55 protein-coding genes and 1 pseudogene (2 of these 56 running past the window's edge) are annotated in these 56443 nt (G+C 65.7%); 32 read left to right on the top strand and 24 right to left on the bottom strand.

Annotation, left to right across the window (positions count from 1 at the left end; all coding sequences use genetic code 11):
• The 5 genes from IEW98_RS11130 to IEW98_RS11110 all read right to left on the bottom strand — a co-directional run.
• On the bottom strand, positions 1-881 hold the 5' portion of the coding sequence (locus IEW98_RS11130) for a class I adenylate-forming enzyme family protein (protein WP_188763028.1). 613 nt of this gene lie to the left of the window's left edge; the window shows 881 of its 1494 coding nt (coding positions 1-881); its start codon is at positions 879-881; the stop codon falls past the left edge of the window.
• Positions 882-953: 72 nt separating this feature from the next.
• Positions 954-1286, bottom strand: a complete 333-nt coding sequence (locus IEW98_RS11125) for a hypothetical protein (RefSeq protein ID WP_188763027.1) — start codon at positions 1284-1286, stop codon at positions 954-956.
• A 74-nt stretch (positions 1287-1360) separates the two neighbouring features.
• Positions 1361-2212, bottom strand: a complete 852-nt coding sequence (locus IEW98_RS16780; RefSeq protein ID WP_188763026.1) for a cold-shock protein — start codon at positions 2210-2212, stop codon at positions 1361-1363.
• A gap of 165 nt (positions 2213-2377) precedes the next feature.
• Positions 2378-3130, bottom strand: coding sequence for a TIGR02186 family protein (locus tag IEW98_RS11115; RefSeq protein WP_188763025.1), 753 nt, complete (start codon positions 3128-3130; stop codon positions 2378-2380).
• On the bottom strand, positions 3127-4047 hold the full coding sequence (locus IEW98_RS11110) for a sulfite exporter TauE/SafE family protein (RefSeq protein ID WP_188763024.1): 921 nt from the start codon (positions 4045-4047) through the stop codon (positions 3127-3129). The genes IEW98_RS11115 and IEW98_RS11110 overlap by 4 nt, the downstream gene beginning before the upstream one ends.
• 146 nt (positions 4048-4193) lie before the next feature.
• Between IEW98_RS11110 and IEW98_RS11105 the strand changes: the two genes are divergently transcribed.
• The 15 genes and pseudogenes from IEW98_RS11105 (at position 4194) to IEW98_RS11040 (ending at position 14874) form a co-directional block, all read left to right on the top strand.
• Positions 4194-4703, top strand: a complete 510-nt coding sequence (locus tag IEW98_RS11105; protein ID WP_188763023.1) for a MaoC family dehydratase — start codon at positions 4194-4196, stop codon at positions 4701-4703.
• A gap of 17 nt (positions 4704-4720) precedes the next feature.
• A complete protein-coding gene (locus IEW98_RS11100; protein ID WP_188763022.1) occupies positions 4721-5941 on the top strand; it encodes an acyl-CoA dehydrogenase family protein in 1221 nt (406 codons plus the stop codon).
• 11 nt (positions 5942-5952) lie between these two features.
• A complete protein-coding gene (locus IEW98_RS11095) occupies positions 5953-6417 on the top strand; it encodes a universal stress protein (protein ID WP_188763021.1) in 465 nt (154 codons plus the stop codon).
• A gap of 172 nt (positions 6418-6589) precedes the next feature.
• Positions 6590-7153 (top strand): NifU family protein, encoded by a 564-nt coding sequence (locus tag IEW98_RS11090; RefSeq protein WP_188763020.1) that lies wholly within the window; start codon positions 6590-6592, stop codon positions 7151-7153.
• Positions 7153-7746 (top strand): malonic semialdehyde reductase, encoded by a 594-nt coding sequence (locus IEW98_RS11085; protein WP_188763019.1) that lies wholly within the window; start codon positions 7153-7155, stop codon positions 7744-7746. The genes IEW98_RS11090 and IEW98_RS11085 overlap by 1 nt, the downstream gene beginning before the upstream one ends.
• On the top strand, positions 7743-8342 hold the full coding sequence (tsaB, locus tag IEW98_RS16775; protein WP_188763018.1) for a tRNA (adenosine(37)-N6)-threonylcarbamoyltransferase complex dimerization subunit type 1 TsaB: 600 nt from the start codon (positions 7743-7745) through the stop codon (positions 8340-8342). The genes IEW98_RS11085 and tsaB overlap by 4 nt, the downstream gene beginning before the upstream one ends.
• Positions 8343-8366: 24 nt before the next feature.
• Positions 8367-8858: a GNAT family N-acetyltransferase gene (locus tag IEW98_RS11075; protein ID WP_243450707.1), complete on the top strand. Its 492-nt coding sequence runs from the start codon at positions 8367-8369 to the stop codon at positions 8856-8858.
• Between the two features lie 87 nt (positions 8859-8945).
• Entirely contained in the window at positions 8946-9401 is a 456-nt protein-coding gene (locus IEW98_RS11070; protein WP_188763090.1) for a Ros/MucR family transcriptional regulator, read from the top strand.
• Between the two features lie 109 nt (positions 9402-9510).
• Entirely contained in the window at positions 9511-9933 is a 423-nt protein-coding gene (locus tag IEW98_RS11065) for a Fur family transcriptional regulator (RefSeq protein WP_188763017.1), read from the top strand.
• Between the two features lie 12 nt (positions 9934-9945).
• Positions 9946-10506 (top strand): annotated as a pseudogene (locus IEW98_RS16940) (lysophospholipid acyltransferase family protein); the annotation flags it as partial.
• Positions 10507-10557: 51 nt separating this feature from the next.
• Positions 10558-10809, top strand: coding sequence for a hypothetical protein (locus tag IEW98_RS16475; RefSeq protein WP_243450705.1), 252 nt, complete (start codon positions 10558-10560; stop codon positions 10807-10809).
• Positions 10810-10948: 139 nt separating this feature from the next.
• Positions 10949-12337 carry a tRNA (N6-isopentenyl adenosine(37)-C2)-methylthiotransferase MiaB gene (gene miaB / locus IEW98_RS11055; protein ID WP_188763016.1) on the top strand — a complete coding sequence of 463 codons (1389 nt, stop codon included), beginning with the start codon at positions 10949-10951 and terminating at the stop codon, positions 12335-12337.
• Entirely contained in the window at positions 12337-13371 is a 1035-nt protein-coding gene (locus tag IEW98_RS11050; protein ID WP_188763015.1) for a PhoH family protein, read from the top strand. The genes miaB and IEW98_RS11050 overlap by 1 nt, the downstream gene beginning before the upstream one ends.
• Positions 13372-13436: 65 nt before the next feature.
• Positions 13437-13949, top strand: a complete 513-nt coding sequence (gene ybeY / locus IEW98_RS11045; RefSeq protein ID WP_188763014.1) for an rRNA maturation RNase YbeY — start codon at positions 13437-13439, stop codon at positions 13947-13949.
• A gap of 10 nt (positions 13950-13959) precedes the next feature.
• Positions 13960-14874, top strand: coding sequence for a transporter associated domain-containing protein (locus tag IEW98_RS11040; protein ID WP_188763013.1), 915 nt, complete (start codon positions 13960-13962; stop codon positions 14872-14874).
• A 183-nt stretch (positions 14875-15057) separates the two neighbouring features.
• Here IEW98_RS11040 and IEW98_RS11035 read toward each other — a convergent pair whose 3' ends face one another.
• The 3 genes from IEW98_RS11035 to IEW98_RS11025 form a co-directional block, all read right to left on the bottom strand.
• Positions 15058-15330 (bottom strand): SWIB/MDM2 domain-containing protein, encoded by a 273-nt coding sequence (locus IEW98_RS11035; RefSeq protein ID WP_188763012.1) that lies wholly within the window; start codon positions 15328-15330, stop codon positions 15058-15060.
• Positions 15331-15595: 265 nt separating this feature from the next.
• Positions 15596-18157 carry a TonB-dependent receptor gene (locus IEW98_RS11030; RefSeq protein ID WP_188763011.1) on the bottom strand — a complete coding sequence of 854 codons (2562 nt, stop codon included), beginning with the start codon at positions 18155-18157 and terminating at the stop codon, positions 15596-15598.
• 251 nt (positions 18158-18408) lie between these two features.
• Positions 18409-18936, bottom strand: a complete 528-nt coding sequence (locus tag IEW98_RS11025) for an outer membrane protein assembly factor BamE (RefSeq protein WP_308785503.1) — start codon at positions 18934-18936, stop codon at positions 18409-18411.
• 59 nt (positions 18937-18995) lie between these two features.
• Between IEW98_RS11025 and IEW98_RS11020 the strand changes: the two genes are divergently transcribed.
• Complete coding sequence (locus IEW98_RS11020) at positions 18996-19544, top strand: ubiquinol-cytochrome C chaperone family protein (protein ID WP_188763010.1); 549 nt, start codon at positions 18996-18998, stop codon at positions 19542-19544.
• On the top strand, positions 19541-20044 hold the full coding sequence (locus tag IEW98_RS11015) for a YceD family protein (protein WP_188763009.1): 504 nt from the start codon (positions 19541-19543) through the stop codon (positions 20042-20044). The genes IEW98_RS11020 and IEW98_RS11015 overlap by 4 nt, the downstream gene beginning before the upstream one ends.
• Before the next feature lie 183 nt (positions 20045-20227).
• Here the strand turns inward: IEW98_RS11015 and IEW98_RS11010 are convergent, their stop codons facing one another.
• Both IEW98_RS11010 and IEW98_RS11005 read right to left on the bottom strand, forming a co-directional pair.
• Complete coding sequence (locus IEW98_RS11010) at positions 20228-21805, bottom strand: N-acyl-D-amino-acid deacylase family protein (protein WP_188763008.1); 1578 nt, start codon at positions 21803-21805, stop codon at positions 20228-20230.
• Between the two features lie 3 nt (positions 21806-21808).
• Positions 21809-24181 (bottom strand): penicillin acylase family protein, encoded by a 2373-nt coding sequence (locus IEW98_RS11005; RefSeq protein ID WP_188763007.1) that lies wholly within the window; start codon positions 24179-24181, stop codon positions 21809-21811.
• A 245-nt stretch (positions 24182-24426) separates the two neighbouring features.
• Here IEW98_RS11005 and IEW98_RS11000 point away from each other — a divergent pair, with 245 nt between their 5' ends.
• From IEW98_RS11000 to IEW98_RS10990, 3 genes are read left to right on the top strand one after another with little or no spacing between them, the layout of a single operon-like run.
• Positions 24427-27471: a TonB-dependent receptor plug domain-containing protein gene (locus tag IEW98_RS11000; RefSeq protein ID WP_188763006.1), complete on the top strand. Its 3045-nt coding sequence runs from the start codon at positions 24427-24429 to the stop codon at positions 27469-27471.
• 59 nt (positions 27472-27530) lie between these two features.
• Positions 27531-29042: a permease gene (locus IEW98_RS10995; RefSeq protein WP_243450703.1), complete on the top strand. Its 1512-nt coding sequence runs from the start codon at positions 27531-27533 to the stop codon at positions 29040-29042.
• The gene (locus IEW98_RS10990; protein ID WP_188763005.1) at positions 29039-30046 is read left to right on the top strand and encodes a serine hydrolase domain-containing protein; all 1008 of its coding nucleotides are present in this window, start codon (positions 29039-29041) and stop codon (positions 30044-30046) included. Before IEW98_RS10995 ends, IEW98_RS10990 begins: the two co-directional genes overlap by 4 nt.
• Positions 30047-30292: 246 nt before the next feature.
• Here IEW98_RS10990 and ssb read toward each other — a convergent pair whose 3' ends face one another.
• On the bottom strand, positions 30293-30799 hold the full coding sequence (gene ssb, locus IEW98_RS10985) for a single-stranded DNA-binding protein (RefSeq protein ID WP_188763004.1): 507 nt from the start codon (positions 30797-30799) through the stop codon (positions 30293-30295).
• 134 nt (positions 30800-30933) lie between these two features.
• On the opposite strand from ssb, the gene IEW98_RS10980 reads away from it, so the two are divergent.
• Positions 30934-32013, top strand: coding sequence for a DUF3667 domain-containing protein (locus tag IEW98_RS10980; RefSeq protein ID WP_188763003.1), 1080 nt, complete (start codon positions 30934-30936; stop codon positions 32011-32013).
• 3 nt (positions 32014-32016) lie between these two features.
• On the opposite strand, the gene IEW98_RS10975 is transcribed toward IEW98_RS10980, so the two are convergent.
• Entirely contained in the window at positions 32017-33441 is a 1425-nt protein-coding gene (locus IEW98_RS10975) for a DNA recombination protein RmuC (protein ID WP_188763002.1), read from the bottom strand.
• Between the two features lie 96 nt (positions 33442-33537).
• Here IEW98_RS10975 and IEW98_RS10970 point away from each other — a divergent pair, with 96 nt between their 5' ends.
• The 3 genes from IEW98_RS10970 to IEW98_RS10960 all read left to right on the top strand — a co-directional run bounded on the left by IEW98_RS10970 (position 33538) and on the right by IEW98_RS10960 (position 37223).
• A complete protein-coding gene (locus tag IEW98_RS10970) occupies positions 33538-35151 on the top strand; it encodes a M28 family peptidase (RefSeq protein ID WP_188763001.1) in 1614 nt (537 codons plus the stop codon).
• 196 nt (positions 35152-35347) lie between these two features.
• On the top strand, positions 35348-36295 hold the full coding sequence (locus tag IEW98_RS10965) for an SMP-30/gluconolactonase/LRE family protein (RefSeq protein ID WP_243450702.1): 948 nt from the start codon (positions 35348-35350) through the stop codon (positions 36293-36295).
• A gap of 64 nt (positions 36296-36359) precedes the next feature.
• Positions 36360-37223, top strand: coding sequence for an alpha/beta fold hydrolase (locus IEW98_RS10960; RefSeq protein ID WP_188763000.1), 864 nt, complete (start codon positions 36360-36362; stop codon positions 37221-37223).
• Positions 37224-37327: 104 nt separating this feature from the next.
• On the opposite strand, the gene IEW98_RS10955 is transcribed toward IEW98_RS10960, so the two are convergent.
• Both IEW98_RS10955 and IEW98_RS10950 read right to left on the bottom strand, forming a co-directional pair.
• Positions 37328-37759: a nucleoside deaminase gene (locus tag IEW98_RS10955; RefSeq protein ID WP_188762999.1), complete on the bottom strand. Its 432-nt coding sequence runs from the start codon at positions 37757-37759 to the stop codon at positions 37328-37330.
• A 76-nt stretch (positions 37760-37835) separates the two neighbouring features.
• Complete coding sequence (locus IEW98_RS10950) at positions 37836-38129, bottom strand: hypothetical protein (protein WP_188762998.1); 294 nt, start codon at positions 38127-38129, stop codon at positions 37836-37838.
• Between the two features lie 136 nt (positions 38130-38265).
• Between IEW98_RS10950 and acs the strand changes: the two genes are divergently transcribed.
• Positions 38266-40209, top strand: a complete 1944-nt coding sequence (gene acs / locus IEW98_RS10945; RefSeq protein ID WP_188762997.1) for an acetate--CoA ligase — start codon at positions 38266-38268, stop codon at positions 40207-40209.
• On the opposite strand, the gene IEW98_RS10940 is transcribed toward acs, so the two are convergent.
• Positions 40199-40744 (bottom strand): GNAT family N-acetyltransferase, encoded by a 546-nt coding sequence (locus IEW98_RS10940; protein ID WP_188762996.1) that lies wholly within the window; start codon positions 40742-40744, stop codon positions 40199-40201. The two genes, acs and IEW98_RS10940, sit on opposite strands and share 11 nt — an antisense overlap.
• Positions 40745-40791: 47 nt before the next feature.
• On the opposite strand from IEW98_RS10940, the gene IEW98_RS10935 reads away from it, so the two are divergent.
• From IEW98_RS10935 to IEW98_RS10915, 5 genes are read left to right on the top strand one after another with little or no spacing between them, the layout of a single operon-like run.
• On the top strand, positions 40792-41295 hold the full coding sequence (locus tag IEW98_RS10935) for a GNAT family N-acetyltransferase (protein WP_188762995.1): 504 nt from the start codon (positions 40792-40794) through the stop codon (positions 41293-41295).
• Entirely contained in the window at positions 41292-41798 is a 507-nt protein-coding gene (locus tag IEW98_RS10930) for a GNAT family N-acetyltransferase (RefSeq protein WP_188762994.1), read from the top strand. The genes IEW98_RS10935 and IEW98_RS10930 overlap by 4 nt, the downstream gene beginning before the upstream one ends.
• A 10-nt stretch (positions 41799-41808) precedes the next feature.
• A complete protein-coding gene (locus IEW98_RS10925; protein WP_207792560.1) occupies positions 41809-42828 on the top strand; it encodes a phosphotransferase family protein in 1020 nt (339 codons plus the stop codon).
• Positions 42825-44021: an acyl-CoA dehydrogenase family protein gene (locus IEW98_RS10920; protein WP_188762992.1), complete on the top strand. Its 1197-nt coding sequence runs from the start codon at positions 42825-42827 to the stop codon at positions 44019-44021. Before IEW98_RS10925 ends, IEW98_RS10920 begins: the two co-directional genes overlap by 4 nt.
• Positions 44018-44545, top strand: a complete 528-nt coding sequence (locus tag IEW98_RS10915) for an NUDIX hydrolase (RefSeq protein ID WP_188762991.1) — start codon at positions 44018-44020, stop codon at positions 44543-44545. The genes IEW98_RS10920 and IEW98_RS10915 overlap by 4 nt, the downstream gene beginning before the upstream one ends.
• On the opposite strand, the gene IEW98_RS10910 is transcribed toward IEW98_RS10915, so the two are convergent.
• The 6 genes from IEW98_RS10910 to IEW98_RS10885 form a co-directional block, all read right to left on the bottom strand.
• Positions 44481-45758 (bottom strand): serine hydrolase domain-containing protein, encoded by a 1278-nt coding sequence (locus IEW98_RS10910; protein WP_188762990.1) that lies wholly within the window; start codon positions 45756-45758, stop codon positions 44481-44483. The genes IEW98_RS10915 and IEW98_RS10910 overlap by 65 nt on opposite strands.
• 233 nt (positions 45759-45991) lie before the next feature.
• On the bottom strand, positions 45992-47212 hold the full coding sequence (locus tag IEW98_RS10905; protein ID WP_188762989.1) for an acyl-CoA dehydrogenase: 1221 nt from the start codon (positions 47210-47212) through the stop codon (positions 45992-45994).
• 47 nt (positions 47213-47259) lie between these two features.
• Positions 47260-47808: a demethoxyubiquinone hydroxylase family protein gene (locus IEW98_RS10900; RefSeq protein WP_243450701.1), complete on the bottom strand. Its 549-nt coding sequence runs from the start codon at positions 47806-47808 to the stop codon at positions 47260-47262.
• Positions 47790-48248, bottom strand: a complete 459-nt coding sequence (locus IEW98_RS10895; RefSeq protein ID WP_188762988.1) for a disulfide bond formation protein B — start codon at positions 48246-48248, stop codon at positions 47790-47792. The genes IEW98_RS10900 and IEW98_RS10895 overlap by 19 nt, the downstream gene beginning before the upstream one ends.
• The gene (locus IEW98_RS10890; protein WP_188762987.1) at positions 48238-48819 is read right to left on the bottom strand and encodes a YqaA family protein; all 582 of its coding nucleotides are present in this window, start codon (positions 48817-48819) and stop codon (positions 48238-48240) included. The genes IEW98_RS10895 and IEW98_RS10890 overlap by 11 nt, the downstream gene beginning before the upstream one ends.
• Positions 48820-48901: 82 nt before the next feature.
• Positions 48902-50254 carry a S41 family peptidase gene (locus IEW98_RS10885; RefSeq protein ID WP_188762986.1) on the bottom strand — a complete coding sequence of 451 codons (1353 nt, stop codon included), beginning with the start codon at positions 50252-50254 and terminating at the stop codon, positions 48902-48904.
• 165 nt (positions 50255-50419) lie between these two features.
• Here IEW98_RS10885 and IEW98_RS10880 point away from each other — a divergent pair, with 165 nt between their 5' ends.
• Entirely contained in the window at positions 50420-51235 is an 816-nt protein-coding gene (locus tag IEW98_RS10880; protein ID WP_188762985.1) for an alpha/beta fold hydrolase, read from the top strand.
• Positions 51236-51410: 175 nt separating this feature from the next.
• On the opposite strand, the gene IEW98_RS10875 is transcribed toward IEW98_RS10880, so the two are convergent.
• From IEW98_RS10875 to pdeM, 3 genes are all read right to left on the bottom strand, one after another.
• Complete coding sequence (locus IEW98_RS10875; protein ID WP_371870772.1) at positions 51411-53561, bottom strand: penicillin acylase family protein; 2151 nt, start codon at positions 53559-53561, stop codon at positions 51411-51413.
• A gap of 117 nt (positions 53562-53678) precedes the next feature.
• Positions 53679-54950, bottom strand: coding sequence for an MFS transporter (locus IEW98_RS10870; protein ID WP_188762983.1), 1272 nt, complete (start codon positions 54948-54950; stop codon positions 53679-53681).
• A gap of 220 nt (positions 54951-55170) precedes the next feature.
• Positions 55171-55836, bottom strand: coding sequence for a ligase-associated DNA damage response endonuclease PdeM (pdeM, locus tag IEW98_RS10865; RefSeq protein ID WP_188762982.1), 666 nt, complete (start codon positions 55834-55836; stop codon positions 55171-55173).
• A 205-nt stretch (positions 55837-56041) separates the two neighbouring features.
• Between pdeM and IEW98_RS10860 the strand changes: the two genes are divergently transcribed.
• Positions 56042-56443, top strand: the 5' end (the start) of a protein-coding gene (locus IEW98_RS10860; protein ID WP_188762981.1) for an RAD55 family ATPase. Its footprint extends 1119 nt past the window's final position; only the first 402 of its 1521 coding nucleotides appear in the window; the start codon lies at positions 56042-56044; its stop codon lies off the right edge, out of view.

Below are 56443 nucleotides of genomic sequence, written 5' to 3'. Positions count from 1 at the left end.
CCGAAAAATTCGACCAGCCCGCCCGGCATCCGCCGCAGCACCTCCGCCTTCAATTCGGCAGGGAAGGGCGCCGACGTGCAGAATTTCATCACCAGCGACAATGTGTGATTGTCGAACGACGGCTCGGCGAGCACCCGCCGATATTGCACCGGCACCAGCATCGTATGCGTCGCGGCGTGCGTCTCGGCGAGCTTCAACCATTCCGCCGCATTGAACTTGGGTTGCAGCACGACCGTCCCGCCCCACGCCAGCGTCGGCAGGAACGACACCAACGTCGTGTTCGAATACAGCGGCGTCGACAGCAACGTCACCGATTTATCATCATATCCCAGTGCCTTGGCCCCGGTGATATGCAGCGACCGCATCGCCGCCGACTGGACGATGCCCTTGGGTGTGCCCGTCGTTCCCGACGAGTAGATGATGTTGAACGCGCCCTGGGGATCGAGTTCCGCCAGCGGCGGTGCTTCGGCCGTCGTGTCGATCCACTTGTCCAGGTCATCGAGATCGACCAGCACCCGGTCCTTGAGCACATCGGCGAACTCACGCCGGCTCGCTGCGTCGACGAACACCAGCCGCGCCCCCGAATCCGCCACCATCGCCGCGATCTGCGCCGGCGTCGAACTTGGCGCCAGCGGGGCCGCCACCGCCCGCAATCGCAAGGCCGCCGCCCACAACACGGCATAGTCGACCGACGACGCGGCAACGATCGCCACCGCATCGCCCGGCGCCGTGCCCAGCTTGGCCAATGTCGCCGCCACAGCTTCGACCCGCGCCCCGAAACGCCCGTAATCGATGCTTTTATCGCCGCAGATAACCGCCGGATGGTCAGGCTGCGCTATGGCAAGGGCGGAAATGGCGGCGGGAAAGTCAAAACAGGTCATGCGCGCAAACTGCCGCCCAAAGCCCCGACTGTCCAGCTATCACAACCCAGCAAAAGGCGCCCTGGCCGAACCTTACTTCGCCGCGACCCCCCATTTCAACGCTTCCTGCGTCTCCGCCGTCCGCATCTTGCGATCGTAAAGGCACAGCATCGTTGCCCGCGCGCCCTTCATGTGCGCCGGCCGCCACCGCCCGCCGACCAGCAGCGCGGTCTTGCCGCTATCGTCGCTGAACAGGATCGGCTGGCCGATAATCGCCGCCTGGCGCAAGTTCGACACCTTGATGCAAGCCTTCGACGCCTGCGCCATGCCCTTGTCCCACGCCGCATCGCTCGACGCCGCCGCCGGCGCAGCAACTGCCAGCACAGCGACTGCCAGCACGGGGGTCGCAAGTTTGATCAGGCGCATATTAATTCCTTTGAACATGAAAAAGGCGACCGTGCGATATCGCACAGCCGCCCTTTCCACAGGCTTGACGAAACTTACAGCGAGGTGATGTTCACCGCAGCCTGCTTGCCGCGACGATCTTCTTCCAGCTCGAACGAGACGCGCTGGCCTTCGTTCAAATTGGCCATGCCGGCGCGCTCGACGGCCGAAATATGCACGAATGCATCCGGACCACCGTCTTCACGCTGGATGAAGCCGAAGCCCTTCTGGCCGTTGAAGAACTTGACGGTGCCTTCGACGCGCTCGCCGTTGGTGGCAGGCGCGGCGTCACGGTCGCGGCCAAAGCCACCAGGGGCTGCCGGACGTGCCGGACGGTCGCCGAAGCCACCTTCACGCTCACGCGGCGGCGCACGGTCGGTCACCGGCAATGCTTCGCCATCGATGACCAGGTCGGTCGCCGAAACGCGGCCGTTGCGCTCGGTCAGGGTGAATTCCATCGGCTGGCCATCGGCCAGGCCGGTCAGGCCGGCTGCTTCCACCGCGGAGATGTGAACGAAAACGTCTTCGCCGCCGTCATCGCGAACGACAAAGCCGAAACCCTTCTGGCCGTTGAAGAACTTGACCACGCCCTTGGCGGTGCCGAGAACAACTCCAGGACCCATGTCGCGTGGGGGCCGCGGGCCGTTGAAGCCGCCGCCACCCGGGCGACCGCCAAAGCCACCGCCGCCGCCGGCGCCACCGCCGCCGAAACGGCTGCCGCCGCCGCCGCCGAAGCGATCGCCGCCGCCACCGCCGCCGCCGTAACCACCACCGCCGCCGCCGCCGAAGCGATCACCACCGCCGCCGCCGCCATAGCTGCTGCCGCCTTCAAACTGGTCGAAACCGCGCTCGCGCTTGTCGAAACCACCACCACGCCCGGAACCACGTCCGCGTCGATCAAAGCTCATTTTCTGTCCAAGTCTTCCATAGTCAGTACAAGTGGTGCTCGTCGGCGGCGATGCGGTGTAGTCCAAAGCGTCGAAACCGAAATTGCTCCACGTTCATTCCTACAGGAAATTCACCGAGTCGGCGAGAGACTTATTACAATCACCCCATAAGGGTCAGCGGCCCGCTCACGCCCGCCGCGTCACCAGGCTGGCGATCCACCCGGCCAGCAACGCCGCCGCCACCGCCGCCATGCCGTACGCCAGGCTATGCTTCTGCGCCGCCACGTAAACCCAGCGCTCGAACCCCGATTTGCCGATGACGATCGGGGTCGTCGAACTCGCCACCACGCGGCCTTTGCGAATGAGGTGGATCTCCGCGACATAATCGCCCACCGGCACCGCCGCCGGAATCGCGATGCGCGCCCGGTACAGCACGTTGCGCGTCACCGTCACCGCCTCCGGGCTCTCGACGAACAGCCCGGCGCTGCGCTTCGCCGCGATCAACCCCTGTTCGAACGCCTCCGTCTCGGCATCGCTCGCGCCCGTCGCCGGCGACAGCTGCAGGTTCGCCACGCCGATCTCATAGATCGCCGTCACCCGGTCGTCGGCGAGCTCGTCGATCGGGCGCGTCGTCGCCACCGCGTAAAACCCCGGCACACTCTCGAAGCGCACCGAATCGGTGTTGATCCAGATCCCCGCCACACGTTCCTTGCGCCGCACCGTCACCGGCTGCACCGGCCCCCGCACGACGATGGCAATGTCCGGCGGCGCCTCGGGCACGGCGCCCTGCGGATACTGGATCGCCCCGAACACCAGCAGGTCGGCGCCCTTGAACGTCGTGTTGATGTCGATTTGCCCCTGGCTCAGGTCGGTGATCAGGATCGTCGGCGCCGCCCCGCCGAGCAACAGCCCCGCCAGCAGGAAAAACACCGCCCTCATTGCGGACCATAGAGCGTGAACAGCGCCGCCGGCTGCAGCGTCAGCCCGATCAGCAACCGCACCGCCACCGCCAGCACAATCAGCGCCAGCGCCAGCCGCAGCTTCTCCGGCCGCAGCTTTTGCGCCGCGCGCACGCCGAATTGCGCTCCCGCCACCCCGCCCGCCAGCAACAGCAGCGCCAACACGATATCGACCGATTTCGACGACGTCGCATGGAGCAGCGTCACCGCCCCCGTCACGAAGATGATCTGGAACAGCGACGTCCCCACCACAGCGCTCGCCGACATGCCGAGCAGGTAGATCATCGCCGGCACCATGATGAACCCGCCGCCGACGCCCATGATGACCGTCAGCACCCCGACCAGCGCCCCGAGCAGCAGCGGCGCCAGCGGCGAGATGTACAGTCCGGATTTATAGAAGCGCATCTTGCCCGGCAGCGCCGCGATCCACGGCACATGCCGCCGCAGCCTCGCCGGCGCCCGGTCGCCATCGCGCTTCAACGCGATCAGCGTGGTCAGCGCTTCCTTGAGCATTAGCCCGCCGATCACCCCGAGGAACACCACATAGATGACATTGATCGCGACATCGATCTGGCCGAGCTTCTGCAGTGCCCGGAAAATGATCTGCCCGACACCGGCGCCCATCACGCCGCCCGCCACCAGTACGCCGCCCATCTTCACATCGACCTGGCCGCGCCGCCAGTACGCCAGCGCCCCCGAAACGCTCGCCCCGGTGATCTGCGTCGCCGACGACGCCACCGCCACCGCCGGCGGTATCCCGTAAAAGATTAGCAGCGGTGTCGTCAGGAACCCGCCGCCCACCCCGAACATCCCCGACAGGAAGCCGACCCCGCCCCCCAGCAGGATGATGACCAGCGCATTGACCGACATTTCGGCGATTGGAAGATAGATATCCATTGAAGCGGTGACCCTAGCGCTCCAATGCGTCCCGCCGCCAGTGGCACGGCTCTGCGCTTGCCCCGCCGAGCCCGCTTTTGTTTGACTTCCTCGGCTGTCCGGACAGTCTGGCGGCGAACCGACAAGCATCGAAGGGGAGAATATCCATGCGCCGGGGCGTCATCGAGGTCGGTCCACAGCGGTACCGCGAAACCTATGGCCGTGACTATGAGGAATTCACCGTCGGCGACGTCTATGAACATCGCCCCGGCCGCACCATCACCGAGAACGACAATATCTGGTTCACCCTGCTGACGATGAACACCCACCCGGTGCACTTCGACCGGGTCTATGCCGCCAAAACCGAATTCAAGCAGCCGCTGGTCAATTCCACGCTGACCGTCGCCATCCTCACCGGCATGAGCGTGTCCGATGTCAGCCAGAAGGCCGTCGCCAACCTCGGCTGGACCGACATCCGCATGACCGCGCCGGTCTTCGCCGGCGACACGCTCTACGCCGAATCCGAAGTCATCGAAAAACGCGAATCCAGATCCCGTCCCGACCAGGGGCTGGTGACTATCAAGACCACCGGGCGCAATCAGGACGGCATCACCGTATGCGAGTTCCTGCGCACGATACTGATCTGGAAACGCGGCAACGGCCCCGGCGACGAATGAAACCAAAGGACGAAACAATGGCCACCGCCTACAACCAGACCCGCCACGTCGACCCCGATTTCGAAACCCAGCTGCTCGATTCGATCGACAAATGGATCGACCGCGAACTCCGCCCCGTCGTCCTCGAGCACGACCACGGCGACATCTGGCCCGAAAAGATCGTCGCGCAAATGGTCGACCTCGGCCTGTTCGGCGCCACCATCGGCGAGGAATATGGCGGCCTCGGCCTGCCCGCCGCCACCTATGTGAAAATCGTCGCGCGCATCTGCAATTACTGGATGGCGCCGACCGGCATCTTCAACAGCCACCTCATCCTGGCGCTCGCCATCGAAAAATTCGGCACCCCCTCGCAGAAAAGCAAATGGCTGCCGAAAATGGCCCGCGGCGAAATCCGCGGCGGCCTCGCCCTCACCGAACCCGACGCCGGCACCGATCTCCAGGGCATCCGCATGACCGCCAGGCGGGACGGCGACCATTATATCCTCAACGGCACCAAGACCTGGATCAGCAACGCCATCTACGGCGATGTCTTTGCCCTGCTGGTCAAGACCGACGTCAACGCCGACCCGCGCTACAAGGGCATGAGCCTGTTCATCGCCGACAAGGGCCTGCCCGGCTTCAGGACCGGCAGGAAGATCGCCAAGCTCGGCTACAACAGCATCGATTCAGGCGAACTCATCTTCGAGGACTGCCGCATTCCCGCCGACCAGCTCATCGGCAACATCGAAGGCCAGGGCTTTTTCCAGGCCACCGGCGGCCTCGAACTCGGCCGCATCAACGTCGCCGCCCGCGGCGTCGGCATGGCCGAAGGCGCGCTTCGCCTCGCCACCGACTATGCCCAGGTCCGCAAGACGATGGGCAAGCCGATCGCCGAACACCAGGCCATCCAGCTGAAGCTCGGCGAGATGGTGACCCGCGCCCGCGCCGCCCGCCTGCTCACCATCGACGCCGCCCAAGCCTACGACCGCGGCGAACGCGTCGACATGGAAGCCGGCATGGCCAAGTATTTCGCCAGCGAAGCCGCCGCCGAAAACGCCCAGGAAGCCATGCGCATCTTCGGCGGCTATTCCTATTCGAAGGAATTCGACATCGAACGCTTCTACCGCGATGCGATGCTGCTCTGCATCGGCGAAGGCACCAACGAAATGCAGCGCATGATTATCGCCAAACAATGGATAAAACGAAACCCCGCCTACAACCGCAGCACGCATCTTCCCCAACCCCCGCAACGCGGCTAACTTCACCGGCAATGGACACCGCGCCCACCTATCTGGTCGTCATCGACCAGAGCGCCGAAAGCCGGATCGCCCTGCGCTTCGCCGCGTTGCGGGCGGCCCATGTCGGTGCCCGCGTCGCCCTCGTCCACGTCATCCCGACCCCTGAATTCATGCAATGGGGCGGCGTCCAGGAGGCCATGGCCGCCGAGGCCCGCGCCGAAGCCGACGCACTTCTCGCCGCCGTCGCCGACGAAGCCGAAACCCTGTCCGGCGCCCGCCCGCACACCATCGTCCTCGACGGCGACGCCGCCCCCGCCGTCTTCGACCATATTCGCGCCGACCCCAGCATCCGCGCCCTCGTCCTCGGCGCCGCCTCGAAAGGCCCCCCCGGCGCCCTCATCGGCTTCTTCACCGGCGAACGCGCCGGGCAACTCCCCTGCATCGTCATCATCGTCCCCGGCGGCCTCGACCCCGACCGCCTCGAATCCCTCACCTAATTGTCCTCCCCCTAAAGGGGGTAGGCGAGAGACGCGCCCTTCGCGCGGCCAGGGTGGGGGTGTCCCCCCTCCCAGAATACAAGAACAATTTCATCCCATATCCCCTCCAAGGTTGATTCCTCCACCCATCCGCGCCACATCGCCAATAAGTCGAAAACCCGGAGCCACCCCGATGTTCATCGAAACCGAACGCACGCCCAACCCCGCCACCCTGATGTTCCGCTCGGGCCTCAGCGTCACCGACGGCACCACCGCCGATTTCGCCACTCCCGAAGCCGCCGCCGACACTTCGCCGCTCGCCGCCGCGCTGTTCTCGCTCGGCGACGTCGAGCGCGTCTTCTTCGGCGCCGATTTCATCAGCGTCACCAAGTCCGAAGGTTCCGCCGACTGGATCGCCCTCAAGCCGCAGGTCCTCGGCGTCCTCGTCGATCATTTCAGCTCGGGCGCGCCCGTTTTCACCACCACCGCCGTCGCCGCCGGCCCCGTGAACAACGACGACCCCGCCGACGCCGAGATCATCACCCAGATCATCGAGCTCATCGACACCCGCATCCGCCCGCAAGTCGCCGGCGACGGCGGCGACATCGTCTACCGCGGCTTCGACAAGGGCGTCGTCTACCTCGAAATGCAGGGCGCCTGCTCCGGCTGCCCCTCCTCCACCGCGACGCTGAAAATGGGCATCGAATCCCTGCTCAAATACTACGTCCCCGAAGTCATCGACGTCCGCGCCATCTGATGTCCGGCTCCCCGCTCGGCGCCGACGCGCTCGACCTGCTGTTCCGCGACGCCCGCACCTATTACAGCTGGGACGAAACCCCCGTTACCGAAACCGAGCTCCGCGCCCTTTACGACCTCGTCAAGATGGGCCCGACCTCGGCCAACGCCTCCCCCGCGCGCTTCATCTTCGCAGCCAGCGCCGACGCCAGGGCGAAACTCGCCGCCACCGCCAGTGCCGCCAACGCTCCCAAGATCCTTGCCGCCCCGGTCACCGCCATCATCGGCTTCGACACCAAGTTCTACGACAAGCTGCCAATCCTCTTTCCTCCCGCCGACGCCCGCAGCTGGTTCGCCCATAGCGAGACCGTCGCCCGCGAGACCGCCGTCCGCAATTCCTCGCTCCAGGGCGCCTATTTCATCATCGCCGCCCGCGCCCTCGGCTGGGATACCGGCCCCATGTCGGGCTTCGACAAGGCCGCCGTAGACGCCCAGTTCTGGGCCGGCACCGATGTCGAGACCAACTTCATCTGCTCGCTCGGCAAGGGTACCACCGAAAAGCTCTTCGACCGCCTGCCGCGCCTGTCCTTCGAGGACGCCGCCACCATCCTGTGAGAACCCTCGCCATCTCGACCGCATCGCCGGCGCTCTCGCTGGCGCTGTTCGACGGCGACCGGCTCCTCGCCCATGATCACCGCATCATCGGCCGCGGCCACGCCGAGGCGCTGCTCCCCGCCATCATCGCGCTGATGGGCGACACCCGCGCCGATCGCATCATCGTCGACAACGGCCCCGGCAGCTTCACCGGCATCCGCATCGGCATCGCCGCCGCCCGCGCCCTCGGCTTCGCCTGGGGTGTCCCCGTCACCGGCTGCGAGGGCGGCAGCCTCGTCGCCGCCCGTGCCTTTGCACTGCGTTCCGATGTCGCTGGCGTCACCATCTTCCTCGATGCCGGCCGCGGCCAGGTCCTCCACCAGCGCATCGCCCGCGATTTCACCGCCTCGCCGATCACCACCATCGCCCCCGACGCTGTCATCGCCGCCGTCGTCGCCGCCCCCGGCGAAGCCACCGCCGGGCCCCTGTCGCCCGCCGGCCATATCCACGATGGCCAGCCCGACACCGCCTTTGCCCTGCACCTGCCGCTGCCCGCCCGCTCGCTTTCGCCGACCGCGCTCTATGTGCGTCCGCCAGACGCCATATTGCCGCTTTGACGACGGCGGCATAAGCAAAGGGCCATGTCCACGCTCGCCGGCCCCGTGATCGCCCCCGCCGATGAACGCCATCTCGAAGCCTTGATGGCCGTCATGCGCACCGCCTTCGATCCGCGCTACGGCGAAAGCTGGTCGGCGCTGCAACTCGCCGGCACCATGGGGCTCGCCAGCAGCTTCGCCCGCCAGGCGCTGGGTCCCGACGGCCGCGCCCGCGGCTTTACGCTGTGCCGCTCCGCCGGAGTCGAAGTCGAATTGCTGCTTATTGCGGTCGATGCGGCCGAACGGGGCAAAGGTTACGGATCGTTGCTGATGCAAACCGCTTGCCAGGACGCCTTTCGGCACGGTGCGTCCCAATTGTTTCTGGAAGTGCGCGAAAATAATACCGCCGCCCGTGCGCTTTACGGTCGCACGGGCTTTGTCGATGTCGGTCGCCGACCCGATTATTACAGCGGTTCGGCCGGCGAACGCTTTGCCGCTATTACCATGCGCCGAGAACTTGCCGACCTGGTCAACTGATCGTTGCTATTGCATTTGTTACCTGCCTGCCTCATGCGCAAAGACGCGGAGGAGGGATCCGCGGCGTTGAGCCCCAAGGAACGAGAAATGACCGACAATTCACAAGTTCACAACGAACTGCTGGCATTGACTGCCGATATCGTGTCGTCGCACTTTGCAAACAACACAGTTGCCCCGGGTGATGTCCAGGGCGTTATCGAAAGCGTCTATTCGACGCTCGCCAAGCTTGGTTCGCCGGTTGTCGAGCCTGTTATTCGGCAGGAGCCCGCTGTTTCGATCCGCGCTTCGATCAAGCCGGACTTCATCATCTGTCTCGAAGACGGAAAGAAGCTGAAAATGCTCAAGCGTCACTTGATGACGCGCTATGGCATGACGCCGGATCAGTATCGGGCCAAATGGGGTCTTCCAGCCGACTATCCGATGGTCGCTCCCAACTATGCCGAACAGCGCCGCAACCTTGCCAAGTCGATCGGCCTCGGCACCAAGCGCGTTGCCAAGGTCGGCGGCAAGCCCCGTGGTCGCCCGCGGAAGGTCGTCGCGTAACGCCCGGCACCGTGATTTCCGGCCAGCGCACTGCGTTTCACGCCGGCCGGAGCACTTGCCCAGTCTCCGCCGCCCGCCTATCTGAAGGCGGGCGGTTGGAGAATTGAGAATGGGCACGACAATCGACGTCGAGGCGCTTTGCCTGAAAAAGGGCCTGCGCATCACCGAACAGCGCCGCGTCATCGCGCGCGTCCTGTCCGAAGTCGACGATCATCCCGACGTCGAGGCGCTGCACCGCCGCGTTGCCGCCATCGATCCCCGGATTTCGATCGCCACCGTCTATCGCACCGTCAAGCTGTTCGAGGAATCGGGCATCATCGAGCGCCATGAATTCCAGGGCGGCCGCTCGCGCTATGAAACCGTCCAGGACGAGCATCACGATCACCTCATCGACGTCGAAACCGGCAATGTCATCGAATTCCACGACGCCGACCTCGAGGAACTCCAGTCCCGCATCGCCGCCCGGCTCGGCTTTCGCCTCGTCGATCACCGCATGGAGCTTTACGGCGTCGCGATCCCGGTCGCCAAATAGACGGCCCAGGCCATCGCCATACGCCCTCCCGATCCGCGCCGGCCGACCCCGCTGAAGCAGGCCCAGCACGCCATCCGTTTCCAGCGCTTCGGCGCTGCCAAGGGTGTCGCCGGCGCCGTCACCACCGCCTCGGTCCTCGTTCCCGCCGAACTCGTCCTGCGCAGCCTCGATCGCTTCGGCCCGCGCCGCGACAAGGCGCATCTGCCGCAACTCTTCCACCGCAGCCTGTCGCGTGCGCTGGGTATCCGCATCACCTCGCACGGCCGCCCGCCGCGGACGAAACCCCGGCCCGGTGCCGGCGTCCTCTACGTCGCCAACCACGTCTCATGGGCCGACATCCCGGTCCTCGGCGCGCGTATTCCCGCCGCCTTCGTCGCCCGCGCCGATCTTGCCGGCTGGGGTTTCGTCGGCTGGCTCGCCACCCTGGCCCGCACGGTCTTCGTCGAACGCGAGCGCCGCAGCAGCACCGGGGAGCAACGCGACGCGATATCCCAGCGCCTCGCCCACGGCGACAGCGTCATCCTGTTCCCCGAAGGCACCAACTCCGACGGCACCCATGTCCTGCCGTTCAAATCGGCGCTGTTCGCCGTCACCGACGGCCTGCCCGACGTCATCGTCCAGCCGGTGACCATCGCCTATACCAACGTCAACGGCATGCCCGTCACCCGCGAACGCCTGCCCGATCTCGCCTGGGTCGGCGACACGCAGCTGATGCCCCACGCCGCCGCCTTCATGTCACTCGGCCGCATCCGCGCCGAACTCATCTTCCACCCCCCGGTCCGCGCCGCCGATTTCGCCAACCGCAAGATGCTCGCCCACCACTGCCAGACCGTAATCACCCACGGCTATCGCAAGCTGATGGGCCACAATCTCTAGCCCTTTTTGTCCACTGTCATGCCAGCGAAGGCTGGCATCCAGTCGTGCCGCCAAGCACCATCCCCCCCCGAACCAGCACCAATCGCCGCGCCAAACCCACCCCCAGCCAATTAAGATGACCCCGCACCAACCACCCGCTATGACTGTCCCGTCCCAACCGGAGTCGCCGCAGCCAGTGTCACGCTACCACGTCAAATCTTTCGGCTGCCAGATGAACGTCTATGATTCCGAACGCATGGGCGACCTGCTCGCCGGCGAGGGCCATGTTGCGGTGGATTCGCCCGACAATGCCGACATCGTCGTCCTCAACACCTGCCATATCCGCGAACGCGCTGCCGAAAAACTCTACTCCGACATCGGTCGCCTCAGGAAGCCCCGCGCCGACGGCAGCCGCCCGGTCATCGTCGCCGCCGGCTGCGTCGCCCAGGCCGAAGGCGCCGAAATCGGCCGCCGCGCCCCCGCCGTCGATGTCATCGTCGGGCCATTGGCCTATCACCGCCTGCCCGACCTGCTGCGCGAAGCCGCCGCCATCCCCGAGGACGCCCGCGGCGCCCGCTGGGGCAGGGCGATCGACACCGACATGCCGGCCAGCCCGAAATTCGACCATCTGCCGCCGCGCCGTCACCAGGGTGCCAGCGCCTTCCTCACCGTTCAGGAAGGCTGCGACAAATTCTGCACCTTCTGCGTCGTGCCCTATACCCGCGGCGGCGAAACCTCGCGCCCGCAAGCCGATCTCGTCGCCGAAGCGCATACGCTGGTCGCTGCCGGCGCCGTCGAAATCACCCTCATCGGCCAGAACGTCAACGCCTATGACGGCGGCAGCGCCGGCACCGACAGCCTGCCCGGCCTCATCGCGCGCCTCGCCGAAATCCCCGGCCTCAAGCGCATCCGCTATACCACCAGCCACCCGCGCGACATGACGCAGGGGCTCATCGACGCCCATGCCCGCATCCCAAAATTGATGCCCTATCTCCACCTGCCGGTGCAATCCGGCAGCAGCCGCATTCTCAAGGCGATGAACCGCGCCCATACCCGCGAATCCTACCTCGCCACGCTGGCGCAGCTCCGCGCCGTCCGCCCCGACATCGCGCTGTCGGGCGATTTCATCGTCGGCTTCCCCGGCGAGACCGAGCAGGATTTCCAGGACACGCTCGATATCGTCGCCGAGGTCGGTTACGCGCAGGCCTATAGCTTCAAATATTCGCAGCGCCCCGGTACCCCGGCCGCGACAATGGCCGACCAGGTCCCCGAACCCGTCAAGGAAGAACGCCTCGCCCGCCTGCAGGCGGCAATCACCGCCGGCGCGTATGAATTCAACAAGGCCAGCGTCGGCCGCATCACCGAAATCCTGCTCGAACGTCCCGGCCGCAAGCCCGGCCAGCTCATCGGCAAGACGCCGTGGCTGCAATCCGCCGTCGTCGAAATCCCCGGCGCCAAGATCGGCGACCTGATCGCCGTCCAGATCACCCAAGGCCAACCGAACAGCGTCGAAGCATCTCCTCTCCAAGCAGAAAGAGCAGCAGCCTGATGTCGAAAAAGCCCGTGCGCTCCCCCGTCACAGGAGGCGACCGCACCCGGTCCCTCGCTGCCAGCGACCGCGTCCGGCTCGAGATCGAATTCGAAAAGGCCTATCTGCTCGGGCCGCTGTTCGGCGAATATGACCAGAACCTCATCGCCCTCGAAGGCCAGCTCGGCGTCTATATCTCGGCGCGCGGCAACAAGGTTCAACTCGAGGGGGAGGCCGATGCCGCCGCCCGCGCCCGCGACGTGCTCACCGGCCTCTACAACCGCCTCGCCCACGGCGAGACCATCGACGCCGGCGATGTCGTCGGCGCCGTCGCCATTGCCGCCGATCCGTCGCTGGTTGGGCTGGTCAGCGCCGATTCCGGCCTCGCCAACACCGCCGTCATCCGCACCCGCCGCAAGACCATCGCGGCGCGCAGCCCCACCCAGGTCCGCTACATCGAGGCGCTCGCCCGCGACTCGATCATTTTCGCCCTCGGGCCAGCGGGCACCGGCAAGACCTACCTCGCCGTGGCGCAAGCCGTCAGCCAGCTCATCGCCGGCTCGGTCGATCGCCTCGTGCTGTCACGCCCGGCGGTCGAGGCCGGCGAACGCCTCGGCTTCCTGCCGGGCGACATGAAGGACAAGGTCGACCCCTATCTGCGGCCGCTGTACGACGCGCTCTACGACATGCTTCCCGCCGAACAGGTCGAACGCCGCCTCGCCAGCGGCGAAATCGAGATCGCCCCGCTCGCGTTCATGCGCGGCCGCACGCTGGCCAACGCCTTCATCATCCTCGACGAGGCCCAGAACACCACGCCGCTGCAGATGAAGATGTTCCTGACCCGCTTCGGCGAGCGCAGCCGCATGGTCGTCTGCGGCGATCCCAACCAAGTCGACCTCCCCAACCCCGCCGCCTCGGGCCTCGCCGACGCCGTAAAACGCCTCGACGGCCTCGACGGCATCTCGGTCCTGCGCTTCTCCTCCCGCGAAGTCGTCCGCCACCCCATCGTCGGCCTCATCGTCGACGCCTACGAAGGCCCTCCCCAAGATGGCTAACCCTAAAACCCCTCTCCCACTTGGGGAGAGGGAGGGTGAGGGCGCTCGCCGCAAGAGGCCATGACATGCTGACCACTGAAACCGACTTGGCCAGCCCGCTCTGGACCACCACCCCCACCACCGACTGGGAAACCCTCGCCGCGTCCGCCGTCGCCGCCGCCCTCGCTGTCTCCCCCCATGGTCACCTCGCCGACAGCGGCGCCAACGTCGAGGTCAGTGTCCGGTTGTCGGACGACGAGGACGTCCACAACCTCAACCGCCAGTACCGGCAAAAGGACAAGCCGACCAACGTCCTCAGCTTCCCGATGGTCCAGGCCGACCTCATCGAATCGCTCGCCAATTCCGACGACGGCGAAATCCTGCTCGGCGACATCATCCTCGCTGCCGAGACCTGTACCCGCGAAGCCGCCGAAAAGGGCTGGGCCAACAGCGATTACGCGCAACACCTCATTGTCCACGGCACGCTGCACCTGCTAGGTTACGACCATGAACTCGGCGAATCCCAGGCGGACAAGATGGAAGCCCTTGAATCCGCGGCCTGCGCAAGCCTCGGCCTGCCCGACCCATATGCAGGTTAATTCCTGAGTCATGCCCGACCCCGACAGTAGCAGCGATTTCGCCTCCCGGCTCTGGCGCGGGCTGCGCCTGCTCATAACCGGTTCCGACCACGAACCCAGCCTGCGCGAAAGCCTCGAGGAGGCAATCGACGAGCATGACGACGTCGGCGCCGCCCGCGACGATCTTTCCCCCGTCGAACGCGCCATGCTCAAGAACATGCTGCATTTCGGCGAGCGCGAGGCCGGCGACATCTGCGTGCCGCGCTCCGACATGGTGGTCTTCGACATCGCCGACGGCTTTCCGGCGCTCGTCGCCCAGTTCAAGGAGGCCGGCCACAGCCGCGTGCCGGTATTCCGCGGCGACCGCGACCACATCATCGGCATGGCGCACATCAAGGACGTCTACGCCCATATCGCCGACACTTTCGACGACCGGGTCTCGTCGCGCCGCCTCCAGGAACTCCCCATCGAGCCGCTGCTGCGCCCGGTGCTGTTCGTCCCCGCCGCGATGCGCATCGTCGACCTGCTTGCCCGCATGCGCGCCGGCCGCACCCACATGGCGATGATCGTCGACGAATATGGCGGCACCGACGGCCTCGTCACTATCGAGGATCTCGTCGAGGAAATCGTCGGCGACATCGAGGACGAACACGACGAGGACGAAGCCGCGCTGCTCCAATCGATCAACGACCGCCTCTGGGAAGCCGACGCCCGCCTGCCCCTCGAGGACCTCGAGGAAGAACTAGGCCAGTCATTCGCCGACGCCGAGATCGGCGACGAGGTCGACACTCTGGGCGGCATGGTCTTCATGCTCGCCGGCCGCGTCCCGGCGATGGGTGAGACCGTCGAGCACCCCAGCGGCTGGCGCTTCGAGGTCATCGACGGCGACCCCCGCATGGTCAAGCGCCTTCGCCTCCACGCCCCAGCAGACAGAGTAGCAGCCTGACCGCGTTGTCCTCCCCCTAGAGGGGGGAGGCGAGAGACGCGTCTTCGCGGCCCGGGTGGCGGTGGTCCCCCGCGCAAAACGCAGCGACCCCCGCGCCGCCCGGCACCCCAAAATCAAACAGCCGGCACGGCCCCAATCAGGACCGGCCGGCTGCGATCAACCCAAATAGGGTCGACGAAACACCTACTTCAGATGCTGCGCCAGATACTTGTTCATCTCGAACATCGTGCATTCGTCACGCCCGAAAACCTTGCGCAGATTGTCGTCGGCAACGATGACACGCTTGTCGGTCGGCTTCTGGAGATCATGCTTTTTGATGTATTCCCACACCTTGCTGACCACCTGGCCGCGCGGGAGCATATCTTTCCCGACAATGACCGCTAGTTCCGGCGAAGGCGTCAGCGGCTTCTGCAACGCATCCATCTTCTTACCTGCCGGCTTGGCTTCTACTGCCATGTTTCTCCCCTCTTGCACTGACCTGGGACCATCCAGTTCGGCGGTCCCTTCCTGGCTAGGTAAATGCTTAGCGCAGTTCAGCCGTCACGCAACTGTCTCGACACCTCTTCGACCGATGTTTCGCTCGTTTCGAGACTTTCCATGCCCCTCAGGACCCGCGAAACGACTTCCTGGTGTATTGCCAGCGTGCGAGCCTGTCGGTCGGTAAGGCAGGCCCAGCGCTCATTTCGCTGCAATTCCACCTCTACTCAAGTCTGCGCCCGAGTCACAACACCCGCTTCAGCCGCACCTGGAAGACCCTTGGCGTGTTCAGATACGTCGCATTTCCCAATGTCGATTCCACATAGGTCGTGTCGAGGCAGTTGGTGCACTCCAGCGCCAGCGTCCAGTTGTTGTCGTCGGTCCGCATCGCCAGTCCGGCGTTGACCAGAGCAAAGCTGTCGCCCTGGCTGCCGGTGATCAACGTGCCGCCGTTCGGATTGGCCGCGAACGTCCGCCCGCCGCCGCCAGGCCCGGCCGTGATCGGTCCCGAATAGATCGAGGCATTGGCGCTGCCGGTCTCGTACGACGACCGCCAGGTGGCGTTGACGGTCGGTGTCAGGATGATCCCCGCCAATGGCAGCCGGAAGTCATACGACGCTCCCGCCGAAACGCTGACACTCGGCGTCCGCACCGGCCTGGCGATGGTCCCGGCTGCGGTCACGATGCCCGCTGCGCATGCCGGCGCATTGTTCGCCGCCATCCCCGCCGGGGCCGAATTGGGCGACAGCGGCACTTGTCCCGAAGCCAGTTGTGCCGCGCACCGCGCCTGCTGGAACGCCGTCGAGGCCACGCCATACTCGTCAAAATTCGGCGCACTGCTGTCGATGCGATACGCGTCGTCCTGCAGACCCAGGTTAAGATAGAGGTTCAGCCCATCGACCGGCACGGCAGTCAGCTCGATCTCGACGCCCTTGTTGCGATAATCGGCGAAATTCTGGGTGACGAGCGCCGTTGAATTGTCGCGCCGCACGAACGTCGACGGCGTCTGCAAATTCTTGGCATCGAGCAGGAACGCCGTCACATTGGCGCGCAGCCGGTTGCCGAACCATTCCGACTTGATGCCGGCTTCGTAACTCCACACCGCCTGCGGCCCGAACGGCAGCAATTCGTCGGCATTGTAGCCGCGCGCATTCCAGCCGCCCGATCCGAACCCCCGTGTCGCGCTGGCAAACAACAGCAAATCATCGTTGGGCTTGTAGTTGACGGCAAAGCGCGGCGCCCATTGCTGCGTCTTCTGCATGACCGGGATCGGCACACCGTTCGGTGCCACCAGGCTCCCGAAATTGAGACAGGTCACCGCCGTGCTGCCGGCGCACTGCGGCCGGTTGTCGACGATCGTGAACCTGCGTTCCTCGTCGGTATAGCGCACCCCGGCGGTCAGCTTCAGTCCATCGAACAGGTTGAGATCGCCCTGAAAATACCCGGCCCATGACGACACGCTGTTGTTCAGCCGGCGATCCGCCAGCAACATCGGCGTCGCTGTCCCGGTGTAAATCGACTGGATATCGGCAAAGTCCGTGTCGTTGTTCTCGTCGAGCAGATACACGCCTGTCACATAGTCGAGCAGTCCGCCGAACAGGCGTCCCGACAGTTTCACTTCCTGCGAGAACTGGCTGTGCTTGCTGTCGTTGAGCACGGTGTACCCGCCCAATGGAAAGCCGCGCACCACCGGGTCCGCCGCTGCCAGGTTCGGCAACGCCCGACCATCCGCAAAATCGATCGCATATCTCTGCGTCAGGTCGACAAAACCGGTGATGACATTGAGCGTCGCCGCATCCGACGACCATTCGAAGTTGCTCGTGTAAAGCAAGGTGTCGGTGCGGTTGCCGAGCCCGAATTCGCGCTTGGCGCCGGAGATCTCCAGCGGCGCATAGCTGCTGGTCGCCTGCCGCAGGCCCGTCGTCGCGAACCGCCCGTCGCAGTCATTCGGACTGCGCGGATCGCAGCGGTAATTCAGCAGATTCTCGCTATCGGCGCGGACATAGGCAAACGACCCGTTCCAGTCGAAATTCTCGGCGAAATCGAGCCGCAGCGCCAGGCGGAAACCGGCCCCGTCATTGTCGTTCTGCTGCTCGCCGGTCGTCGTGTTCGCCGCATAACCGTCGTCGTCCTGGAAATATCCCGACAGTTTCAGCCCGACGCCCGCCGCCAGCGGCATGTCGAGCGAGGCCCGCGCCAGCTTGCGATCATACGACCCATAGGTGAACTCGCCATATCCTGCGAGCTCGGTTCCCGGCCGCTTGAGCACCACGCTGACGGCGCCGCCCACCGGGTTGCGGCCCATCAGCACGCCCTGCGGCCCGCGCAGCACTTCGACGCGCTCGACATCAAAGAAATTGAAGTTATTGGCGCTCTGCCGGCCGAGGGCGATCTCGTCGATATAGGTGCCGACCACTGGATCGAACGTCGCGATCGTCTCGGTATTGCCCAGTCCGCGAATGAAATAGGCGTTGGCCGAACCCAGGCCGGCGACGTTGGTGCCGACCATGTTGGGCACATATTGGCCCAGTTGCGACGTCGCCTGGATATTTTTGGCATCGAGGTCATCGGCCGAAAAAACGCTGACCGCGATCGGCACCGACTGCGCCGATTCGCGCCGCCGCTGCGCCGTCACCACGACTTCAGGCAGGCCCGACGGGGCGACCGCCGGCGCCTCCGTGGTGGCTGCCGCTTCCCCGGCCGGAGCAACCTCCTGCGCGCTCGCAACCGACGAGACGGCCAGCGCCGATGCTGCCAGCAATACGGCGCGCACTCGCAGGCGCCCCCGGGTCGTCGCAGTCTTCATCCCAGTCTCTCCAACGCCGAAACCACCATCGTCATGCCCGAACCTGGCAATGCGACGATGAGGCCGGACAAATTTCGACACGCCGTGGCAGCCAGATCAACGGCATCATTTCCGTCCAAAGCTTCCGTTACAGGTCGGGGACCACGGCACAACCCACTTCCGGGGGGACCCCGGCACAACCCATCTTCGCACACAATTGCGCCGAAGCGGCGACGCGGGCGACTCATGCCCTCGCCCGACACTGGAACGGCCTATTTCGGTCCGTCGCGCCCGGTGCCGCCGCCCATCGGCCCGCCGCCGGCACCGACGCTGCCGATATTGCCGAACAGATCCTCGAAGAAATTGCTGTCCCGGCCGAGCGTCGGCGTCTTGTCTTTCACCGGGTCGATCCGCGCGATCTGCTCCATGCCGCGCCGCTCGACCTTGGTCACGGCGCCCGCCTTGTCGAACGAGATCACCAGGATCGACTGCTGGGTCACCTTGGGCCTGGCAAAGGCATATTGCCCGGTGTTGCGCGAAATATAATACCATTCGCCGTCGTCGAACTGCGCGGCGAAGGTCGGACGGCCGAGGGTCTTGGCGACCGACTCGCGGTTATCCACCCCCGGCTGGATCGACGTCAGCAGCGTTTCATCGATCAGATAGCCCTGATTCTGTTGAATCCGCGAGCAACCCGAGGCGCCCAGCGCCATCACGGCCAGTCCGGCAAGAAGGATACCACGACGCATTACGCTCTCCCAATCCACCGCAGCTGTTGCGCAGGCGCGGCCAAGGCTCAATATGACAAACTCTCGCCGCGTGCCAGCGGCGATGCACCAGCCATAAAAGGCCCACGCGCATGTCCATCCTTTCCGCCTTGCGCCGCGCCGTCGGCGCCTCGCTGCCCGACGCCGGCCCCGCCGAACCGCTCTACCGCGCCGTGGTCGCCGAGGCGCGCCGCCCCGACTGGTATCTCGCCGGCCAGGTTCCCGATACGCTCGACGGCCGCTTCGACATGGTCGCGCTGGTCCTGTCGCTGGTCATGATCCGGCTCGAGGACGAAGGCGCCGACAGTCCTGCCGCCCCGCTGTGCGCCCGGCTGACCGAACGCTTCATCACCGACATGGACGGCACCCTGCGCCAGGACGGCGTCGGCGACCAGGTCGTCGGCAAGCATATCGGCCGCATGGTCGCAGCCCTTGGTGGCCGACTTGGCGCCTATCGGGGCGCTCGGCACGACGACGCGCTGCTCGCCGAGGCGCTGCGCCGCAACCTGTGGCGCGGCGAGCCTGTCAATGACGACGCCGTCGCCTGGGTCATCGCCGAATCGCGCCGCCTGTCGGCCCGCCTCGATGCCGCACCCCTTCTATCCATCACCAGCGGCAACTTTACGGGACCAACCGCATGACCATCGCCCCGCCCGAATTCTCGCGTCATTTCCGCGCCCATGACGTTGCTGGCATCCCTCGCCAGCAGATGATCGAGGCCGATCCCGCCGAGCGCGAGGCGCTTGCCCGGCGCTTCAACCTCATCGGCCTCGAACGCCTCACCGCCGCGCTCGAACTCAGCCGCGAGGCAGCCGGCATCCGCGTCACCGGCCAGATCCACGCCTCGGGCGACCAGGCCTGTGTTGCCACCGCCGAACCGGTGCCGTTCCTGATCACCGAGCCGCTCAAGATCCTGCTCACCGAGGCGCGGCCCGAAGGCGACGAGATCGAGCTTCACGACGCCGATCTCGACACCGAAATCCTTGAAGGCGACGTGATCGACCTCGGCGAGATCGCCGCCCAGGCCCTCGCGCTTGCGCTCGACCCCTACCCGCGCTCGGTCCACGCCGCCCCCGGCGTCGTCACCGAGGAACAGGCCCGCGCCGATTCGAGCCCGTTCGCCATCCTCAGGAAGAAATAGCGCTCACGCTGTCCTACACGCGCCGTTGCTGCTATCCTGCTCGACACCCTCGCTCTTTGAATCTGTTGGCAATTCCCGGAAGACCCCGGCGCCCCGACGTCGGCACAGAAAAACGACGAAAGCGGAAAATGTGGAACATGTTAACGAACAAGTCGGATTTGTGACGGCCCGCGCGGCAAGCGATCAACACCCCGGCGGCGTTGCCCGCAACAATGCCCGTCCCGGCCGCGCCCCCGTCGCCGCGCCATTCTTCAACGCCAGCACGCCATTGACCAGCAGTGCATCGACCCCCGCCGCCGGCTCGCGCGGATGCACATAATCGGCCCGTGGCGCGTAACGCTGCGGATCGGACACCATGACATCGGCGAAATACCCCGGCCGCAGATAGCCGCGCTCGACCAACCGATACATGTCGGCCGTCGCCCCCGTCGATCGCCGGATCATCGCCGCCATGTCGATGACCTTCCGCTTGCGGACATATTCGGCATACAGCCGCGGGAACGTCGCATATTGGCGCGGATGCCCATCGGACCCGTCCGAACTCGTCACCACCCACGGCTGGCGCATGATCAGGTCGATATCGCGGTCGGTCATGTTGAACGACGCAACGCCCGTTCCCGCCGCATTCTTGCCATCGGCGCTCGGAACCCGGATGATCCGGATCGCCGCATCGATCGGCGCCAGCTTCCACGCCTTGGCCATCCCGGCGAGCGTCCTGCCCGTCCATTCCTGCTCGGCACTCGTCAATAACAGGCTGTCCGCACCACCACGCCGCCGCAAATTCTCGCTCATCTCGATCTTGATCTTCACCAGTGTCGCCCGCGCATCGAGCCGCGCAATCAGCGCCTTGTAGCCGCCATCGACCGCCCAGCGCGGCACCAGCGACGCATCGAGACTCGAACCCGACGCATTCCACGGATATTGATCAGCGGTCACATCGATGCCCGCGCGGCGCGCTGCCTCGATCTCGGCAATCAACGCCGGTGCCTGGCCGTGCACATCGACCCCCAGCGCCTTCAGATGTGCGAAATGCACCGGCATTCTGGCCTCGCGCCCGATCCGGATCACCTCGCGCACCGATCCCATCAGCCCGATGGAATAGCTCGACTCATCGCGCTGATGGGTATCGTACATGCCGCCGCGGCTACCCGCCTCGCGCGCCACCGCGATCACCTCGTCGGTTGCGGCAAAGCTCTGCGGCGCATAGAACAACCCCGTCGACAGCCCATACGCACCCTCGCACATCGCCTTGGCCACGAGCGCCTTCTCCTGCGCCAGTTCCGCCGGCGTCGGCGGCCGGTCGTCCTGCCCGATCACCCGGCCGCGTACCGCACCGAACCCGACGAACGGCGCAAAATTGGTGCCCACCCCGCTCGCCTGCAACTTCGCCGCATCCGCCGCCACGTCGGGCGTGCCATAGCCATCGACACCGATGATCACCGTCGAGACACCCTGTGCCAGCCAGGGCAGGTTCTGCCGCGCCGTTGCATCAACCGAACGGATATAGCTGTCGGGATGCGTATGCGGATCGATGAAGCCGGGCGCGACGATGCTGCCGGCGGCGTCGATTACCCGCGCCGCGACCGTACCCCGTGCCGGCCCGACATAGACGATCCGGTCGCCGACGATCTCGACATCGCCGACCGCCGGCGCGTCGTTGCTGCCGTTATAGATTGTCCCGCCGCGCACGATGACATCGACCGGTGCCGCAGCCGCCGAACCAGCAATCAATGCCGCTCCAAGGAAAACGCGCATCACCATCCCCTAGCCCTTCGGCACCAGCAGCGTCCGGTTCCGCGCCGCCGCATCGACCGCTGCCCGGCTAAACGGCATTTTCTGCATCGCCCCGGCAACCCATGGCGCATATTGATCGCGGTAGTGCGGCGACGCCGGGTCGGCCGACTGACCCGGCAGGTTGAGGTACAGGCTGTTGTCCCAGCCGCCGACATCGATAACTTGCAGATAGCTCGCGCCGCCGCCCACCCGATAACCTCGACCGCCGACCCAGCGCGCGTTGACGGTAAAATTGTCGCCCCCCGACTGCCCACCTTCCAGAACCGGAAAGGCCGCCGCGATCGCCGGTATCCGCGACAATGGATGTGCAATCCGCACATTGTGGATCGCCCCCCAGCGCCATTTCGCCGGGTCCGCCCCCATCAAGCGCGTCGCCTCCGCCCACGCCGCAACCAATGCTGCATCGAAGATCCGATCGCGCGCTGCCGCCGGCTCCGCCCCAAACCGCGCATCCGGATCGCGCATCAGCCGGATCAATTCCCCCGCCGCGATCGACGGCACCAGCGCCCGCGCCGCCGGCGGGACGATCGCGTCGAGCACCCGCTTGCCAAGGTCCGCCCACAATATCCGAAGCAGCGCTGCCGGCCCGCTATCGGCGCGCAATTCGCCGTCGAAGCCGCGCAACATATCCGCCGCCGGCCGCGCCGCTGCACTGACGTCCTTCGGGATCAACGCCGCCAGCTCACGCGCCGGTGTCGACCACAGGTCCTGCTGCAACGCTGCGCTGTCCGCCAGCCGATGCCGCGGCTGCTTCTCGAGCACGCCGACAATGCGCTCATACCGATACGGCTCGCGAAACGAGAATGCCAACGGTACCGGATAATCCTTGGGCAGATTGTCCTCGTTAGCGGTCGCAAACCACCCCTTCGCCGGATTATATTCGCGCGGCAGTTTCTCCGCGCCGAACCGGCCTTTCCAGTCGAACCGCCCGTCTCCCGGCACCGGCAACAGCCCGTCGTGCCCGCCGCCCCGGATCGGCGCCATCCCGATCACCTGCCAGCCATGGTTGCCATCGACATCGGCGTAGTGAAAATTCGTCGGCGACGGATGCAGCTTGAACGCCTCGCGTAGTCCCGCCCAGTCTCGCGCCAGGTTGATCGCGATCATCGCAAATCCGCCCATCGCCCCGGGCATCATCGTCACGCTGGCCAGCACTGTCGCCCGTCCGGAAGCGGCATCATGGAGCAGCACCGGCCCCTGCACGGCAAACCGCATCCTGACCTTGCGCGGCGCCGCGCCCTTCACCGCGATCTCTTCCCAGATCGTCTCGAAGCGCTTCCAGCCGCCATCGTGCCGATACCTTTCAGGGTCCGCCGGATCGAGCGCGAGCACGAACAGGTCGGTCTGGTCGTTGTGCGAATTGGTCCGCCCGAAGGCAAAGCGATCGGTGTGCCCCTGCATGATCCCCGGCAATCCCGGCGAGCCGCCGCCGATCACATCAAGCCCCGGCGCGGTCAGGTGCGCGACGTGCCGCGGGGCGAAGCCGCCGATGCCCAGGTGCGGGTCATTCGCCAGTATCGCCCGCCCCGTCGCACTTCGCTGCGGGGCGATCGTCCAGGCATTCGATCCCGCATTCTGCTGCTCGATCCGCGCCCCCGCCGGATCGCGCACGTCCGCCGGCTCGCGGACCGGCGACGGCGTATTCCCGAACGGCAAGGACCCCTCCGTTCGCGCCAGCACGCCCAGATCACGCTCCGAAATCGCCTTCACATCCAGCCCGGCCGGCATCTTCAACCGCCACGCCGGCCGCAGCGGCGCCACCAGCGTATCAAGCTCGAGCATCCCCATCGCCGCCAGCTGCGCGCGCCGGATCTCGTCGTCGGCATTGCCCAGCGCCGCGCCGCGCGCCGTGACCAGGTCGCGCAGGTCCCAGCGCAGCGGCACCGCACCCAGGATTGCATATTCTGCCGGCAAAAGCGCCGGATCCGCCATGACCTCGTCGATCCGCGCATTGACGCCGGCGATATAACCCCGCGCGCACGCCAGCACCTCGGCGGGCACCACCGCCAACTCGGCGGCGAGGTCGCCGCGGTAGTGAAACAGCCGCTCGGCATGGTCGTTGTCGACGAAATCCGTCCCGAATGCTTCCGCCAGCCGCCCCATAATCCGCCGATGCCCGAGATCGAGCTGGAACAACCGGTCGCGCGCCGCGGCGTATCCCTGCCCGAAAAAGGCATCGGCCTTGCTGCCGGCACGGATATGCGGAACGCCCCATATATCGTCGATAATCTCGATCGGTCCCGACGCCCCCGTTACCCGGCGGGTCACCGCTGCGATCGCCACCCCCGGCACCAGCCCGACAATCGCCGTTCCCGCCAAAAAAGCCCGCCGGTTCAGCTTCATGCAGTTTCCCCGGGCTTTCATCGGCACGTGCCAACCTATGCGGGCAGGGCAGGGCGCGCAATCCCGCACTCCCTCGCGCTGCCCCGCGCCAAACGCGCCACACTTCGCAGAAATCGCCGCGCCGCCGCTTGACGCGGTTCGTTCCCCACCGGCACCATGACACGGGGATTACAAACGCAAGACGAAGCCGCCACCGGGGCCAAAGTTCGGGGCGTGCAGTGCATAATGATCAAAGGGGGACTTCGATGCTCGTGACCAACAACTTCCGGCGCAGTCATGCCGCAAAATCCAGTCTCGCGCGTGCCGCGCAATCGAGTCTCGCTGCGCTTGCGCTTGCCAGCCTGCTGCCCAGCCACGCCGCCGCCCAGACTGCGCCCGCCGCCGAGCCCGAAGCCACCCGCGTCGAGGATATCGTCGTCACTGGGACGCGCATCGTTCGCGACGGCTTCCAGGCGCCGACACCGCTCACCGCGCTAACGCTGGAGGATATCCAGAACACCTCGCCGAGCAACAACATCGCCGATTTCGTCAACCAGCTGCCCTCGCTCGCCGGTTCGACCCGCCCCGCCAACTCGCGCCTCAACCTCTCGAGCGGGCAGGCCGGCATCAACGCGCTCAATTTGCGCAACCTCGGCGCCGAGCGCACGCTCGTCCTGCTCGACGGCCGCCGCTCGGTCGGCTCGACCGTCACCGGCCTCGTCGACGTCAACACCATCCCGCAGTCGCTCGTCAAAAGCGTCGAGGTTGTCACCGGCGGCGCGTCGGCTGCCTATGGCTCGGACGCTGTCGCCGGCGTCGTCAACTTCGTCCTCGACAAGGGATATGAAGGCCTCAAGCTGAGCGCCGAAAACGGCGTTACCGGGCAGGGCGACGGCTATAACTATGCCTTCGGCGTGGCGGGCGGTGCGGCCTTTGCCGGTGGCCGCGGCCATATCCTGCTTAGCGCCGAGCTTGCCCACCGCGACGGTATCTTCCAGGTCGACCGCGACTGGAACGCCACCGGCTATGTCCGCATCCAGGACCCCGCCTGGACCACTGCCAGCACGACGCCGCGCTACCTGATCCGCCGCCAGGTCGGCGCTGCGAACTCGACACCCGGCGGCCTTGTCACCGGTTCGGCCGGCGGCGTCGCCAACCGGCTGCGCGGGCTCTATTTCACCAACGCCGGCGCCATCAACCAGTTTCAGTACGGCGCGCTGACCTTTCCGTCGCCGGCCGGCGCTGCCGCCCCCACGCTGACGCAGGGTGGCGACTGGCGGGTCAATGATTCGGGTCGCCGCATCGGCCTCGATCCCGAGGACGACCGCCGGGGTGTCTTCGGCCGCGTCAGCTACGAAGTCGCCGACGGCATCAAGCTCTTCGCCGAGGGCGCGTACAACAAGCAGGAAGTTTTCTTCAACGCCGGGCCGAACTTGTCGACCGGCATCAACCTGAATGCGACCGGCTGCGGCACTGCGGCGACCGCTGCCGCCGCACCGCTGACCTGCAACGCCTTCCTGTATAACACCCTCGGGCCGGCACGCCTTGCCGGCATCACCGGCGTGACCGTCGCCACCACCGCCGCCGACCTGCCATTCCGCGGCGTCGACAACAAGCGCGAGGTGCAGCGTTATGCCCTTGGCGCCGATGGCGATACCGAGATGTTCGGCAAGCGCGCAACGTGGAATGTCTACGCGCAATACGGCCGCGCCGACCTCCGCGAACAGCTCCGCAACGTCATGAACAACGCGCGCATCGCCAATGCCACGGCAGCGGTCTTCGCCCCCGCCGGCAACGCTGCCGGCTATGCCCCGGGTTCGATCCAGTGCCTGATCAACGTCGATGCCATCACCACCAACAACGATCCCGCCTGCGTTCCGCTCAATCGCCTTGGTATCGGTGTCGCCAATCCCGCTGTTGCGGGCTATGCGCTCGGCAATCCTTACCGCGACGAGGTGGTCGAGCAATATAACGCTGCGGCCAACCTCTCGGTAACGCCTTTCGCCACCTGGGCCGGCGACGTCAGCATCGCCGTCGGCGCCGAATATCGCGAGGAAAAGATCCGCGGCTTCGTGCCGGCCGAGTTCCAGCCGACCCCGACGGTCGATGCCTCCGGCCGTCCGACCACCAGCAATGCCTGGTCGGTCGGCAATTATCTGCCGACCAACGGCAGCTACAACGTCAAGGAAGCCTATCTCGAAACCGTCGTGCCGCTTGGCGCCGGGATCGAATTCAACGGCGCCGTCCGCGCCACCGACTATTCGACCGCGGGCTATGTCACGACTTGGAAGGCCGGCGCCACCTGGCAGGTGATCGACGACATCCGGCTGCGCGTTACCCGCTCGCGTGACATCCGCGCGCCCAACCTCAACGACCTGTTCCAGGGCGGTTCGGCGAACAGCGATTCGATCCGAAATCCGATCTTCACGCCGGACGGTGCCAATGGCCCGGCAAACTATGCCTATTCGGGCTTCGTCACCGGAAACCCCGATCTGAGCCCCGAAAAGGCCGATTCCTGGAATGCCGGAGTCGTGCTCTCCCCCAGTTTCCTGCCCGGGTTCAATCTCTCGGTCGATTATTTCCGCATCGATCTCGGGGAGGCGATCAGCACCTTCAGCGCGCAGCAGATCGCCGACCTTTGCTATCTGCAAAGCCAGCAGGCGTTCTGCGACGCGATCAGCAATGATCCGATTCGCTCGGTGCCCGGCCAGCCTTATCTGCTCATCCGCAGCCAGCCGTTCAACGCTGCCAACCAGCTCGTCCGCGGCGTCGACATCGATGCCAGCTATCGTTTGCCGCTCGATCGGATTTTCGCCACGTCGCAGGCCAGCTTCACCCTGCGCGGTCTCGCCACGCGCTACATCGAAAACCTCTACGACAGCGGCGTTCCCGGCACGATCGTGCTCGATTCGGCCGGCGTCAACGGCGGTCAAACCAGCACGCCGGATTGGATCTTCCGCGTCAGCGCCAGCTACGAGACCCCCAGCTTCTCGATCACTGCGGTCGGCCGCGGCGTTAACGCGGGCAAATATGTCGCCAACGGCATCGAGTGCACGACCGCTTGCCCCGCCAACAATCCCAATTTCTTCACCTACGACGACAACAGTGTGTCGGGCGTCTTCTACGCCGATCTCAACCTGACCCAGAAGGTCGACTTGGCCGGCGCTGAAGCCCAGTTCTTCCTCAACATCACCAACCTCTTCGACCGCGAACCGCTGCTGCTTCCCGAAACCGGGCTCGCCGCCAACAGCACCTATTCGGACCTGCTCGGCCGCGCTTTCCGCGTCGGTATCCGCGTGCAGACCCGTTAAGTTCGTTGAGCCCGGTTCGCGCCGATCTGCGGCGCGCCGGGCCGGGTGCAGGAGTATCGATGGCCACGATTGATCCTGCCTTTGCAAGCGACGCAACCCTGAGCACCGCCTTGCCCGGTAACCGCCGCCGCATGTTGCTCTTTGGCTTGCTCGGTTTTTCCGCGGGCTTGCCGTTCTACATGTTCTCGGTGGTGCTCGCGCTTCGCCTTCAGGCGCACGGCACCGCGCTCGCGGTCATCGGTTTTTTCGCCTGGGTGCAATTGCTGCCGACCTTCAAATTCCTTTGGGCACCGCTGCTCGATCGTTTCGATGTCCCCGGCTTTGCGCGCTTCTGGGGCAAGCGCCGTGGCTGGATCCTGCTCTCGCAGCTAGGCATTTTCACCGCGATGGTCGCCATGGCGGTCACCGCCGCCGACAACGACCTGGCGCTGACGGCGCTGTTCGCCATCCTGCTCGCCTTCTGGACGACGACCCTCGAAATCGCCGCCGACGCCTGGCGCATCGAACTCGCCCCGACCCAAGACCAGCAGGGGCCTATCGTCGCCGCTAACCTCTGGGGCTATCGCTCGGCGATGGTTGCCGCCGGCAGCGGGGCGCTTCTCATCGCCGACAGCGCCGGCTGGATGGCGGCCTATCTCGTCATCGCCGCGATTGCCTTCCTCGCCTTTCCGCTGCTCGTCGCCACGGCGCCCGACGCGCGCAATACCGCTGGCCGCACCAGCGCGCTATTCACCGGCCTCGCCGCCAGCGCCGCGATCCTTGTCGTCATGCTCGTCGCCGTCGCCGCGATCGGCTGGCTCGTCCTCGCAGCCGCTGCCGGCATCGGCTTCGACGCCGATGCCAACGTCACCCCTTGGGTGCTCGGCATCGCGATGCTGCCCTTCCTTGCCATGGCGCTGGCACTGCCCCGCATCCGCCGTGCGACGCCTCAGTCCCGCTTGCGCAGTTCTGCGGCCATCGGGCCGTATGTCGATTTTTTCTGGCGCTACGGCTTCGGCGCCATCGTGTTGATGGCGTTCGTGTCGCTGTACCGCATGGGCGACGTGCTGGCGCTCAACCTGTCGAAGCCGATGATCCGCGATCTCGGCTACAGCCTCAGCGCCATCGGCCGCGCCGACAGCTTCGTCGCGCTCGGCGCCAGCATGGCCGGCGTCGGCATCGGCGGTTTCCTCGTCATGCGCTGGCCGCTGCCGCATACGCTGGCGCTCGGCGCGATTTTCGCCGCCATCGGCAATTTCGGCTTCGTCTGGCTCGCGGCGCAACCCATCGACGAGACGTTGCTCTATATCGCGACCGGTGCCGATCAATTCGGCAACGGCATGGCCGGCGCGATCTTCGTCGTTTACCTCTCGATGCTGGTGAACCCGCGCTTTCCGGGCGCCCAATATGCTTTTCTGTCGGGCTGGGCCTTCATGCTGCCGCGGCTGTTGTCGGGCGCGGGCGGTGCCATCGTAATCGGCATCGGCTATGACAAGTTTTTCCTGCTTTCAGGGGTCCTCAGCCTCGCCGCCTTGCTGTTCCTCCCCGCACTTGCCCGGCTTCACCCTCGCGCGCCGGATAGCCCCGAATGATCGACGATATCGCAGCTTTTGCGCCCGCCAATGACGCCGTAATGTCCGGTCGCATACCCGGCGCGACCCTTGGCATCGTCACCAAAGAAGGTCAGCGCGGCATCCACTTCGCCGGCTTCGCTCAGACAGTCCCTGTCCCCGAGCTTCTCACCCTCGATCACTGGTTCGACCTTGCCTCGGTGAGCAAGGTCGTCGCCACCACGACGATGATCCTGCGCCTCGCCGATCAAGGCGTCCTTGATCTCGACCGCCCGCTCACCGACGCAATCCCCGACTTGCGCCAGTACGACATCGCCAACGCGCCGGAACGCCGGCTGACCTTCCGCGATTGCCTCGCCCACAACACCCATCTGCCTGCCGTCGAGCCGATCTACACCTATGGCGACGACCCCGACCGCCTGCGCGCCTTCATCCTGCAACGCGAATGGCGCCAAGGCCCGCCGGTCTACTCCGACATCAACTTCCTGCTGCTCGGCATCGCCATCGAACGCCTGACCGGCGGATCGCTCGATGCGCTTCCGCTGGGTGCGGGCCTGAGCTGGGGCCCGCCCCCCGGTCCCGCCGTCGCCACCGAACGCTGCAGCTGGCGTGGCCGCGTCCTGAAGGGCGAAGTCCATGACGAAAACAGCTTCGCGCTCGGCGGCCGCACCGGTCATGCGGGGTTGTTCGGCACCGTCGCCGGTGTCCTCGATTTTGCGCAGGGGCTATTGGACGGCAGCGGTGCATCCCCCGCCATGCTGGCCGCGATCCGTACCCGCGTCGCCGGTCACCGCACCTGCGGTTGGGACAAGTTCCACACGGGCTGGCCCGGTGGCGACACCTGCTCGCCCGAAACGATCGGCCATACAGGCTTTACCGGGACGGGATTGTGGATCGATTTCGACCGCGGCGTCGCCTGGACCCTGCTGACCAACCGCGTTCACCCGACGCGTCATGCAGATTCCGGCATCTTCACTTTGCGCCGAGCCACCGGCACTGCCGTACTGACCGCTGTTGACGCCTGACGAACAGCGGGTGGGGCTAAATCACACGCGCTTGACCGTGCTCAAGCTTCAGAATATTTGCAGAAACATCGCTGCTACCGGTTGTGGAAGCCGGCAGCAGCGATGGTGCAGCCCCTTTTGGAAGTGGGTGCGACGGGTAAGGCGCTTGCCTCGTATATCGGGTCGCTGACTTTTCGACAGTGTGGCGACCCGATCCTATCTTGAACCAGTAGGTTCAAATTACGTGATAAATGAACGGCCGTTCGTTCAAAACGGGACGTCGTCGTTCAGATCGTCGTCGAACGCAGGTGCCGGCTTGCGCGCACTGCCGAAATTGCCGCTGCTGGCTGGTGCGCCGTATTCATCCCCGCCGCCGCCATAACCGCCGCCGCTATCGCGTCCGCCGCCGGCACCGGCGCCGCTGTCCCGGCTGTCGAGCAACGTCAGTTCGCCGCGGAAGGCCTTCAGTACGACTTCCGTCGTATATTTCTCGACGCCCTGCTGGTCCTGCCATTTGCGGGTTTCCAGCGCGCCCTCGAGATAGACCTGGCTGCCCTTGCGGAGATACTGGCTGGCGATCTTGCCGAGATTTTCGTTGAAAATCGCGACATTGTGCCATTCGGTCTTTTCCTTGCGCTCACCCGACTGCTTGTCGCGCCAGGTTTCCGAGGTCGCCACCGAGAACCGCACGACCGAGCCGCCGTTGGCAAAACTCTTCGATTCCGGGTCCTTGCCCAGCCGTCCGACCAGAATAACCTTGTTCACGCCTGCCATCGTCGAATTCTCCTAATGTCCCACCCTAAAGCCGCGGCCACGCCCCGGCAATTCCTATCGCCAAACAGTCCACAGTCGCTTGCCAACACACATGGTTCGCGGCACCTAGGAAGCGCACCAGGGGGAGCACGGCGATGGCGGGGGAGATCGAAGCCGCGGCAGACCATGCCAATGCCGCCCTGCTCGCCGACGTTATCGACACGCCTGCTGCTGGCGGCGCAAGCCCTACCGCTGTCTGCGCCAATTGCGGTGCACCATTGCCCGGCAATTTCTGCGGCAATTGCGGGCAGAAGGCGCATCTTCATCGCAGCCCTGCCGACGTCGGCCATGAATTCGTCCATGGCATTACCCATTTCTACGGCAAAGCGTGGAAGACCTTTCCGATGCTGTTGCTTCACCCTGGCCGCCTGACGCGTGAATATATCATGGGCCACCGCGCCCGCTACATCGCCCCGGTGCCGTTGTTCTTGCTGGTCGTCTTCCTGATGTTCTTCGTGTTCTCGTTCGTCCTCGTCATGCCGCTGCCGACCGCGCTTACCCCCGCTCAGACCAAGGCCCAGATCATCGAGCTCGATTGCTCGATTGCCGATATCGATCGCGATCTGCTCGCCGCCAGGAAGAACAACGACCGCAACAGGATCGCCACCATCACCGGCATTCGCAGCGGTCTGATCAAGACCCGCGACGCTGTAAGGCAGGGCGTGGCACCCGGTGCCTTCGACATCCCCGCCGAGATCAGTCGTGAGTTCGCTACCAGCGATCTCAAGGTCAATCTGGGCAACGAGACCATCAACCAGAAGGCCCGCCACGCGCTCAAGAATCCCGAGCTCGTGCTCTACAAGATCCAGGGCAAGGCCTATAAACTCAGCTTCCTGCTCGTGCCACTGTCGCTGCCATGGCTGTGGCTGATGTTCGCCTGGAAACGCGACGTCCGCCTGTACGATCATGCCATTTTCGCGCTCTATTCGATCAGCTTCATGTCACTGCTTTTTGTTGTCGGCAGTCTCGCGCTTGCCGCCGGCATTGGCTTCGGCCTGTTCTGGTTCCTGCTCGTCTTCGCCATTCCCGTCGCCCATATGTACGTCCAGCTCAAGGGCGCCTATGCGCTTGGCAGGTTCGGCGCCGGCTGGCGCACCATCGCTCTTGCCTTCGCCTCGGTTATCACGCTCGGCATATACGCCGTGATCATGATCGTCCTCGGCGTCGTCGACTGAACGCTATTCCGCAGCATCCCTCTCCGCGCCCGCCAATTGCACGGTGCCAGGCGCCGGCAACAATTCCCGCGCCGCCACCGCTCGCACGGCCGCATCGACGACGCCTATGACGGCGACCGGCTTCTTGCCCTTTTCAATGCCCATTTCGGTAAAGCGCCGCGCCTTGGGCAGGACATTGCCTTCGAGCGAGCCGACAAAGGCGTTGTAGCTGCCGACGGCCTGCGACAGGTTGCGCCCCACGCCGGAGACATGGTCGGCCATGGTTGCGATCGCGGAATACATGTCGGCGCCCAGCTTGCCGATCTCGCGCGCTTCATCGGCGAGTTTTTCCTGCCGCCACACCAGTGCCACGGTCTTGGCGATGGCGAGCAGGTTGATCGGGCCAGCGAGCAGGATGCGCTGCTCGAACGCCCAGCCAAGCAGCGGCAGGTCATGCTCCATCGCCGCCGACAGGAAATTTTCCCCCGGAATGAACATCACGACAAAATCCGCAGCGGCGCCGAACTCGTTCCAATAGGCCTTGTCGCTGAGGCCGCGGGCGTGCTGGCGTACCGATCCGGCGTGGCGCTTGAACGCCGCCATGCGATCGGCGTCGGTCGTGGCCTCGCCGGCGTCGAGATAGTCCTTGAGCGAGCATTTCGAATCGATGATCAGCTGGCGTCCGCCGGGCAGATTGATGATCGCGTCGGGGCGCCGGCTGCCGGCTTCGCTGACGACATGGGTCTGCAGCGTGAAATCGATACCGGCGCGAAGTCCCGCCATCTCGAGCGTGTTGAGCAACTGCTGCTCGCCCCAGCTTCCCGACGTCTTGCTGCTCGATCGCAGTGCCGAAACCAGCTTCGCTGCCTCGCTGCTGACCTGTAATTGGCCCACCGCAACTGCCGCCAGTTGCTCCTTCAACCCGCCATAGGCCTCGGTGCGCGCTGCCTCGACCTTCTTGAGTTCGCCTTCGTAGCGGGTGAGTGTTTCCGAAACCGGCTGCAGCAGCGCCTTCAATCCGGTTTCGGACTTGGTCTGCTGTTCGGCGAACCGCGCTTCGGCGCGTTCAAGAAACTGTGCTTGCGCGCCCTCCAGCGCCTTGCCCGCCAGTGCGGTGAATGTTTCCGTCGTCCGCGCCACTTCGGCGGCGTGGCCGCGCTCGCGTTCGTCCTGCGCCGCCTTCAGCGCGCGCAGTTCGCCCGCCAGCGCCTCGCGCTCGACTTCGGCGTCGCGCAGTTCGGCATTGCGCTCGCCGAGCATCTTGACCTCGACCGCAGCGCGACCACGTTCCTCGCGCTGCCGCGCTGCTTCGGCCGTTGCTTCGACGGCGTCCGTACGCGCCGCATCGCGCTCGCGGCGGACATCGCTCAGCGGCCGAGCCCATAGCGCCCAACCGAGCAGCAGCGCCGCGGCCGCCGCCAACACGCCCGCAATCATCGCTTCGATCAAGACAATCTCCCCAGAACGTTACAAGAACATCTGCTAACGCAAAGTCAAGTGCAATCAGGCATTGCCCTTTGCGGCATTCGCCTGCCAGATGCCGCAATGCGTATCATCCTTCTCGCCGTTCTTCTCCTCGTCACCCCGGCGCATGCTGCCGAAATTTCGGCAGATCGCATCAAGGCCGACGTCCGCACCTTGTCGTCCGACGCCTTTGGCGGACGCGGCCCCGGCGAGGATGGCGAGGAGCGCACCATCGCTTTCCTCGCCCAGGCCTTTGCCGCCGCCGGGCTCGCTCCTGGCGGTGACAATGGCGGCTGGCTGCAGGCGGTGCCGCTCGTCCGCCTCGATCGTGCGCCGGGCACCGTCATGCTGCTGACGCTGGGCGAAACCACCCGGCCGCTGGTCCTCGGCAAGGACGTCACCCTCGCGCTGCGCAACCCCGGTCGCACCACGGTCGAGCGCCTGCCGCTGGCATTCGCCGGCTATGGCGTCGTCGATCCAGTGACGGGACATGACGCCTACAAGGGCGTCGACATGGCCGGAAAGATCGCCGTCGTCCTCGCCAATGACCCCGATTTCGAAGCTGGCCGCGACCTTGGCTACGAAGGTCGCCGCATGGCCTATCCCGGCCGCGTCGGCGCCAAGTTCGAGGCGGCCGCCCGTGCCGGGGCTGCCGGCGTGCTGGTCATCCACGAGGACGCTGCCGCGAGTTACCCGTTCAACCAGGTCGGGAGCGGCGACGCGCTTCCGGCAATGGTCGCGGCGCCGTTGAAGCCATCCGGGTTTCGTCTCAGCGGCTGGCTGTCGGGGGCGGTTGCCGGCGATCTTCTCAGGCATTCCGGGCTCGATCTGGCCGCGCTCAAGACCCGCAGCCGCGACCCCGGTTTCCGGGCTTTTGCGCTGCCGGCCAGCGTATCGGCCAACGGCCGCCTGCTGGCGGCGCCGTTCACCAGCTATAACGTCGTCGGCATCCTGCCCGGTGCTTCGCGCGCCGACGACTATATCCTGTACGGCGCGCATTGGGATGCCAACGGGCGCAACGGGGCCGACGGTAAGGGCGACGCCATCCGCAACGGCGCCATCGACAATGCGACGGGAACCGCCGAACTTATCGAGGTTGCGCGCGTCTTTGCCGCCGGGCCGCGTCCGGCGCGGAGCATTGTCTTTGCTGCCTGGACCGCCGAGGAAAAGGGCCTGCTCGGCGCGACCTATTATGCGGCCAATCCGCGCTATCCGCTCGCCCGGACTGCCGCTGTCATCAATCTCGATCCGCATGTCGTCCTGCCTGCTGCCAAGAACCTCGAGCTTGTCGGTGGCGGCCGGACCAGCCTCGAGGCCGATCTGAAGACCGTCGCCGCCGCCATGAAACTTCGCGTCGACGACGAGCCGAATCCCGAGGCCGGCTGGTATTTTCGCTCCGATCACTATCCGTTCGCCCGTCGCGGCGTGCCTGTCCTTGCCTTCCGTGCCGGGCGTGACCTGGTTGTTGGTGGCTTTGCCAAGGGTGATGCGATCGTCGCGGCCTACAACATGTCGGACTATCACCAGACCAGCGACGAATTCGACGCCGGCTGGAGCTTTGCCGGCACCGCGCAGGAGGCCGAGGCAGCGTATCGCGTCGGCGCCGCCCTTGCCAACGGCGCCAGCTGGCCGGGCTGGACCAACGCCCCGGACTTTGCCGCCACCCGGGCCGAAACCGCAGGCCAGCGCCGCTGAGCCAAGAGGATTTAAGCGGCTGTCACAATCATTAACATGTTCCACATTTTCCGTTTTCGCCGAATTCCTGTGCTGGCGACCGTTCTCCTGCTTTGCGCGCCGAGACGAACCTGATCGTGGTAGCCGAAACGGGGCGTGTAGGACAGCCTGACCCCTTCATTTTGCCCGCTGGCGCCCCGGGCGCCAACCCGCCACGATGACCGCAAAACTGGGGAAGACCATCATGCATCCACACAGTATCGTCGCCGAAGGCCTGGGCTTTCCCGAAGGTCCGATCGCCATGGACGACGGCTCGGTGATCTTCGTCGAGATCCGCCCCGGCAAGCTGACCCGCCTCGCGCCAAACGGCACGTTGTCGACCGTGGCCACGCCCGGCGGCGGTCCCAACGGTGCCGCCATCGGTCCCGATGGGGCGATCTATGTCTGCAACAATGGCGGTTTCGAATATTATGAGCAGGACGGCATGGTGCTGCCGGGCAATGCCGCCGTCGATTATACGACCGGCCGCATCGAGCGCATCGACATCGCCACCGGCAAGGTGGAGCGGCTTTATGACAAGACCGATGACGGGCTGGGACTGTCGGGCCCCAACGACATCGTCTTCGATGCCCATGGCGGCTTCTGGTTCACCGATCTCGGCAAGCATTTCGCCCATCACGAAACCAAGGGCGGGCTGTTCTATGGCAAGGCCGATGGCAGCAGCTGCACCTGCGCCGTCTATGGCCCCAATTTGAACGGCATCGGCCTGTCGCCCGACGGCAGCAAGCTGTACGCCGCCGTCACCGCCGGGCGCGTCATTCTCGAGTTCGACGTCACCGGCCCCGGCACCGTTGCCCCGTCGCCGCTTGCCGCGGTGCCCGGGCGCTTCGTGACGACCTGGGGCACCAAGACCTTTCTCGACAGCCTGGCGATGGAGGCCAACGGCAACATCGCGCAGGCGACGCTGATCGAGGAGGCCGGGGTCACCTCGGTCGATCCGGTGACCGGTGCCAAGGAATTCTTTGCGTTTCCGGATCTGCTGACGACCAATATCGCCTTTGGCGGGGCGGACATGATGGATGCCTGGGTGTGCCTGTCGACGACGGGCAAGATGGCGAAGTGCCGGTGGCCGCGGCCGGGTCTGCGGTTGAATTTCAACGCGTAGGGGTAGTGCCTCCGGCGGCTGGGGCCTTGGCCCCAGACCCCTCTCTCTGGTGATTGCTTTTCAGATGCTGATTACGACGCGGACGATCAGTGCAAACGGGCTGGATTTTGCGATCGACGAGTGCGGTTCGGGGGATTCCGTCGCGCTGTTCCTCCACGGCTTTCCCGAGAGCCGGTATAGCTGGCGGCATCAATTGCCGTTGCTGGCAGAGCTTGGCTGGCACGCCGTGGCGCCCGATTTGCGGGGGTATGGCGACAGCAGCCGGCCGCTGCGCAAGGCCGATTACCACATCGACAACCTCGTTGCCGACACCGCCGCGATCTTCGACGCCTTGGGGGCAAAACGGCGGCTGCTGATCGCGCATGACTGGGGTGCCATCATCGCCTGGATCTTTGCGTTGCGGGAAACGCGGCCATTGGATGGGCTGATCGTCATGAACGTGCCGCATCCCAAGGTCTTCACCGACGTGCTGCACACCAGCAGCGCGCAAAAACGCAAGTCGTGGTACGTCGCCTTTTTCCAGTTGCCGTGGCTGCCCGAAAAGATGCTCGGCGCCAACCGTGCCGCCGGCATCGGACGGGCGTTTACCGACATGGCGGTCGACAAGTCGGCCTTTCCGCCGGAAGTCGTCGATCACTACCGCGACAATGCCTCCAAGCCCGGCGCGCTGACGGCGATGATCAATTATTACCGCGCCAATGCGGCGACGATCACCAAGGAACCGGCGCCATTTCTCGAAACGCCGACATTGATGGTCTGGGGCGAGGAAGACACGGCGCTCGATATCGCGCTGACAGAGGGATATGGCCCGCTGGTCCGCGATTTCACGCTCGTGCGGCTGCCCGGCGTCTCGCATTGGGTCCAGCAGGAAGCGCCGGTTGCGGTCAATGCGGCGATTGCCGATTGGCTGGGGCGGGGTGCCGGGTAGGGGGCGCGCCTGCGGGACGTGTTGGAGCGATCTTTGGCAAGTGTCTGCTGGCGGCAAGATGGATGCTGAAACGAGTTCAGCATGACGAGGGCTTTTTGGGGGGGCTATCGCCTTGCTGCGAAGAACGACCGTAACAGGGCGGCGGCTTCGACTTCGCCGATGCCGTTGACGATTTCGGGGACGTGATGGCTTTGGGGATGGGTGAATACCCGGGGGCCGCCTTCGACACCGCCGCTTTTCGGGTCGCTGGCGCCGTAAATTAGCACGGCGATGCGCGCCTGGGAGATTGCCGAGGCGCACATCGGGCAGGGCTCGAGGGTCACGTAGAGCCGGCAGCCCGGCAGGCGCTCGCTGCCCAGCGCTGCGCAGGCGGCGCGGATGACGAGGATTTCGGCATGGGCGGTGGGGTCGCGCCGTTCGAGCGTCTGGTTTCCGGCCTGCGCCAACACTTTCCCATCCGGCGCACATACAACGGCGCCGATCGGCACTTCGCCGCGCGCGCCGGCGGCACGCGCTTCGTCCAGCGCAAGCGCCATGGCGATTGAAGGCGGAAACGGGGACACCGCCCCGCGGTTAGGCGAGGCGGTGCGATCTAGCGAGTCCGAAACGCGCTTATTTGGCGTCTTTAGCCTTGTCGACGCTGACGGTCGGTACTTCGATGGTGGTTTCCTTGGTGCCGACGTTGACGTCGGCGGTGTCGACATCGAACGCGGGAGCTTGGCCGCCGGTGGTCTCGACCTTGACGTCGGGCAGTGCGGCGTTCTTGGTCTGGTCGATATTGATCAGACCGAATGCGAATGCGGCGATAACCAGCGCGACGATGATGATGATCGCCAACAGCCAGCCCGGTGCCGATGATTTCCTGGTTTCGCCGACGCGGCCGTCGCGGTTTTCATATTCAGCCATGGTCACTCTCCTGTTCCGCCGGCTCAACGAAAGCGGCTTGCATGGTCAAACGCCGTAACGATGCGACAGTTCCGCCGCATGGCCGGGCCTGCTAGGCTCCATGGCAAAACACCGACAAGCTTGGGAATTCGCCTCGATGACCGACAATATCTTCCCTGTCCCGGCCGCCGCCGCTGCCGCAACCCGCACCACCATGGCGCAGTACCGGGAGCGCTACGCCCAAAGCCTGGCCGACCCCGACGGCTTCTGGCGCGAGCAGGTCGGTCGCCTCGATTGGCTCCGCGCGCCGACGCGGATGGGCGACTGGTCATGGGACCCGGTGCGCATCCGCTGGTTCGAGGACGGTGTCCTCAACGCGAGCGCCAATTGCCTCGACCGCCAGCACCCCGCCGCCATCGCCATCATCTGGGAGGCCGACGACCCTGCCGCAGCATCGCGGCGGATCAGCTATGGCGAGCTGCTTGCCGACACCTGTCGAATGGCCAATGCGCTTGTTGCGCTCGGGGTCGACAAGGGCGACCGTGTCACCATCTACATGCCGATGATCCCCGAAGCGGTCGTCGCCATGCTGGCGTGCGCCCGCATCGGTGCGGTGCACTCGGTGGTGTTCGGCGGCTTTTCGGCCGAGGCCATCGCCGGGCGGTTGCAGGACGCCGACAGCCATTTCATCATCACCGCCGACGAAGGCCGCCGCGCCGGCAAGACGGTGCCGCTGAAGGCGACCGTCGACGAAGCGCTTGAAAAACATGAGGGAGTGCGGGTCGAAGCCGTGCTGGTGGTTCGCCATACCGGCGGCAAGGTCGCCATGCACCCCGAGCGCGACCATTGGTGGCACGAGCTGAAGCCGCAGTTGCCGGAAACGTGCACCCCGCAGGCGATGAGTGCCGAGGACCCGTTGTTCATCCTTTACACCAGCGGTTCGACCGGCAAGCCCAAGGGCGTGCTCCACACCACCGGCGGCTATCTTTTGTGGGCGAACCTGACCTTCGAGACGGTGTTCGACTATCGCCCGGGCGAACTGTTCTGGTGCACTGCCGATGTCGGCTGGGTGACCGGGCATAGCTATATCGTCTATGGCCCGCTCAGTGCCGGAGCCACCGTGTTGATGTTCGAAGGTGTCCCGTCATGGCCGACCACGGCGCGGTTCTGGCAGGTCATCGAGAAGCACAAGGTCGAGATATTCTACACGGCGCCGACGGCATTGCGGGCTGTGATGCGCGACGGCGATGGACCGCCGGGCGAACATGATTTGTCGTCGCTGCGGCTGCTCGGGACGGTCGGAGAGCCGATCAATCCCGAGGCGTGGAACTGGTATCACCGCGTCATCGGCAAGGGGGCCCTGCCGATCGTCGACACCTGGTGGCAGACCGAGACCGGCGGCACGTTGATCTCGCCGCTGCCCGGCGCGACGCCGATGAAGCCGGGGTCGGCGACGCTGCCCTTTTATGGCATTGAGCCGGCGTTGGTGGATGCCGAGGGCATTGTGCTGGACCGTGCCGAGGGCGAGGAGACCAGCGGCAATCTCGTCGTCCTGCGCTCATGGCCCGGGCAGGCGCGGACAGTGTTCGGCGACCATGAACGATTTACCCAGACGTATTTCACGACTTATCGCGGCAAATATTTTACCGGTGACGGCGCGCGGCAGGACAAAGACGGCTATTGGTGGATCACCGGCCGCGTCGACGATGTCATCAACGTCTCGGGGCATCGCATGGGGACTGCCGAAGTCGAATCGGCGCTGGTCGCGCACAAGGATGTGGCAGAGGCCGCGGTCGTGGCTTTTCCGCATGATATCAAGGGGCAAGGCATCTATGCCTATGTCACGCTCAATGCCGGCATCGAAACATCCGACGCGTTGCTGACCGAACTTCGGGCCACTGTCCGCCACGAGATCGGCGGCATCGCAGTGCCCGACCATCTGCATGTCACGCCGGGGCTGCCCAAGACGCGCAGCGGCAAGATCATGCGGCGTATATTGCGCAAGATTGCCGAAAACGATTTTGCCGCCATGGGTGACATCAGCACGCTCGCCGACCCGAGTGTCGTCGAGGCGCTGATCGAAGGGAGGCTTAACCGGTAAGGCCTCCGGACAGCCGTGGGTAGCGAAACTCCCACAGCCCGGTCGGCGCGTCCTTGTAGCGCGCGTCGGCGAAATACCGGAAGCCGCAGCGCGCCGCCACCGCCACTGATCCGGTGTTGCCGGGGTCGATCATCGCCACCGTCCGCCCGAAGCGCCCGTCGCCCCAGCCGAGTGCTGCCGCGACCGCCTCGCTGGCAAAGCCCTGGCCTTGTGCCGCCGGCACCAGCGCCCAGCCGATTTCGGGATTGCCACCGAATCCGTCCACGCCGCTGCGGTGGGCATCGAGAAAGCCGATGCTGCCAATGAAGGTACCATTGTCAGTTATCCGCACTGCCCAGGATCCGAACCCGAGCAGGTCCCAGCAGCCCGCCAGCCGCAGCAGTCGTGACCAGCTTTCCTCCGCCGAATGCGGGGCGCCCCCGATGAAGCGGGTGACCTGCGGATCGGCCCACATCGCCGCTATGTCGCCGAAGTCATCCAGCCCGTGCGGTTCCATGGTCAGCCGGGGAGTGGTGAGGGTGCGATCATCGTTCATGCCTTCGCCCATAGAAGCGCAGCCTTGGTCATGCTAGCGGATGTGTAATGATCCGCCTTGCCCGTCCGTCAGACCTGCCCGCGCTGCGCCTTGTCGAAGCATCTGCGGCGTCGATGTATTGCGGCACGCGCATGGATTTTGCCGCGGCCACTGGCCCCAACCGGCCCGGCGATCTGTCGGCGGCGCTCGGGCGCGGTTTGATGTGGGTCGCCGAGGAGGATGGCGCCGTTGTCGGATTCCTGTTCGCCGAACCGGTCGGCACCGGGCTCTACCTGCGCGATGTGGCCGTTGCCGTGCCCTCGCAGCGACGTGGTCATGGTCGCGCACTGGTGCTTGCCGGCATCGCCGCTGGCCGGGCCCGGCACGACCGGATGGTGACGCTGACCACCGATCGCGAAATCGTCTGGAATGCACCGTTTTATGCAAAACTCGGCTTTGAAATCGTCGAAGGTGATGCCATTCCGCTCGAGTCTCGACGCCGGCTGTCGGGCCAGTTGGCTGCCGGCTTCGATCCCCGATACCGCTGCGCCATGACGCTGGAGATTGCATGACTGTCCGTCTCGCCCAATCCGGCGACCTGCCGCTGCTTGGCGCCGTCGAAGCTTCGGCGGCTTTGCTGTTCCTGGGCACGCCAATGGCGTTTGCAATCAACGACCCGTTGACACCGGTTGACACGCTGGCAACGGCGATGGCGCGGCAGACCTTGTGGGTCGCGGCCAACGCCAATGACGCGCCGCTCGGCTTTCTGATTGCCGAACCGGTCGGTGCCTGGCTGCACATCGTCGGGATATCGGTCGCCGCCGAGGCACAACGCCATGGGCATGGGACGGCCTTGCTGGCGGCGATCATCGATGCTGCGCCCAGACTCAATTGCACATGCCTGTCATTGACGACCGACCGTGAAATCGCGTGGAATGCGCCGTTGTATGGTCGCCATGGCTTTGTCGAGCTGGCGCAGTCGACGGCACCTTTCTGGCTTTTGGCGATACTGCTTCGTGAAGCGTCGATGGGGTTTAACCCGGCGCGCCGCTGCGCCATGTTCCGCCCGCTGTAAGGCAAGGATTTTGGACGAAATTGCCATCCTGTCACGCTGGCTGGCGGCGCAGGGGGTGGAACTCGCGCCCGGCACCGGGCTGGTGCTACTGGGCGGCGGGCTGGCCAATCGCAACGAACGGATCATGCTGGCGAGCGGACCTGCCGTGTTGCGGCGGCCGCCGCCGGGTGAGCTGGCGGCTGGGGCCAGCGACATGGGGCGCGAGTTTCGGGTGATGTCGGCGCTGTCGGCGCATTTGCCGATCGTGCCGTGGCCGCTGGCATTTTGTGACGATCCGGCGGTGTTGGGGACGCCGTTTCTGGTGCTCGAGTATCGGGCCGGGGTGGCGATTGCCGGCACGATGCCCGAGGGGGCTGGCGCTGAGACCGGGCCGCTGCTCGTCGATGCGACGCTGGCTCAGATGATCGCGTTGCACGCCTTGGAACCTGGGGCGGTCGGGCTTGGTGACCTTGGCAAGCCGGAGGGGTTTTACGCGCGGCAGTTGGCCGGGTGGACGCGGCGGGCGGCGGCGGTGTGGCCGGAGGGGATGCCGGATGTGGCGGCGCGGCTGATTGCGGCGCTGGAGGCGGTGGCGCCGCCTGGGGATGATGCGCCGGTGCTGCTGCACATGGATCTGAAGCCCGATAATCTGCTCGTCGATCCGGTGACGATGGTGCCGACGGCGGTGATCGACTGGGATATGGCGACGCGGGGGCCCCGGGGTTTCGATCTGGCGGTGTTGCTGTCGTACTGGATCGAGCCGGGTGATCCGGTGGCGGTGCAGGCGCTGAGGGCGGTGCCGTCGCTGACGCCGGGGTGGCCGGGGCGGGCGGCGATTGCGGCGCGTTATGCGGCGTTGGGGGGCCGCGATCCGGGGCCGCTGGCTTGGCCGCTGGCGTTGGCGCGGTTGAGGCTGGCGGTTGCCTGGGGGCAGCTCTGGCGAAAATGGCAGCGCGGCGAAATGGTTGGCGACCGCTATGCGGAGTTCGAGACGCTGGCGCTGGCGATTCTCGACCATGCCGGTGACGAATTCAGACAGGACCGCATATGACCGATTTCACCATTCCCGCGGCGACTGCCGAGCTGGCCAAGCGGGTCCGTGCCTTTGTCATCGACAAGATCATCCCGTTCGAGAAGGACCCGCGGCTGACCCAGCATGGGCCGACCGATGGACTGCGCGACGAGCTGGTGGCACTGGCGCGGGCCGAGGGCCTGTTGACGCCGCAGGCGCCGGTTGAATTGGGTGGCATGGGGTTCGACCATGCGACGCAGGCGGCGGTGTTCGAGGCGGCGGGCTGGTCCACCTTGGGCCCGGTGGCGATGAACTGTGCGGCGCCCGACGAGGGCAACATGTATCTGCTCGGGCGGATTGCGCGGCCCGACCAGGTCGAGCAATTCCTGCGGCCGATGGTGGCGGGGCATCGGCGATCGGTGTTCGCGATGACCGAGCCGGGCGGGGCCGGCAGCGATCCGTCGCAGTTGCTGACGACGGCGGTATTCAATGGCAACGACTATGAGATTGCGGGGCTCAAGTGGCTGATTACCGGGGCGAACGGCGCCAAGACCTGGGTCATCATGGCGCGCGTGCCGGAGAATCCGCATGGCTCATCGGGACCGACGCTCTTCCTGTGCGAGGGCGATACGCCGGGCATCCATATCGAGCGGGTGATGGACTCGATGGACCGCAACTATGTCGAGGGGCATGCGGTGGTGCGCTTCGAGGGGTTGCGGCTGGGGCCGGACCAGGTGCTCGGCGAGGTCGGGTCGGCGCTGCGTTATGCGCAGATGCGGCTGGCGCCGGCGCGGCTGACGCATGCGATGCGCTGGCTGGGCGCGGCGGCACGGGCGCAGCATATCGCGCTCGAGCATGCCCGCGTGCGGACGGCGTTCGGCAAGGCGCTGGTCGAGCACCAGGGGGTGAACTTCATGCTGGCGGACAACGAGATCGCGATGCACCACTGCCGGCTGGCGATCCGGCACGTCGCCTGGATGCTCGATAGTGATACGCGGGCGCGGCACGAGAGCAGCATCGTCAAGGCGTTCGTGTCGGAGGAGCTGTTCAAGGTCACCGATCGCTGCGTGCAGATTTTGGGCGGCATCGGCGTGACGGGGGAGACGGTGGTGGAGATGATTTTTCGCGATATGCGCGGGTTCCGGCTGTATGACGGCCCGACCGAAGTCCATAAATACGCCATTGCGGTGCAGTTGATGCGGACCGGCACGGCGTTCGCGAGCCCCGTATGAGCGACACGCTGCACAGTCGCGGCAGCGACACGCTGCAATGGCGGGGCAAATATCTCGAGGTGCATTTGGCGGGCACCTGGGAATATGCGGCGCGGGTGGCGGCGATGAGCGCGGCGGTCATTCTCGCGGTGACCGATGAGCGGGAGATCGTGCTGGTCGAACAGTTTCGCCCGGCATTGGGAGCGCGGACGATCGAGCTGCCGGCGGGGTTGATCGGCGATACCGATGCGGCGGATACGCCGGCGGATGCGGCGGCGCGGGAGCTCACGGAAGAAACCGGCTTCGAGGCGCGCGAGTGGGAGGATGTGGGGGCGTTCGCGACGTCGCCGGGGATGTCGTCGGAGATGTTCCAGCTGTTCAAGGCGAGCGGGCTGACGCGGACGGGTGTTGGCGGCGGGGTGGATGGCGAAGACATCGTCGTCCATGTCGTGGCGCTGGATGGGTTGGCTGGGTTCCTGGCTAGGCAGCGGGGGCGGGGGTTGGTTGTGGATTGCCGGCTGGTTGTGGCGCTGGGGCTGGTTTAGCCGCCTGCAGGTCCAGCCAGTCGGTCGGAGGCAAGCCGTAAAGCAGGTCGAAGAACTCGAGCTGCAGGCGTCCCGCGACCGGGTAGTTGCTGTTCCACAGCATGACGATGCCGCTTTTTTGGGCCGGGTCGAACAGGATGAGCGAGCCGTAGCCGTCGACCGAGCCGCGGTGGCCGACAAGGGCATGGCCCGCGTAATTGTACGATCGCCAGCCAAGCCCATAGGCGGCGCCGGTCAAGGCCCGGTCCATCGGTCCGCGGCGCCCGTGCGGCGGCGTCGATACCCGCGCGCGGTGCATGTCCTCGAGGGCCTGTGCCGAAAGGACGTTCGGCGCCGCGCCCATCTGGGCTTGCATCCAGCGCAGCAGGTCCTCGATCGACGAATTGACGCCGCCGGCCGCCGGCACGCGGTAATAGCTGTCGTTGACGGCGGTCGGCACCTTGTTCCGGTGGTAGGGATGCGCCCAGCTCGCGGCACTTTCCAGCCCGGCCTGGCCGATGCTGGCGTGCGTCATGCCCAGCGGTGCGAACAGCCGCTGCCGGGCAACGCGCGCATAGGTTTCGCCGGTTTTTCGCTCGATGACCTCGGTCGCCGCATCGAAGGCGATATTCTGGTAGGTGTAGCAGGTTGCGGGTGGGCAAAGCGGCGGCAGCGTGCCGAGTTCGGCGCGCAGGAGCCTGGCGTCGGTGCCGGCTTCGAGCCTGTCGTCCCAGGCGTTGCGCACCAGGCCGGTGCGGTGCGAGAGGATGTGCGCCAGGGTGACGCGGCGCGCGTCGGCGGGAAGCTTGAGCGTGGTGCCGAGCCGCGAGAGCGGTGTGTCGAGTGACACTTTGCCGTCTTCGGCCAGTTGGACGACAAGGGCTGTGGCGACGCTTTTGGACAGCGATGCCCAGCGGAACACGGTGTCCGGGGCAACGGCGACACCCGAGCCGGCGACCGTTTCGCCAAAGCCTTTGACGAATGTGACCCGGCCGTTTTCGACGGTGCCGACCGCGAGCCCGACCATGTCGGGCATCTGCATCAGCTGGGCGATGCGCGCCTCGAGGCGATGGTAGTCGACCTTCGATGCCCGGGGTTCGGGGATCGGTTTTTGTGGAGTGACAATGGGGGCAGCAGCCGCTTGTGGTGCCGCAGGCGTGCGATGACTGGGGACGGTGAGCAGGCCTATGGCTGCTGCTATGAGTAGCAGCGTCCAGAGCGCGACTTTTTTCAAGTTTTTGGGCGCGTTTGGGGATCTGACTGTCTGCGATACTGTCGTTTGCGCCATGGCCTCCGATACGGTTCGGGGCGGGGCTTCGCAACCTGCTATTGCCTCGGCCGGGCTGATTGTGGGGCTGATTCAGCGCAGGTTTCGTGCGTTGTCCCCACGTTGGTTCTTTGTCCGCAGAGAAGCAACTGGGTCCCGGGTCAAGCCCGGGATGACAGTGTAGGGATTGGGTCCTGGGGCTAGAAGAATGCCTGCAGGCCGGTCTGGGCGCGGCCGAGGATGAGGGCGTGGACGTCGTGGGTGCCTTCGTAGGTGTTGACGGCCTCGAGGTTCATGACGTGGCGGATGACGTGATATTCGTCGGAGATGCCGTTGCCGCCGTGCATGTCGCGGGATTCGCGGGCGATGGCGAGGGCCTTGCCGCAATTGTTGCGCTTCAAGAGCGAGATCGCCTCGGGGGCGAGCTTGTGGTCGTCCATCAGGCGGCCGGCGGCGAGGGCGAGGGTCAGGCCGAGGGTGATTTCGGTCTGCATGTCGGCGAGCTTTTTCTGGACGAGCTGGGTTGCAGCCAGCGGCCGGCCGAACTGCTTGCGATCGAGGGTGTACTGCCGCGACGCGTGCCAGCAGAATTCGGCGGCGCCCATGACGCCCCAGCCGATGCCGTAGCGCGCGTTGTTGAGGCAACCGAACGGCCCGGACAGGCCCTCGACGCCGGCGAGGACGCGGTCGGCGGGAAGATGGACGTCAGCAAGGACGATTTCGCCGGTGACGCCGGCACGAAGGCTGAACTTGCCTTCGATCTTGGGGGTGGTGAAGCCGATGTCGGCGCGTTCGACCACGAAGCCGCGGATCTTGTCATCGTCGCACTTGGCCCAGATGACGGCGACATCGGCGAGCGGCGAGTTGGTGATCCACATCTTGGCGCCGTTGAGGACATAGCCGCCGGGGACGGTGCGCGCGCGGGTCTTCATGCCGCCGGGGTCGGAGCCGGCGTCGGGCTCGGTCAGGCCGAAGCAGCCGATGAGTTCGCCCGAAGCAAGGCCGGGCAGGTATTTCTCGCGCTGGGCTTCGGAGCCATAGGCCCAGATCGGGTACATGACGAGGCTCGACTGGACGCTCATCGCCGAGCGGTAGGCCGAATCGACGCGCTCGACTTCGCGGGCGATGAGGCCATAGGCGACGTACGAGGTGCCGGCGCAGCCATAGCCCTCGATCGTCGGCCCGAGCAGCCCGGCGGTGCCGAACTTCTTCATCAGGCCGGGATCGAAGCTTTCAGTGCGGTTGGCCATTTTGACGGCGGGCATGAGTTCGGCGTCGCAAAAGGCGCGGGCGCCGTCCTGGATCATGCGCTCCTCGTCCGTCAGCTGCTGGGTGAGCAGCAGCGGGTCGGACCAGTCGAAGCGCGGCCATTTCGGTGCCATGTGCTGGGTGTCGGGGAGGATGGGCTGGTGAACGTTCATGAGGAAATCCTTCTAGGTGCGCTTCGCAACTTAAATGCGCTTCTGACTTATATGCGCTTCGCTACGGCGATCGCGGCGTGGCAGCCGGCGCGGATGATGGCCTGCAGGACCGGGAAGGCGCCTTCGCCGCTGTGCGACGCGGCGGTTTCGCGGTGGGCGGCTTCGTCGGCGCGGTAGTCGTCGACCATCGCGGCGAGTTCGGGATCGGCACCGGCGGCGAGCGCGTCGGCCTGCTCGCCGTAATGCTGGTCGATGACGGTCTCGACGGCGACGGTGGCGGCCATGGCGGCGCGCGGCCCGAGGATGGCGGTGGCGGCGCCGAGCGCATAGCCGGCGACGTGCCAGGCCGGGGCCAGCAACGTCGGGCGGACACCGCGGCGGGTCATCAGCGCGTTGAAGCCGGCGAGGTGGCGTTGTTCCTGTGCCGCCATATGGCGGATTTCGCCGGCGACGCGCGAGCGGCCGCCCATTACGGCGAGTTGGCCAGCATAGATGCGCGCGGCGCCGTATTCGCCGGCCTGGTCGACGCGGATCATCGGCTCGGTGGCGACGCGGGCGTCACCGGGTAGTCGTCTTGTCAGCGCTTCAGCCGCCATAGCGCGGTGCCTCCGATTGCAAACGAGATTATCGCGTTCCAGCCTGCCATGGAAATACCGAAAAGCGACCATGGTATGGCGTCGCAGCGGACGAGCGGCTGGGCGAGGATCTGGGCGAGGACGTCGGTCGTCGAACCGCTGAGCGGGGCAGCGGCGCAGGCGGTGATGCCGGCCCACCAATGCTGCTCGACGCCGGCGTGGAAGACGGCGATGCCGGCGTTGGCGATAAGGGCGAGGGCGGCGAGCGCGAGCACGGCGCGGGAATGGCCGAGCGCCCAGGCTAGCAGGGCGAGGCCGAGGGTGGCGAGCAGCGCCCAGCGTTGCCAATGGCACATTTCGCACGGGGCGAGGCCGCCAATATATTGGAAGGCGATTGCGCCGCCGAGCAGGGCCGCGGGTCCGACGAGAAGGAGGGCGGTTGTAAGGCGATCAGAACGCATATTTCACCACCACGAAGCCGCCGACGAACAGCCCGATTGCGACCAGCGCCAGCGAGTGGAAATAGCGATCGATGAGCTGCTGTGCCGCGGTGCCGTAGCGGCGCAGGATGAGGGCGACGAGGAAGAAGCGCCCGCCGCGGCCGAGGACCGAGGCGGCGAGGAGGACCGGGATGCCGAGGCCGACGCTGCCGGCGGCGATGGTCGCGACCTTGTAGGGGATGGGCAAGAAGGCGAAGGCGAGCATGAACCAGAAGCCGTTGGCGCGGATCTGCTCGGCGAAGCGGACGAAGCGGTCTTCATAGCCGTAGAGCTGGAGCAGCGGCTGGCCGATGGCCTTGAAGAGCATTGCGCCGATGAGATAGCCGAGCAGCGCGCCGGCGACCGAAGCGACGGTCGAGACGGCGGCGTAGCGGAAGGATTTTTCCGGCCGGGCGATCGACATCGGGATCTGCATGACGTCGGGCGGGATCGGGAAGAACGACGAATCGGCGAAGCTGATGCCGATCAGCCATTTTTCGGCGGCTGGTTCGGCGGCGCGCGCCAGGGTCCAGTCGTAAAGGCGGCGGAGCAAAAGGCTTTCCAGTCTTCTTGAAGGACGAACCGGCAGTCCGGCGCCTCAATAGGGGGCGCCGGACGGGTGCGCAATCGGTGCGTTACTTCTGGAGGACCTTTGTGGGGACCACGGCGACAGCGGCGCTCTGGACCGGGCCGCCGGGGGCGAGGCGATCGAGGAGCTTCGTGGCGTAATCGAGCTGGAAGTCGATGACGCCCTTCTTCTTAAGTTCCTCGGGGGTGGCGATGAAGCGCGGATCGGGCTTGAGATCGGTTTCGACGATCTTTTCGGTGCCGTCCTTGATCTCGTTGATCAGATGCTTGCGGAGATCGGCTTCGCGCAGGCGCGGGCGGTCGGCGCGGGTGGCGTCGCTGAGCTGGGGCACCTGGACGTCGGGCTCGATGCCGGCTTCCTGGACGCTGCGGCCCGACGGGGTGAAATAGCGCGCCGTGGTCAGCCGCAGCGCCGAATCCTGGCTGAGCGGGATCAGCGTCTGGACCGAGCCCTTGCCGAAGCTGCGTTGACCCAGGACGATGGCGCGGCGCTGGTCCTGAAGGGCGCCGGCGACGATTTCGGCGGCCGAGGCCGAGCCTTCATCGACGAGCACGACGATCGGCTTGCCGCCGGTCAGGTCGCCGCCCTTGGCGTAATAGCGCTGGATGTCGTTCTTGGTGCGGCCGCGCTGCGAGACGATCTCGCCCTTGTCGAGGAAGACGTCCGAAACGTCGATGGCCTGGTCGAGCAGGCCGCCGGGGTTGGAGCGGAGATCGACGATATAGCCGGCGAGGTTGGCCCCGAGCTTTTTCTCGATGCTGGCGACGGCGGCCTTGGTGGCATCGCTGGTCTGTTTGTTGAAGGTCGAGATGCGGATGACGCCGACGTTGCCGCGGGTTTCGAACTTGACCGGCAGGATGCGGATGACCTCGCGCTTGAGGGCGAATTCGAGGGGCTTGGTGGCGCCTTCGCGGACGATGGTGAGCTTGACCGCGCTGCCGGGGGCGCCGCGCATCTTGTCGACGGCGTCCTGAAGGGTGGCGCCGTAGATCAGCTCCCCGTCGAGATGGGTGATATAGTCGCCCGACTTGATGCCGGCGCGGGCGGCGGGGGTGTCGTCGGTGGGGGAGACGACCTTGACGGCGCCGTCCTCGGTGGTGACAGTCAGGCCGAGGCCGCCGTATTCGCCGTCGGTGGTCTGGCGCATGGTCTGGAAATCGCGAGCATCTAGATACGAAGAGTGCGGATCGAGGCTGGTCAGCATGCCGTTGATGGCGCCCTTGATGAGGGCCTGGTCATCGACCTTGTCGACATAATCGACGCGGACGCGTTCAAAGACGTCCATGAGCTGGTCGAGTTGCTTGTAGGTGTCGCTTTCGGCGGCGGCACGCACGGCGGCACCGGTCGGGATCAGGGCGAGGGCCGCGAGCGGCAGGATGACTTTCCAACGTTGGGACATGACCGGCCTTCGTTCAACACAGGTGCCTAGGATAGCATATAGGTACGCGTTAGCCAGACCATAAGGTCCGGGCGCTTGTGGGGCCATGGGACGCGTATCTGTCACCGGAACCTGCCATGGTGGCGAGGCGTATCCCGTCGCACCCCATACAGGAGTATTCTCCCCATGCCGATGATCGAAACCGACGATGGTACCGCGCTGTATCTGAAGGAATGGGGCGACGGCCCGCCAGTGGTCCTGATCCACGGTTGGCCGCTGAGTGCCGACAGCTTCGACGACCAGGCGCTGGCGCTGGCGGACCATGGCTATCGGGTGATCGCCTATGACCGTCGCGGCTTCGGACGGTCGGACCAGCCCTGGGATGGTTACGACTATGACACGCTGGCCGACGACCTTGCGGCCGTGATCGAGGCTTGCGATGCTGAGTCGCCGGCGCTGGTCGGTTTCTCGATGGGCGGCGGCGAAGTTGCGCGCTACCTGACCCGGCATGGCAATGCCAGCAAGGTGGCGCTGATCTCGTCGGTGGTACCGTTCCTGCTGCAGACGCCCGATCACAAGGAGGGCGTGCCGCAATCGGTGTTCGACGATATCAAGGACGGGATCGAGAAGGACCGGGCCGATTTCCTCAAGGGGTTCCTGAAGGACTTCTATGGGGTTGGACTGCTGGCCAAGCCGGTCAGCGATGCGCAGCTCGACTGGTCGCTGCAGATCGCGCTGCAGGCCGGGTTGAAGAGCACGCTCGATTGCGTCGATGCGTTTTCGGGGACGGATTTCCGGCCGGACCTGGCGAGCTTTACCATGCCGACGCTGATCATCCATGGCACGGCCGACAAGACGGTGCCGATCGATATCACGGCGCGGGCGGCGGCGAAGGCGATCCCGCATGCGCAGCTGATCGAATATGAAGGTGCGCCGCACGGCGTATTGGCGACGCACAAGGACCAGGTGACGCAGGACCTAATCGCGTTTCTCGATAGCTGATGCCGGAAATCCTATTTTTTGGTAACGGGGTGTTCTGAAAATTCCCTTTCGTTGTCAATGGATTGACCCCGACAAGTTCACTGGGACGCGAAAAATGGCGCGATGTATTTCGCGCCATTTTTTGCGTCTGGCGTGGCAGGCGCGATTGTGCGAATAACCTATTAGGTTTCTTTTGTCAAGGCTCGCCTGGGTGGTAGCGGCGTTCGGTATGGCCCTCGAGGTCGGCGGGGGTGAAATAGACCTTGCGGAAGTCATGGGTGCGGTAGCGTTCGGCCTGGTCGTTGAAGTGGGGGGAGGCGGGGTTGCCGCTTTGGCCGCCGGCGGAGATCGCGCTGGCGGAGACGCTGGGGCCGAACTCGACGATGGCGACGAAGCTGTTGCCGTAGGTGCCGTACCAGCGCTTCGTGCCGGGATATGGTTTGGCGCCGAAAGAGGGGAGCGAGCCCCATTGCGATGAGCTGAAGCCGATGGGAAGGCTTGGCTTTTGGTCGTCGAAGGGCTGGACGAGGTCGCCGGTGAGGCGCTGGAAGCGGTTGATCTCGCCCCATGGCGTGTTCCATTTGCCGAAGTCGGCGGTGAGTTTGGCGGTAGCAGCGGCGAGGGCGGCGAGGCGGTCGTCGTCGGTGGGTTTGGTGGTCAGGTAGGGGACGAGGGCATCGCCGTCCTGTTTGGCGGCGGTGCCGAAGCGTTCGATGAGGGCGTTGCCCCAGAAGGCGGCGATGGCGGTCGGGATGGACGATTCCGAGGCGCGGTAATCCCAGTTTTTGAGCGCTTCTACGGGTGCGGCGAGACTATTTCGGCGCGGATCGGATGCTGGCAGGCGGTCGAAGGCGGCGGTGACTGTGGGGATCAGCGCGGCGAATGCGGTCAGATAGGTGTCGTAGGCGGCATCGAGCAGGGTTTTCGGGGTGAAGTCCGGGACTGCCGTGAGCAGTTTGACGGCATTCGGGCCGCGCGGGTTCTCGCCGGCCTGGTCCGTGTAGCGGGGATAGGCGGATTGTTTGGGGCTGTCGGCGCCGGCGGCGTGCCATGGCCAGTTGTTGGTGTTGGTGACCCAGCCGGTGGCGGGGGTGAGGACTTGCGGGAGTTCGGCGAGGCTGTGCTCGCCGGTCCAGGCGGTGGCGGGGTCGCTGCCGTCGACGGGTTTGGTGTAGTCGAAGCGGTTGTCCCGGCGGGGGACGAATTGCGGGTGGAGATAGGCGATCTCGCCCTTGTTGCTGGCGAAGATGGTGTTGTTGGAGGAATTGGCCTTCAACGCGGCGACCTTGAGGAAGCCGGCGAGGTCGGTGGCTTTGGTGCGCAAAAAGGATTGCTCGAGGGCGGCGAGAGGCCTGTGCATGAGGGCGGTGCTGACCCATTTGCCGTTTTCGGTGCGGACGACGGGGCCGTGGACTGTGCGGTAGGTGGTGAATTTGCGTGTGGCCATGCTGCCGTCGGCGGCGCGGCAGGGGATTGTGATTTCGGTGGCGATGGCCGGGCGCCATTCGGTGCCGAACTTGTATTCGGTGCGGGCATTTTCGATGCGGGTGGTTTCGATGAATTCGTCGACGACATCGGCGCCGGACGAGGTGTGCATCCAGCCGGCGGTCGCGTTGAAGCCCTGGTAGATGAAGAATTGGCCCCATGTGGAAGCGCCATAAGCGTTGAGGCCCTCGTCGGACGTGACCTTGGCTTCGGAGCGGAAGAAGAAGCTGGTGTGGGGGTTGATGAGGAGGAGGGCGTTGCCGGCCTTGGTGCGCGACGGGGCGATGGCGAAGCCGTTCGAGCCGGTGGGTTCGGGGCGTTCGCGGCCGGTTTCGGCGGCGGAGAGCTGGACGGGCTTGCCCGTGTGCAGGGCTTCGAGGCCGGCGAGCGAGATGCGCTCGATGTCGCCGCCGATGCTGCCCTCGGAGAAGCTGAGCGCCATCCAGGGTTCGAAATGGGTGATGACGCGGGGTTTAACCTCTGGGTGGGTGCGGAGGTAGAAGTTGAGGCCGTCGGCCCAGGCGGTCATCAGCGATTTCAGCCATTCGGGGCTGGCAGCGTAGTCGGCTTTTAGGGCTTCGGGCTGGATGTAGAGTTTCATGCGCAGGTCTTGCCAGATGGCGTTTTCGCCTTCGGCTTCGGCCAAGCGGCCCTGGGCGACGATGAGGTTGGTTTCGAGGCGGGGGAAGTCGTCTTCGGCCTGGGCGTAGATCATGCCGAAGACAGCGTCGGCGTCGGATTTGCCGTGGATGTGGGGGATGCCCCAGGTGTCGCGGGTTATGGTTACGCGGGAGGCTTGGGATTTTTGGCGGGATTCGGGGGTTTGTGCGGTTGTGGGGGTGGTTAGGAGGATTGCGGTCAGGAGAGCGGGAACTACGCCGGCGGGGGACCACCCCCACCCGGGCCGGCGAAGGGGCCGTCTCTCGCCTCCCCCCTTGAGGGGGAGGACAAGGAGAGGCGGGCTTTTCATTTCGTCATTTCAATCGAGATGGGGTGGTTTGTCGAGAGCCAGAAGCGCGATCAGGCTCGCGGCGCTGGCGACGGCGAGATACCAGCCGACCGGCCGTAGCCCGCCGGTATCCGACAGCGCCTGGGCGATGACGGGGGCGAGGCCGCCGCCGAGGATGCCGCCCATGTTGAAGGCCATCGAGGCGCCGGTGTAGCGGACGCGCGCCGGGAAGAGGCCGGGGAGCCAGGCGCCGAGCGGACCGTAGACGAAGCCCATGACGAACAGGGCGCCGGCGAGGAACAGGCCGACGATGGCGAGCGAGCCGCTGCCGAGCATGGGAGCGAGAGCGAAGCCGACGCCGATGGCGGCGACGCAGCCGCCGATGAGGACGCGGCGCGGGTCGAAGCGGTCGGAGAGCCAGCCCGAAAGCAGGATGCCGATAGCGAGGAACAGAATCGCGCCAAGCTGGACCGAGAGGAAGGTCTCGCGGGTGTAGCCGAGTTTTGTCGTGCCGTAACCGAGCGCGAAGGCAGTCGAGAGGTAGAAGAGGGCGAAGCAGGCGATGACGCCGAGCATCCCGCCGAGCGTCTCGCGCCAGTGGAGGCGGAGGAGCTCGGCAATGGGTATGCTGGGGGGTGGGCCTTTTTCGGCGAGGGCGGCGAAGGCGGGAGTCTCGGTGAGCTTGAGGCGGACCCAGAGGCCGACGGCCACAAGGATGGCGCTGGCGAGAAAGGGCAGGCGCCAGCCCCAGCTGCGGAAATCTTCGTCGGAGAGGACGAGGCCGAGGATCAGGAACAGGCCGTTGGCGGCGATGAAGCCGACCGGCGCGCCCAGTTGCGGGAACATGCCGAAGCGGCCGCGCCAGCCGGGCGGGGCGTTTTCGACGGCGAGGAGTGCGGCGCCGCCCCACTCGCCGCCGAGGCCGAAGCCCTGGCCGAAGCGCAGCGTGCAGAGGAGGAGGGGGGCGAGCCAGCCTGCCGTGCCGTAGGTGGGGAGGAAGGCGATGGCGAGGGTCGAGCCGCCCATCACCATCAGGCTGGCGACGAGGGTCGATTTGCGGCCGATGCGGTCGCCGTAGTGGCCGAAGACAAGGGCGCCGATGGGGCGGGCGATGAAGGCGACGGCGAAGCTGGCATAGGCGGCGAGGAGCTGGGCCGAGGCGCTTTCGAGCGGGAAGAACAGCGGGCCGAAAACGAGGCTGGCAGCGGTGGCGTAGATGTAGAAATCGTAGAATTCGACGGCGGTGCCGACAAGGCTGGCGCCGAGGATGCGGCGGGTCGACGGTGCGGTGATGGTCCCCATGAGTTGCGGGTGGCGGCTGGGGGGCGCGGGGTCAAGGGGTGGGTCGGCGAGCGGGGGTCATGTTGCTTCGGCGCAGATAGAAGCTGGGTCCCGGGTCGAGCCCGGGATGACAGTTATATCGATGCCTGGTTTGGGAGGTGGGGCGTGGTGGGGCGGTGGATGCTGAAACGAGTTCAGCATGACGATTGCTTCCTGTTGCTTCTTGTTGCTGCTCGTTGCTTCAGGCGGCGATCGGGAAGCGGAGGAGGTGGTGGCCTTCCTGGACATAGGCCATGACGGGGCCGTCCATGACGCTGGTGATTGCCGGGTCGGCAACATCGAGGCCGCCGGTGAAGGCGCCGTAGGCGGGCAGGATGATCTTGGTGGCGGAGACGGCGAAGCAGCGGCGGACGATGCGGCGACCACGGATGTGGACAGCGACCTTGGGATGGAAATGGCCCGACAGTTCAGGCGCGGGGTCGCCGGGGACGGCTTCGTGGCGGAGGGTGAGCGGGCCGATGCGCGCCTCGGTCATGACGCGGCCGCCGAGCGATGCGGCGGCGGCTTCATCGTGATTGCCGGTGATCCATAGCCAGTCGAGGCTTGCGGTGAGCGACTTGATTGCGGCGCGCGGTCCGGCCGGAAGGCGATCGGGGCCGCCGCGATCGTGGAAACTGTCGCCGAGGCAGACGATTCGGCGGGCGCCGGTGGCCTCGAGCGCGTCGATCAGGCAGGCGAGGGTGTCGGCGCTGTCGTGCGGCGGCAGCAGCCGGCCGAAGCGGGCAAAGGCGCTGGCCTTTTCAAAATGCAGGTCGGCGACGAACAGCGTGTCGAACGCCGGCCAGTGCAGCGCGCCGCAAGGTTGGGGGCGGAGCGATTCGCCGGCGAACGAAAGGGAAACAGACATTGCCGGGCCCTATGGGGCATCGTGGGTCGTCGTAGCAAGCGACTGTGCAAATTTTGGAGAATGCGGTTTCGCCATGGGCTTTCGGCTCTCGCATCGGCTCGCGCTTTGCGGCATGGAGGGTTGCAGGAAAAGGTGCGCGTATCGGTGCCGCAGTGGTAGCTGCAAATTTAGCTGCCGGGGTGCCGCGCCGAGTAACGAGGTCGCGATGGTTGATAGCGTAGAGAGTTCCCGGCCGAAATTGCGGCGTATCACCAGCGGCATTGCGGGCCTCGATACGATCCTTGGCGGCGGCCTGATGCTGGGCAATATCTATATCATCGAAGGTGCGCCGGGGGCCGGCAAGACCATCATGTCGAACCAGATCTGCTTTCACCACGCGGGGACGGGCGGCAAGGCGATCTTCGTGACGTTGCTGGCGGAGAACCATGCGCGGATGATCGCCAGTATTGCCGGGCTGGCATTTTACAATGCCGGACTGGTGCCCGAGCAGGTGCGGTATCTGAGCGCATATTCGGAGATCAGCGGCGACGGGCTTGCCGGGCTGCTTACGCTGTTGCGGCGGGAAGTGATCAAGCAGCGGGCGACGCTGCTGGTCATCGACGGGCTG

The sequence above is a fragment of the Sandarakinorhabdus glacialis genome (assembly GCF_014643455.1).
GTDB classification, from domain to species: domain Bacteria; phylum Pseudomonadota; class Alphaproteobacteria; order Sphingomonadales; family Sphingomonadaceae; genus Sandarakinorhabdus; species Sandarakinorhabdus glacialis.
This window is presented reverse-complemented; position numbering and strand designations above follow the sequence as displayed.

Coding starts and splice junctions, on each gene's coding strand:
- IEW98_RS10990 (WP_188763005.1), top strand. CDS start 29,039: ATGATCGACGATATCGCAGCTTTTGCGCCCGCCAATGACGCCGTAATG.
- IEW98_RS11010 (WP_188763008.1), bottom strand. CDS start 21,805: ATGGTGATGCGCGTTTTCCTTGGAGCGGCATTGATTGCTGGTTCGGCG.
- IEW98_RS10905 (WP_188762989.1), bottom strand. CDS start 47,212: ATGAACGTTCACCAGCCCATCCTCCCCGACACCCAGCACATGGCACCG.
- IEW98_RS11105 (WP_188763023.1), top strand. CDS start 4,194: ATGCGCCGGGGCGTCATCGAGGTCGGTCCACAGCGGTACCGCGAAACC.
- IEW98_RS10955 (WP_188762999.1), bottom strand. CDS start 37,759: ATGGCGCTTGCGCTGGACGAAGCGCGTGCCGCCGGCGCGCGCGGCGAA.
- IEW98_RS11000 (WP_188763006.1), top strand. CDS start 24,427: ATGCTCGTGACCAACAACTTCCGGCGCAGTCATGCCGCAAAATCCAGT.
- IEW98_RS10935 (WP_188762995.1), top strand. CDS start 40,792: ATGATCCGCCTTGCCCGTCCGTCAGACCTGCCCGCGCTGCGCCTTGTC.
- IEW98_RS11115 (WP_188763025.1), bottom strand. CDS start 3,130: ATGAGGGCGGTGTTTTTCCTGCTGGCGGGGCTGTTGCTCGGCGGGGCG.
- IEW98_RS10895 (WP_188762988.1), bottom strand. CDS start 48,248: ATGCGTTCTGATCGCCTTACAACCGCCCTCCTTCTCGTCGGACCCGCG.
- IEW98_RS10960 (WP_188763000.1), top strand. CDS start 36,360: ATGCTGATTACGACGCGGACGATCAGTGCAAACGGGCTGGATTTTGCG.
- IEW98_RS11035 (WP_188763012.1), bottom strand. CDS start 15,330: ATGGCAGTAGAAGCCAAGCCGGCAGGTAAGAAGATGGATGCGTTGCAG.
- IEW98_RS10965 (WP_243450702.1), top strand. CDS start 35,348: ATGACCGCAAAACTGGGGAAGACCATCATGCATCCACACAGTATCGTC.
- pdeM (WP_188762982.1), bottom strand. CDS start 55,836: ATGTCTGTTTCCCTTTCGTTCGCCGGCGAATCGCTCCGCCCCCAACCT.
- IEW98_RS11070 (WP_188763090.1), top strand. CDS start 8,946: ATGACCGACAATTCACAAGTTCACAACGAACTGCTGGCATTGACTGCC.
- IEW98_RS11100 (WP_188763022.1), top strand. CDS start 4,721: ATGGCCACCGCCTACAACCAGACCCGCCACGTCGACCCCGATTTCGAA.
- IEW98_RS11075 (WP_243450707.1), top strand. CDS start 8,367: ATGTCCACGCTCGCCGGCCCCGTGATCGCCCCCGCCGATGAACGCCAT.
- IEW98_RS10885 (WP_188762986.1), bottom strand. CDS start 50,254: ATGTCCCAACGTTGGAAAGTCATCCTGCCGCTCGCGGCCCTCGCCCTG.
- acs (WP_188762997.1), top strand. CDS start 38,266: ATGACCGACAATATCTTCCCTGTCCCGGCCGCCGCCGCTGCCGCAACC.
- IEW98_RS11015 (WP_188763009.1), top strand. CDS start 19,541: ATGACCATCGCCCCGCCCGAATTCTCGCGTCATTTCCGCGCCCATGAC.
- IEW98_RS11065 (WP_188763017.1), top strand. CDS start 9,511: ATGGGCACGACAATCGACGTCGAGGCGCTTTGCCTGAAAAAGGGCCTG.
- IEW98_RS10900 (WP_243450701.1), bottom strand. CDS start 47,808: ATGGCGGCTGAAGCGCTGACAAGACGACTACCCGGTGACGCCCGCGTC.
- ybeY (WP_188763014.1), top strand. CDS start 13,437: ATGCTGACCACTGAAACCGACTTGGCCAGCCCGCTCTGGACCACCACC.
- IEW98_RS11085 (WP_188763019.1), top strand. CDS start 7,153: ATGTCCGGCTCCCCGCTCGGCGCCGACGCGCTCGACCTGCTGTTCCGC.
- IEW98_RS11125 (WP_188763027.1), bottom strand. CDS start 1,286: ATGCGCCTGATCAAACTTGCGACCCCCGTGCTGGCAGTCGCTGTGCTG.
- IEW98_RS10995 (WP_243450703.1), top strand. CDS start 27,531: ATGGCCACGATTGATCCTGCCTTTGCAAGCGACGCAACCCTGAGCACC.
- IEW98_RS10970 (WP_188763001.1), top strand. CDS start 33,538: ATGCGTATCATCCTTCTCGCCGTTCTTCTCCTCGTCACCCCGGCGCAT.
- IEW98_RS10880 (WP_188762985.1), top strand. CDS start 50,420: ATGCCGATGATCGAAACCGACGATGGTACCGCGCTGTATCTGAAGGAA.
- IEW98_RS10940 (WP_188762996.1), bottom strand. CDS start 40,744: ATGAACGATGATCGCACCCTCACCACTCCCCGGCTGACCATGGAACCG.
- IEW98_RS11095 (WP_188763021.1), top strand. CDS start 5,953: ATGGACACCGCGCCCACCTATCTGGTCGTCATCGACCAGAGCGCCGAA.
- IEW98_RS10980 (WP_188763003.1), top strand. CDS start 30,934: ATGGCGGGGGAGATCGAAGCCGCGGCAGACCATGCCAATGCCGCCCTG.
- IEW98_RS11110 (WP_188763024.1), bottom strand. CDS start 4,047: ATGGATATCTATCTTCCAATCGCCGAAATGTCGGTCAATGCGCTGGTC.
- IEW98_RS11005 (WP_188763007.1), bottom strand. CDS start 24,181: ATGAAGCTGAACCGGCGGGCTTTTTTGGCGGGAACGGCGATTGTCGGG.
- IEW98_RS10915 (WP_188762991.1), top strand. CDS start 44,018: ATGAGCGACACGCTGCACAGTCGCGGCAGCGACACGCTGCAATGGCGG.
- IEW98_RS11030 (WP_188763011.1), bottom strand. CDS start 18,157: ATGAAGACTGCGACGACCCGGGGGCGCCTGCGAGTGCGCGCCGTATTG.
- IEW98_RS10920 (WP_188762992.1), top strand. CDS start 42,825: ATGACCGATTTCACCATTCCCGCGGCGACTGCCGAGCTGGCCAAGCGG.
- IEW98_RS11050 (WP_188763015.1), top strand. CDS start 12,337: ATGTCGAAAAAGCCCGTGCGCTCCCCCGTCACAGGAGGCGACCGCACC.
- ssb (WP_188763004.1), bottom strand. CDS start 30,799: ATGGCAGGCGTGAACAAGGTTATTCTGGTCGGACGGCTGGGCAAGGAC.
- IEW98_RS10870 (WP_188762983.1), bottom strand. CDS start 54,950: ATGGGGACCATCACCGCACCGTCGACCCGCCGCATCCTCGGCGCCAGC.
- IEW98_RS11040 (WP_188763013.1), top strand. CDS start 13,960: ATGCCCGACCCCGACAGTAGCAGCGATTTCGCCTCCCGGCTCTGGCGC.
- IEW98_RS11020 (WP_188763010.1), top strand. CDS start 18,996: ATGTCCATCCTTTCCGCCTTGCGCCGCGCCGTCGGCGCCTCGCTGCCC.
- IEW98_RS11090 (WP_188763020.1), top strand. CDS start 6,590: ATGTTCATCGAAACCGAACGCACGCCCAACCCCGCCACCCTGATGTTC.
- miaB (WP_188763016.1), top strand. CDS start 10,949: ATGACTGTCCCGTCCCAACCGGAGTCGCCGCAGCCAGTGTCACGCTAC.
- IEW98_RS10930 (WP_188762994.1), top strand. CDS start 41,292: ATGACTGTCCGTCTCGCCCAATCCGGCGACCTGCCGCTGCTTGGCGCC.
- IEW98_RS16780 (WP_188763026.1), bottom strand. CDS start 2,212: ATGAGCTTTGATCGACGCGGACGTGGTTCCGGGCGTGGTGGTGGTTTC.
- IEW98_RS10950 (WP_188762998.1), bottom strand. CDS start 38,129: ATGGCTGAATATGAAAACCGCGACGGCCGCGTCGGCGAAACCAGGAAA.